Below are 57,671 nucleotides of genomic sequence, written 5' to 3' on the forward strand. Positions count from 1 at the left end.
TGGCCTTGACTTGGTTTCCGAACTACGAAAAACCTCTTGATAAGTAAACTGAATGTAAGCAAAACATAGCTAACCTAATTAGTTCGCTATGTTTTACTTCATAAAGCTAGGAAGGATTTACATCTTTATTTAATTCTGGGGTACTCATATCCAGGTACGCCACAAAAATTGTTGCCCAGTTGCCAACTAATTTATTAAACCATGAAAAGTTCATTGCGCGATCTGTTTCGATAAAGTTGCTAGATAAACCACCTGTACTACGTCGATCTTCTATTAAAAATATCGGGTTATCATCGACACCTTTTACCTCTATGACGATTGTCGATTGACCAATATTTCTAACTAATTGATGTTCTCTATTTATCTTTTCCGGACCTTCAATATACAAGTCTTTTAAATGTGCTTTCACACTTAACACCGCACTCCCATCATTGTCTACTACTTGCCAACCTGAACGACTCAATTTACTTGCAATTTGTTTCTTAAGCATTTGACTATACTCTTTCACAATCCGCTTACGATATTTAGAAGTCGTACTTCCTTTAAACTTGAACAGCCAGTCTGAGTCAAAACTTACTGTCACCTCTGCAATAGATACTTTCCGGGATGTAGGCAAAGCCGCTCGCTGCGCAATATAAAACGCATCGAAATGAGGTGTGGTAATAGGATCTAATGTCGGCGAAGGCTTTTGAAGAGAAGCATTTAGAGAAGTCGCTAACCACACCAAACACCCACAAATAATGTAAATAGATACTCGTTTATTCATCACAGCCTCCTGAGAAAAAGTTACTTCTAAGAATACATTGATAGCCTATATCTAACCTTGAACTATTAATGCTTATGGTTATGCATCAAAATCTTACTGTCGTCTATTGGGATCATAATATGTGCATAAGGCGTATCTGGCCACATAACATAAGGTCCTCCAACACTAGGATCGGTAGGTAATCCCTTTAACATGGCTTTAGGCACGATGATCATCATATGGGGCCCTGTTTCCACATAGTCTTTAGCATCTTTATGGTTGTTGTGATACGGATCAGAGTTACTCACACCAGCGCCATAATCCCCTTTTAACATATAAGAGATTCCAATACTGTCAGGCTCAAAAGGTGCTTTGGTAGTTAAAGCCTGTAACATTTTCATCCAAGTTGCATCATTACAAATTGGGTTTTTATCATTAGGCATAACATCTGGCAGACATATCCAGCCGTTTGTACCTTGTTTTAATATCGTTCCATCCCCCTGCATAACCGTCGCTTTCGCACTAATTGCGGGAGGAGCTGCTGACATAGCTCGATCAATCTTTGTTTGAGACGATTCTTCAGCATTGGTAACACTTGCCATCAAAATGAAACTAGTAGAGAACAGAAGAGTTTTGTGTTGTTTCATGAGTAAATATCCTTGTAGTTAAATGTCCTGTACTACAACTCACTTCATCAGGGCATGGAAAAAGACCAACTTGGGTTAATTATTACACCTATTTTGTTAGATAAAAGAACGACTTATTGCTTCCTTCCATTTGAACATAGTCCTGAATTGCCATTTAAACAATGGTTAATCCAAACAAAAAAGCCAATTGTTAAACAATTGGCTTTTTTAATAATGCGACTTTTTATGCTATTCAAAATGACTGTCACATATTGAGTTCTTTTAACTTACGTGTAAGTGTATTTCTTCCCCAGCCTAAACGTTTGGCTGCATCTTGTTTATGTCCATGGGTGTAATGCAACGCACGTTCTAACATAATACGTTCAAAATTCATGGTGGCTTCATCTAATATATTATTTTGTCCAGATTGCAGTTGAATATCAGCCCAACTTGCTAACATAGTTTTCCAATCACCTGATGCACTACCTTGCTCACTCGCTACAGGTTGCTCATGGATCTCTGGAGGCAAATCACTCACCAAAACTTCTTGCCCACTGGCCATAACGGTCAGCCAACGACACATGTTTTCAAGTTGTCTCACATTACCTGGCCAAGGTAACTGCTGAAGCACCTTACGTGTTTCTTTACCAAGAGATTTTGCTTCAACGGCTAATTCTTGCGCTGCAGTTTGTAAGAAATGCCCCGCTAATAATGGAATATCTTCACGTCTTTCGCTTAATTGAGGTATATGTATTCGGATGACATTTAAGCGATGAAATAAATCTTCCCTAAACTTCCCGTCAGCCACTCTTTGCTCTAAATTTTGGTGAGTAGCAGCAATAATCCTAACATCAACCGTTACAGGGTTATGGCCACCCACGCGATAAAACTGCCCGTCTGCTAACACCCGCAATAAACGAGTTTGCACATCTAATGGCATATCACCGATTTCGTCTAAAAATAACGTACCACCATCGGCCTGCTCAAAACGCCCTTGTCTCGCACCTTGCGCCCCTGTGAAAGCCCCTTTCTCATGACCAAATAACTCAGACTCTATCAAATCAGCTGGAATTGCAGCCATATTTAAGGCAATAAAAGTTTTACTAGACCTCGGACTATGACGGTGCAGCGCCTGTGCAACTAACTCTTTACCAGTTCCTGACTGACCATTAATCAGTACACTGATACTAGAACGAGATAAACGCCCAATAGCTCTAAATACTTCCTGCATAGCAGGGGCTTCACCGATGATTTCAGTCGCTTTAACCATTTCTGGAGCTTGATATTGTTTGGATTGTTCGCGAGCATGCGTTAACGCTCTTTGCACCAAATTAACCGCTTCATCAATATCAAAAGGTTTAGGTAAATATTCAAAAGCACCACTTTGATAGGCATTGACTGCACTATCTAAGTCGGAATGAGCGGTCATGATTATGACCGGAATATTCTCGAACCGCTTATGCACTTCATTTAATAAAGTCATGCCATCCATTTGTGGCATGCGAATATCTGACACAATCACTTCTGGCGGCTGGCCAGTTTGTAATTGTAATAACAAATCTTCAGGGTTCTCAAAACTAAAACAAGGAATGTTCGCGGCTTGTAATGCCTTTTGTAACACCCATCGAATCGAGCTATCGTCATCGACTATCCATACTGGTTCAACACTCATTTCTGGGGGTCCTTTCTTTCAATTGGTAAATATAGGGTAAACTCGGTTCTGCCTGTCCAACTTTCAACTTCTATTTTTCCTCTATGATGACCAACTAAGGTTTGAGAAATAGATAAACCTAAACCGCTGCCGTCTTTTTTAGTGGTTACCATAGGGTAAAACAAGGTGTCTTTAAGTTCGTTTGGTATGCCTGGGCCATTGTCTACAATGCTCACTTTGACACACAATGGATAACGAGCTCCATGTACTATCACTCGTCTTTCTATTCGTGTGACTATACGAATTTCCCCTTTAATGTCGGGATGTTGCATTAACGCTTGTACACTATTTCGGACAATATTTAGCGTTGCTTGCTGGATCATATCTTGATCTAAATAAACGTCAGGAATACTTGGGTCGTAATCTCGTACTATGGATATAGTATGGCTAGGATCAAGGTCCACTAACGTGCACACTTTCTCTAACACTTCGTGCACGTTATACCAATGAAATTTAGGTCTCACATTGGGCCCGAGCAAACGATCCACTAAATTTCGTAATCGGTCAGACTGCTCAATAATGACATTTGTAAACTCTTTTAAATCATTTGAAGGCAACTCTTTTGCTAACAATTGTGCTGCACCACGAATGCCACCTAATGGGTTCTTAATTTCGTGAGCTAAACCTCGAACGAGTTCTTTCGCAGCTTGCTGCTGAGCCCATTGATGATTTTCTTGGCTTATTTTCTTTTGTTGTTCTATTTGTCTAAATTCTAATAATAAATACTGGCTTTGGGCATCCACTATAGAAGTCACTGATAAGTCAGCTTGAGTATGGCGACCATCAACAAACGTAATGTTAACTTCGCTGTCAGAGTATGATTCACCTTGCTGAATAGATTGTTTAAGCCGTTCGACATCTAAACTTGACGGGGTAACGAACTGATAAATGGGACAACCGGCGAGTAAGCTAAAACCTCGTTCAAATAACGCTTGAGCGGCATGATTCGCGTAATCAATACACATTTTGTCATTTAACTGCAAGACAGCCGTAGACAAATTATCTAACAAATTTTCACTAGAAACAGGATCAGTCATAAACTCAACAATAATAACGCACCATTAAAGTGCAAAGTATTTATTAGCTGCTCAGAAAATGAAAGTAATTATATTAAATATGTTTAATTAACATTGTTCAAAGCAGTTGCTTTGTGCAGATAAAAGGTCTGCTCTTGAGACGATGCAAGGATCTTGCCTAAGTTGTCGATAAAATTGACTTGAATGATATGGGCTCCACGATTAACACTTTCTAATTCAAACAAACGATTTGTTTGTGTACTAACCACTTGATTATCCATCAGTAATTGAACCTTACCTGCTCCACTAGGTGAAACATTAACTCGAATAGACACATTACCAGAATTATCCCTAATACTTTCTTCATGTGCCGGGGACAAAATAGAAACTTGATATTGAATTTTTGGCTTTTGATTTTTAGACGTTTTTTGAGATACAGGCTTTGCACTTGCCGCGTCATTAAGGGCAGGTACAACAACATTGTTTACCGAAGATAAATTGACTGGAGTAGATCCCGCTGTAGGTGTGTCACTGTAAATAACACTACCGTCAGCTTGTATGGTTTTATATATGACGTTTGCTGACGCGCCAACACATAACAATAATAATCCCAGTATGTAAAATGCTCTCACTTGTTCTCCTTACGTTTCAAGATATCAGGTAAAAACGCTCTGATACTTAAAGTTAGGTGTTCAGTGTAGCTTTATTTTAGACAAAAAAAAGCCCGCTTTCGCGGGCTACACTATTCTGAAAAAATAAATAGTATTAATTTTTATATCTATTAAACACTGTAGTACATGTCAAACTCAACAGGGTGAGTTGTCATGTTCAATGTTTCAACTTCAGCTTGCTTAAGCTCGATATATGCGTCAATCATGTCATCAGTCATAACACCACCAGCCGTTAAGAAATCACGGTCAGCATCTAGTGCATTTAATGCTTCTTCTAAAGAAGTAGCAACTTGTGGAATCGCAGCTGCTTCTTCAGCAGGTAGGTCATACAAGTCTTTATCCATAGAATCGCCAGGGTGGATCTTGTTTTTGATCCCGTCAAGGCCAGCCATAAGCATAGCTGAGAAAGACAAGTAAGGGTTACCTGTTGGGTCAGGGAAACGTACTTCGATACGACGTGCTCTATCAGTTGTTACATAAGGAATACGGATAGAAGCTGAACGGTTACGAGCAGAGTAAGCTAACATTACTGGCGCTTCGAATCCTGGAACTAAACGCTTGTAAGAGTTAGTAGAAGCGTTAGTGAAAGCATTTAGTGCTTTAGCGTGCTTGATGATACCACCAATGTAGAACAAGGCTTCTTCAGACATACCAGCATATTTGTCACCAGCAAAGATGTTTTTACCATCTTTAGAAATTGATTGGTGAACGTGCATACCAGAACCATTATCACCAACAAGAGGCTTAGGCATGAAAGTAGCAGTTTGACCGTATGCGTGAGCAACGTTATGTACTACATACTTATAAATTTGAACTTCATCTGCTTTTTTAACAAGTGTATTAAACAAACAAGCGATTTCGTTTTGACCAGCTGTTGCAACTTCGTGGTGATGCGCTTCAACTGTTAAACCCATTTCTTCCATTACTAGACACATAGCAGCACGAATATCATGAGCAGAATCTACTGGAGGTACTGGGAAGTATCCGCCTTTAACACCTGGACGGTGAGCTAGGTTACCTTCTTCAAACTCAGCGCCTGAGTTCCACTTAGCTTCAGATGAATCGATCTTGTAGAAAGAACCAGCCATATCTGTGTGGAAACGTACGTCGTCAAACAAGAAGAACTCTGGCTCTGGACCAAATAAAGCTGTGTCACCGATACCAGTTGACTTAAGGTATTCTTCAGCACGGTTAGCAACTGAACGTGGGTCACGATCGTAGCCTTGGTTAGTTGTTGGTTCTAAAATGTCGCAACGGATGTTAATTTGCGTTTCTTCAGCAAATGGGTCAAGAAGTGCAGTTTCAGCATCAGGCATAAGGATCATGTCTGATTCGTTGATACCTTTCCAACCAGAAATTGAAGAACCATCGAACATTTTACCTTCTTCGAAAAAATCTTCGTCAACTTGATGAGTTGGGATAGAAACGTGTTGTTCCTTACCTTTAGTATCGGTGAAACGTAAATCAACGAATTTAGCTTCGCTTTCTTTGATAAGGTCTAAGGCCTTTTGTGCTGACATAAATGTCCTCCAGATTATATTTAATAAATATTAGGCGGGGCAAAAAGCCCAACTCAATAAAAAAGTTGCTTGTTGAAAGCGATTATCATGCCACATACATAAGTTATTGGAATGCCTTTCGTTTTAGTAATTTCGACTAAATTAGTCCAGTTTCAAATATAGACTTTGCACCACAATAACACACAAGAGATCAATTGTGGTGCATACGCATCAAAAAGCGACAAAACGTTATACAGATGTTAGTAACAAGTTACTGAATTCTACACTTTAAGTTTATTTCATAGCAATATGCATTTGAGATTCGCTTAATGCTAGATAAAACTGTACAATCCGCGCCCATAAAATTTCAGTTAATTTTGCGAATGTTCGGTATATAAATTACTAACAAAATTCGCCATCACAGAGTAAAGACAATGAGTGCATCAAACACCTCGATCGAAAACTTGAGGAACATCGCCATAATTGCCCACGTCGACCACGGCAAAACCACCTTAGTTGATAAGTTATTACAACAGTCTGGTACATTAGAAAGCCGCGGCGAAGCCGAAGAGCGAGTGATGGACTCAAACGATATTGAAAAAGAGCGTGGAATTACCATTCTTGCTAAAAACACAGCAATTAAATGGAATGACTACCGCATCAATATTGTAGACACACCTGGTCACGCCGATTTTGGTGGTGAAGTAGAACGTGTAATGTCTATGGCTGATTCAGTATTGTTACTAGTAGACGCCCAAGAAGGCCCAATGCCTCAAACGCGTTTCGTAACACAAAAAGCATTTGCTCAAGGTTTAAAACCTATTGTTGTCATCAACAAAATTGACAAGCCTGGTGCTCGTCCTGATTGGGTTATGGATCAAGTATTTGATTTGTTTGATAACCTTGGCGCGACAGATGACCAATTAGATTTTGAAGTAGTTTATGCGTCTGCGATAAATGGTTGGGCAACTAACGATTTAGACGAAGAAAGCGATTCAATGACTCCGTTGTTTGAAACTATCGTTAAACACGTTAAGCCACCTGCTGCAGATGTTAGTGGTACGTTGCAAATGCAAATATCACAACTTGATTACAACTCTTATGTAGGTGTAATTGGAATAGGCCGTATTACTCGTGGTTCTGTTAAGCCTAACCAGCAAGTCACAATTATTGGTGCTGACGGTAAAACTCGTAACGGCAAAGTAGGCCAAGTACAAGGGTATTTAGGACTAGAGCGTCACGAAGTGGACTCTGCCGATGCCGGCGATATAGTTGCAGTGACAGGTTTAGGCGAGCTTAAAATCTCTGACACTATTTGTGATCCAAACGCAGTAGAAGCTTTACCTCCGCTTTCAGTTGATGAACCTACTGTTACCATGACCTTCCAAGTGAACAACTCTCCGTTTGCTGGTAAAGAAGGTAAATACGTGACATCACGTAATATCCTAGAACGTTTGCAAAACGAATTAGTGCACAACGTGGCACTTAAAGTTGAAGAAATGCCTGATCCGGACAAATTCCGCGTATCTGGTCGTGGTGAACTTCACTTAGGTATATTAATTGAAAACATGCGTCGTGAAGGTTACGAGTTAGCTGTTTCTCGCCCAGAAGTTATCTTGAGAGAAGTAGACGGCGTAACACACGAACCAATTGAATCTGTGACCATCGATGTTGAAGAACAACATCAAGGTCCTATCATGGAACAACTGGGTACACGTAAAGGTGAATTAACCAATATGTCACCAGACGGCAAAGGCCGTATACGTATGGACTTCATGATCCCTAGTCGTGGTTTGATTGGTTTCCAAACAGACTTTATGACCATGACTTCAGGCTCTGGTTTGATGTATCATACTTTTGATCATTATGGTCCACATAAAGGTGGCGAAATTGGTCAGCGTAAAAATGGTGTATTGATTGCTAATGCAACGGGTAAAGCCCTAACCAACGCATTGTTTAACTTACAAAGTCGCGGCCGTTTATTCATTGGCCATGGTCTTGAAGTATACGAAGGCTTGATAATTGGTATTCACTCTCGTGAAAACGACTTAACGGTTAACGCCCTTAAAGGTAAGCAACTAACTAACGTACGTTCATCAGGTACCGATGAAGCACAAACATTGGTTCCGCCTATTGTTATGTCGTTAGAGCAAGCGTTAGAATTTATCGATAACGATGAATTAGTAGAAGTTACACCTGAAAGCATTCGTATTCGTAAGAAGTTATTAACTGAAAACTTACGTAAACAAGCGGGTCGTGCTCCTAAGTCTTAATTAACGATTTAAGATCCCAAAAAAAACCGACGTAAGTCGGTTTTTTTATACCTGAAATTCAACCCTAAGAAATCCAAATTATAGAGCCAATAAAAATGGAATATAAATTGGGGCAATTAAAGCGGTGATCACCGCACATAAGATTAATGCAGTAGAAGAATAAGCGGCAGCAACATGATAGGACTTAGCGATACTAGCCGTACCCAAAGCATGAGACGCGCTGCCAATGGCCATGCCTATTACTTGTTGTGCATGCTGCGGCGTATTGTTTACATTACTTTTGGCCGGCTTGTTAATTAAACCAATAAAACCTAACCAAAGCACACCAAATATACTGCCACTTAATCCACCTACTAATACCATAACAGCTGTTATCGCCCCTATTCCTCCTAGTTCGATGCTGGTCGACATCGCCACGGCAGTCGTGATATTCATACTCACCATAGAGGCAATCAACCAAGTTTCTAAACCAAGTGTTCTGGCCAATAATGCACTCACGGTTAATGCACAAATAGAAGCAGCCAAACAGATCAAAGTAATTTGCCTCCATTGAGATTTGAGTAGATGTATTTGTTTATATAAGGGATAACCTAGCAGCACCACAGCAGGCTCTAATAAATAATTAAGATATTCAGCCCCTTGCATATATTCTTGGTAACTAACGTCAAAAACCAAAAACAAACTAATCAGAATGATGACAGTCAATAAAAGAGGATTTAAAATCGCCAGCTTAAATTTGTGTTGAATGTAATAACCAAACAAAAACACCAACATGGATAGACTTGAGTACCATAAGATTTCAATCATGGCTGTTATTCACTAAAAATTTTCGACTTAGCCAGCCGGTTAAGGTGATCACGCAAAAAGTAGTAATTAGACCTACCGTTAAAATTTTCCCGCCACTTTCAAGAATTAAATCACCGTATTGCATCAAACCTACTGAGACAGGCACAAATACAAAAGAGATAAAACGCATGATTGTTGCCATAGGTTTTACGAATAATTTATCTGGCATCAAATCAGTAGTATTGCCCACGCTCAATAACAAAGAAAATAACAGCATGCCATATAAAGAAGGCGGCAGAACAGAAGTATATTGATGTACCACTCGACCTAAAGTTAAACATAAAGTAACAAGGAAGATCACCAATAGGTAATTTAAAATATTTTTCAAGGTTGTACTAATTCCAAATGGATTTGCTGACAATGACGAGCCGCTAATTAATCTAGGTGAGATAATTCCAACATGGCCATAAGTTTAGTCACAGTATTACCATTTCTAGCGGTAGTAGGTACGGCCAAACATTTCTCTACTTTACTCACTAATTTAGAACGCCCAATGCCTTCTGGGGCATGCAGATAAAAAACTGATTCAACTAATTCATACGACTCTGTTGGTTTTTTAATGCTTTCTAAGGTAACCAAATCAGCGTGTGTTGGTTGCTCTGCAAGGAAGAACCAATGCACCGATTTTAATTCAGCTTCAACAAAAGGATTGTTTTGAACGGCTGTACAGAATTGCTTTGCATTCAACAACATTACTTGCGGTGCGCATTGAAATGTATCTGCGATTTTTTGACGAATAAGCTCAACTAATGTTGAGGCTTCGCTTTGGGAGTGATGCAAAACCACATTGCCACTTTGAATATAGGTTTTAACTTGCTCACAACCCATTTTTTCAAGCATAGATGCCAGTTCTTTCATGGGAATAATATTATTGCCACCTACATTTATCCCTCGTAACAACACACACCATTTTATCATTAACGTATACTCATTAGTGTTGGCTCATAAAAGACAACACCGCTTTTAACATATTGGCATGTTCCGGGTTAGCACTTGGCCCACTGCAACTTAAACTAATATCGGTTGAGGAAGTATCATTACTCATTGCTTCAGCTTGTTGTTGATTTATAACTAAATCGGCATGACATACATCTAATTTTTCATCGATAAAGAACGCTTCACTGTCACCTAAATTTCTTGCTAACAAATCTTTTACCCCGCTAATCGGAATAGTCGCATCAGCCTCAGAGTGGGCAGAAAAAATAGGCATATTTGGCTTTTTGTCTTCCATAATATTTCGTACGGAGTTTATGACTTCCATTAACTCTCCCGCGGCAAAACGGGCTACCGAAGAATATTTATACGGATTGTCACCCTGCCCTGTATATTCGCCATCCATCACTTTCATCAACCACTGAATTCCCCAGACCTTAGTTAAGGTTTCTATATTGGGTTGCAACGCTAATGCACCTGAAAATAACATCAAACCTTTAGATTGATTGGGATTCAACAACATATATTCAGTAGCCAACACGCCTCCCGTTGAAAATCCCCCCATATACCTGTCTTGACCTAAGCCGACTGAAAAATTCATAATAATACTGACATGTTCTCGCCATCGATCGGACAAAGCGTAATCTTGCATATCCATATCAGCATTTTTTTTACCGTGCCCAGGCAATAAAGCAACAACCACATTGTGACCTTGTTGATGTAATGATTGAGCGATTGACTTTAAATAATAAGGAGAGTCACTTAGGCCATGAAATAACACTATAACTTTAGAAGTAGGTTTATTGTGATGCAAAATAAACGGAGCATTACCATCATTACGAAGCACATCAGAGCAGACTCTGAACACACCTAATTCTGGTTGATTACAGCCTTGAGTAGAACCTAGTTCGTTTTGATAAATTTGATCAAATTTATCAAACTCTGATTCAATTGATTGAGCAAAAACCGATGTATAAAAACCACACATTATCAATAGGCAATGCCAGAATAAGACTCGAGGTAACTTCATTTTGCACACTTATATTAAATATTGAAGTTCAATATTAATGCCTGAAGGTGTTTCACTTCAACTGTAATATGTATGCTAAATTCGAAGTGTAAAAAAAGCACCCAGAAGGTGCTTCTTATTCACATAATTGGTTAAGAGAAATATGACGCTAAGTCATCCGCTCCACCAATTAACTTACCGTCGATAAACACTTGTGGCCATGTTTCGTTACCCGATAGAGCCTTAAGAGCCGTGAACGACACTTCTTTACCCATAACTAACTCTTCATATTCAAAGCCTTTTTCAGTCAACAAGGCTTTAGCTTTAGCACAATGTGGACAACCAGGTTTAGTTAAAATACTTGTCGCAACAGAAGGTTTAGCTTCAGGTGCAACATAAGCTAGCATGGTATCAGCATCAGAGACTTCAAATGGGTCGCCTGGTAAATCCGGCTCAATAAACATTTTATCTACAACACCATCTTTAACCAACATAGAATAACGCCAGCTACGTTTTCCAAAGCCAATTTCAGACTTATCAACTAATAACCCCATACCATCGGTAAACTCTCCGTTTCCATCAGGGATAAGTGTCACATTGTCTGACTCTTGGTCTTCAGCCCAAGCGTTCATCACAAACGTATCGTTGACCGAAACACAAATAATATCGTCAACACCATTGGCTTTAAATGTTTTTGCCAATTCATTGTATCTGGGTAAATGAGTGGATGAACACGTAGGAGTAAAAGCACCCGGTAAAGAAAACACAACAACGGTTTTACCTTTAAATAACTCATCTGTAGTGCGACTTACCCACTCGTCATTAGCACGCGTAGCAAAGGTCACTTGTGGCACTGCTTGACCGGCTTTATCTGTAAAATTAGGATTAGACATATTTTCTCCAATTGGTTTGTTTAATGGTTTAACTTAATTCGATGGATTTAGAATAGCTTCAAGAGTGAATTAAATAAAATAATTAAAACAAATCAATGTAATCGTTTTTTACGATTAAAGCTTTAAGTTTAAATGGAGAGTAAATTAACCTGAGTACTGGATAAGAAGTATCGACCAAGTTGGATTTAACCCTACAATTCAATAACTTAGTTACATTAGGTCAAATTACCTCAGCTTAATTCTAACTCGGTGACGAAATTTTTCGTGTATAGCAAGGCGGATTGTCGTACGTATCAACGTGTTATAGCTAGACAATCTAACGCCGATAGGCACAAAAAGAGCGTTATCGAGAGGTTCGGCTTATCCGGTATTCAGGTTAAATTAACAGACTTGAAAGGGAATTATTCTTTAAAAAAGTCTTCTGATTGTTCGATTAACATAGCTTCAATATCTTCTATGTCGGGTAAAGCAATTGTTTCGGCATCTTTACTTGCACCACAGGGAATAGACTTTTCTTCATCAGCCCATTCTCCGAGATCAATCAACTGACACTTTTTACAACAAAAAGGGCGAAATAGGCTGGTTTCTTTCCACTCGACTAACTGTCGGCAAGTTGGGCAGTTTACATTCATTTAGGTTATTCTCATTTAGCAACTGGCCAATTTAAAGTCGACAGCAGAATCTACCCCAGAACTGCCTTCAGGAGTGGGGGTAAACAAAGTAAATCGAATGGCATAACGATATTTGTTTCCCGATAAAATAGGGTAATAACCTTGGTCAGTGGGACTTAACACTCTAATAAGTTCATTTTTGTCTTCTGCAATGCCTTGATAAAAACCTTTTTCAGCATGTACTTGGCTAAATCGACCACGCTCTCGTAAAAACGATAAAGTCATGTCCATTGCTTGTTGAATCGCAATGACTTCTTGCAACCAACTATTGATATTCTGCTGTTTTGCTTCTAAAGGTTGTTGCAACCAATAATGCAAGTTAGGCAAATCAAAACCGCACGTTCCTCCGGGTATCGCAAATCTTTGACGAATAGAAGATAAAAACCTGTCATCTTTAAGTTCAGAACCGATCTTTTTAGTGCCTTTTAAAGCTTCTCTTAAACGCAGTATTTTTTGTAATGCGTTTTGTAGTGCATCGTTATCGATGTTGGGATGTTGAGACCAAATGACTAAATTTTTTTCATGCAACTCTATGTCTTTAAGCACATCATTACGTAAATCAATGCGCTCCAATAAATCTAACAAGGTAAACAGAGAATCTAAAAAGTTGATGTATTGCCAATCTTCTGAGGCTAACTTTCCTTGCTCAAGCTGCTTAAATAACTGCTCAAGTCTAAGGTAAGTCCTTACCTTTTCATTGAGTGGAAATTCATAAATAGCGTGAGACATAGAAACATTTACTCAGAGTAATTAATTAGCCGTAGATATCAGCTTAGTTGAACATGTCCGTATATTGTAAAGAATTTTTAGCTAAATCAATAGGCTAAATTACTATCATTATTTGGCTAAGGTTAAATATTCTTGATGTAAACGATTTATTTGGGGAATTAACTGTTGGATGCCATGGTTATTATTTATAACATCATCAGCCACTTTGAGACGCTCCTCTCGTGTAGCTTGAGCCTGCATGATAGAACGAATTTGCTGCTCATTACTTTTATCTCGTAATACGCTTCGCTGTATTTGAGTGTGCTCATCTACATCTACAATCAGTACTCGATTCACTAAACTGGTTAAGTTGTTTTCTACCAGTAAAGGCACACTCAAAAGACAATATGCTGATGTTGCGCCTTTGGTTTGCTCTATCATTTGTTGACGAATTAAAGGATGTAGCAATGCATTTAACCAATTTTTTTGCTCTGGATGGGCAAAAATAAGTTGACGTAATGCTTTTCGATCAAGGCTGTTTTCAGTTGTCAAAATCGTTGAACCAAATTTTTCAATAATTAGTTCCAGTGCTTGTGTACCTGGTTCGACAACTTCTCTGGCGATCACATCTGCATCAATAACAGCAATATTTTTTTCGGCAAATAAATCAGTAACTGTGGTTTTTCCACTGCCAATTCCACCACTCACCCCCACGACAAATTGACTCATGTAATATGCCCCAGGCAAATAGTGAACACATATAAAGTAAACAACATATCCACAGTATCTGTAATCATCAGGCTAACTGCCATCACGGCAACAACCACTGCCAATACAAATCAACGATCGAATCTCCATATAATAAAGTTAACCAACCTGCCGCAGCCAAATAAGGCCCAAATGGTATGGGAGTCGTTTTATCCTTGCCCTGAACAGACAACAATGTCACACCCACAATAGCCCCCACAAAAGAAGACAACAACACGACCACGGGTAAATGCTGCCAACCTACCCACGCACCAATAGCTGCCAATAATTTAAAGTCCCCATACCCCATGCCTTCTTTGCCAGTTAACAATTTAAAAGCCCAATACAAACTCCATAAACACAAATAGCCAACGGCCGCTCCAATAATGGCGTCTTGGGTTGAGACAAAAGGAGCTTCAATGCTAATAAGCAAGCCAATCCACAACAAAGCTAAAGTCAATTGATCTGGCAACAACATAGTATCTAGGTCAATAAAGGTCATGGCGATTAATAACCAAGTAGCAAGTACAGCTGCAAATCCAGCTAAACCGTAACCAAAGTGCCATGCTACCAAAGCCGATAACAAACCTGTCGCTAATTCAACCAGTGGATATCGTATGGAAATAGGGTTCTTACACTGACTACATTTTCCTTGTAATAATAACCAGCTAATCACAGGGATATTTTCCCAAGACCGAATTTTATGTTGGCATTTTGGGCAGGTAGAATCAGGTTTAACTAAATTAAAGACGGGCTTTTTTGTTGTTTCTAAGCTTTGTTCCTGTGAGTTTTTACTTGCTGGATTTTGAAAAGAAGCGTATTCATCAATTTCTGCCTTCCAAGCATTTTCCATCATTACAGGTAAGCGGTAGATAACCACATTCAGAAAACTACCCACTAATAAACTTAAAATAAAGATAAAGGAAATAAAAAAAGTAGGCGAATCGGCCATTAATTGAAAAATTTCAGACATAGTGCAACTTTTGAAAACAGTACCAAGAAGTGTAGCTTGCCAGAAAAATTCCTAGCAAGCCAAGAGAAAAAAACTATCGATGACCCAACTCGAATTAAATAACGTTACCCATTTCAAATATGGGTAGATACATTGCGACAATTAAACCACCGATCACTACACCTAACACAGCCATGATCATAGGTTCTAACAAACTGGTTAACCCATCCACCATGTCATCCACCTCAGCTTCATAAATAGTAGCTATTTTGCCCAACATTTCATCAACAGCGCCGGCTTCTTCACCAATGGCTATCATCTGCACAACCATTTCAGGGAAAGTCCCCGTAGAACGCATCGCCACATTCATTTGTACACCGCCAGATACTTCTTTTTTAACAAAAAGAATAGCATCTCGGAAAATCGCATTGCCAGCTGCGCCAGCTGCTGAATCTAATGCGCCAATGAGTGGCACCCCTGCAGCAAACGTAGTCGATAAGGTTCGAGTAAATCTTGCTACCGAAGCCTTCTTAAGAATTTCACCAATAACTGGTATTTTTAATATTTTTGCGTCAACAGAGTCCCTTAATTTAGCTGATTTTTTATGAGCTCGACTGAATAATGTGCCACCCACAAAAAGACCGGCTCCCACAAACAACCCATAATCTTGCATAAATCGAGAGATAGCTAATACAAATTGGGTGAAAGCAGGTAATTCAGCACCAAAACTAGAAAATATTTCTTCAAATTGTGGCACCACAAATATCAACAATATGGTGGTGACAATAAATGCCACAACGATTACCGCGATAGGATAAAACATTGCTTTTTTAATTTTTGACTTAAGTGCTTCTGCCTTTTCTTTATATAAAGCAATCCGATCATAAATTGTTTCTAAGGCACCGGACTGCTCTCCAGTCTCAACTAAGTCACAATATAAATCGTCAAAATAATTAGGATGTTTACGTAATGTGTTAGACAAAGGGTTACCGGCTTTTACTTCATTGCCAATTTCACCTAACAACTTACGCATATTAACGTTTGAATGGCCACCAGCAATCATGTCAATGGTTTGGATCAGGGTCACACCTGCACTTAGCATTGTAGCGATTTGTCTAGACAAAACAGCTATGTCAGCAGGTTTTATTTTCTCTCCACCTTTTCCAAACAGTGGTTTAGCTAATTTTTTAACTTTTTTTGCTGAAATACCCTGCCTACGAAGCTGATTTTTTGCTTCTATTACCGACATAGCCGATATTTCGCCTTTAACGACTTGGCCGTTTTTATTAGAGCCTTGATAAGTAAATGTTGTAGGTGTGGTCGTGGCCATAATTTGTCCCACTAAATATATTCTGAATCAAAAAGGCCCGGATATACCGGGCCTTTAATTTATTAACAATTCACCCTATTAACATAAGGTAGTTGGTGTACAAACACCAGCCCAAGTAATTACCTTGGTAGTAGCGTCTTGAGTAGGAGTTAACACAATTTTGTTTCCAGCCATACTAGAGCCATCACTCATATAAACAGCTTCAATTTCGCCATTAAGAGTGGTTAAACCATGGGCTGTAGCAGAAACTGTAATATCAGCTGGTACACTGTGACTACCAGCGTCACAATCAGCTAAGGCTTGGCCCATTTGCACACAGATTTCAACTGCAGTTTTCGCCGCTGATGTTGAGTTAGTCACTTCAGTAAAACGCGCTTTTTCTGTGTAAGATTGGTATGCAGGTAATGCAATCATTGCCAAAATACCGATGATAGCAACAACAATCATTAATTCGATTAGAGTGAAGCCAGCTTGATTTTTCATTTGTTTCATTTGAGTCATGTTCATGTTTTTCTCCAACACATTTGTGTAAATATATTAAGTTTTAAAAGTTGTTGCCGTTTGCCGATGAAGGCGTTGTTTTTGAATTCCTAATCAGTATAGAACGAGTTAAGCATCTGACAAGTATGTAAGAGCATACCTAAGTCTCAGGCAAAAAACGTCTGTACTAAGTTACAAGTTTTACATGACAATTTAAAGCGAGAAGTTTTTCAACCTTACTTTAATAATAGCAAAGATAAATCAATAGCTTGTACATTTTTTGTTAAAGCCCCAGATGAAATAAAGTCAACACCTAAAGCGGCTAATTCTTTTAATCTTTGTTTAGTAATATTACCGGACACTTCTAGTTGACACCGCCCATTATTCAGTTCTACAGCTTGTTTCAAGTCATTTAAACTAAAATTATCTAACATGACTATAGTTGCTTTTGCATCGATAGCTTGCTGAAGTTCAGTAATAGATTCAACTTCCACTTCAATTGGCAGCTCAGGATTATGCTGACGAGCTTTAGCTACTGCAGCTTGAATAGAGCCACAAGCCATGATGTGATTCTCTTTAATCAGGTAGGCATCATACAAACCTACTCTATGGTTTTGACCACCACCACATGTCACTGCATACTTTTGGGCGAGCCGCATGCCCGGTATTGTTTTACGAGTGTCCAACAATTTAGTTTGTGTGCCAGCTAGCTCTTCAACACAATCTGCTACTTGAGTGGCCGTTGCAGACAGTGTTTGCAAAAAGTTTAACGCTGTACGTTCGCCCGTTAATATATGTCTAGCATTTCCGCTTAGTGTAACGATCGTTTGATTAGCATTAAGTTGCTGTCCATCTTTTGCAAACCATTCCAACTGAATATCTGGGTTTAATTGTGCAAAGGTTTCTGTTACCCAAGCTGCCCCCGCTAAAATGCAATCTTCACGAGTAATGATTTTCGCACTAATAGAATGTTCTTTAGGAATTAAGTTGGCAGTAATATCTCCTTGATCAGGATCAAGTCCAGCTAAGTCTTCTGCCAAAGCAGTTTTCACCGCTTGTTTAATGTGGTTTTCTAACATGTTCACTCTTTAATATATTAATAATGTATGTTGCCCAATGTTGGGCTCTATTTAATTCTGCGGCTCAGAAGTTACGTAATATTAACCATTCTCCCTTCTGGGTGAATTCTAATTGTTTCAGTGCACTCATGCCTAATAATATTTGATCATCTTGCATTGCAGGGTTTAAATGTGCTGCTACATCGGTTAATTGAATGTCTCCTAGAGATAATCTTTGAATTCGCGTTTGCAAAACTTGTAAACGACCATTCGCTGTTTGCACCCAAGACGCTCTACCTTTGTGTAAATTTAATTGTTCAGCGAGGTGCATGGGTATAGAAACTTGCGTAGCTCCCGTATCCAACATAAAGACAACAGGTTGGCCATTAATCCCGCCTCCAGTTACATAATGTCCCGCCCTATTTTGCTTCAATTTAACCTCGGCAATGCCTGAAGAAACACTGCTAATTGGATCCGAATTAGGATTTAGTTGTTTTGCTAATTGATCATCAAATAAAAATGTAAGCAGAGCTAAGCCAATGATCCAAGCCATGATTAACATACCTTTACCTAATTTATTTTGTTGCATACTGTTTGTTATCCACTTATTTAGGTATTGATGGTTTTTTAATATAATCTCTGGGGATATCGCCGGTTAACGATTGAAAAAAAGCTTGTATGGCCAACGCATCATTTAGTGGCATTTCTCTACCTAATTCATATCGCGCCATTTTTTTAGCCGCATCCCACATACGTTTAGAAGAGCCGTCATGAAAGTACGGAGCCGTTTTTTCAATATTACGTAATGTCGAGACTCGGAAAAACATCTTGTGGCTCGTTCGCTGAGTATCATGGTATAAGCCCATATCTTTTTGATTAGGCCACGTTTCTTTGACGCCCGTTTTTTGAATCATCCTACCGCCAAAATTAGTACCAGTATGGCAAGAATGGCAATATTGACGATCAAACAAAAGCCCCCCTGTGATCTGTTCAGGCGTTAACGCATTATCATCACCCGCCATAAAAGCATCTATAGGCGCCGGGGTGACTAAACCATTTATAAAGCTCACTAACGCTTCAATAAGTTGTTGTTTAGAAAGATGCGTTACATTGAAAGCTTTATTTGATAACGCTTGATATGCCTGCAGTTGATTAATTTTATTCAACACTAATGTTATGTCTTGATTAGCCATTTCATCAGGGTGTGTCAAGGCGTGTTCTATATAGGCACTTAGAGTTTTAAATTGCCCAGTCCAACCATACAATGTCAGCCCTGCTTTATTATAGATGCTAGGGACATCCCGATTTGTTAAACCGTTTATCTTCAACTGTAAAAAGGTTTGTCCATTTGAGCCATAATTATCCAAATCATGACAGCCATTACAGGAGTACTCGCCTCCTTTAGAAAGCCGCGGGTCATAAAATAACGTTTTACCAAGCAATATTTTATCAAGTTGTTGTTTTTTTACGTCGCCTTCGGCTTGTAATGGCTTAAAAAAATGTCCGTACACATTTCTTAGTTTGTCTTTATCAGGAATGTTTCCAAAAACAAAAGAGCAATTAATCAACAAAAAGAAAGTAACGATAAATTTTTGCACAAATAAATCTCAACGGTAGTGATATCTTTGATATTGAACCAGAATGGAGGTTATTATCAATACTCAAACTAATAACACACTGATTCCGTGATAAAAAACGCAATTTTAACACAAGCTGAATATTACCCAACGACTCATTGGGATGAGAGACCCGATCCCCAAGATATTTCATTGCTTGTTATTCATAATATTTCCTTACCCCCAAATGAATTTGGAGGAGATTACATTCAATATTTTTTTACCGGCAAACTGGATCCATCCATTCACCCCTATTTTCAAGAGATATACAAAATGCGCGTATCTGCTCATTGTTTAATTAAACGTGATGGCAACATAATACAGTTTGTTCCTTTTGATAAGAGAGCCTGGCACGCGGGTTTATCTAGCTTTCAAGGTACCATTAGATGTAACGACTTTTCTATTGGAATAGAGATGGAAGGAGCTGATCATATTAGTTACACACAAGCACAATACGATAGCTTACATCGAGCCACTAATTTAATAAAAGACACTTATCCCAAAATCTCATTAGGCCGTATAGTAGGCCATAATGACATTGCTCCCGGTCGCAAAACCGATCCTGGATTTTCCTTTGACTGGGCTAAATATAGACAAGGCTTAAACAAGTGATATGATTTAAAGACAATGGGCTTACTGGTTCATCTTAGCCCTGTACGATACAAGTTTAATAAACACGTTTATCTAAGTTAAAAACTAAAAGAGAAATCACATGACACTCATTAGCCTATTACTCGTTTTATTAGTAGAACGAGTAACCACTAAATCACAATATTGGCAGGCAGAGTTTTACTCAAATAAATACACACAAAGTATTGAATCTGGTAATTGGTTAAACTCGTCATCTAAATCTTGGATGTTAATTTTAATCATTCTACTTCCTGTACTTATTACATATTTAATGGTTCAAGAGTTTAGTGGTGGCTTATTTGAATTAGTATTGAGTACGGCAATTTTGATGGTATGTGTGGGTTGTCCAAACGTTAGAGCTACGTATAAGTGTTTTTTAAAAGCTGCCAGTGAAGGAGATCTAAAAAGCTGCTCTATGTACGAGCAACAATTAAATGACAAACAAGACGGCAGTTCTTTTGGTCAAAACCTTGTATGGCAAAATTATCGCCACTACACCGCCGTAATTTTATGGTTTGCCGCTTTTGGCGCGGCAGGAGCCGTACTTTATGTTTTGATCAGAGATATAGAATCAAAACTGAATAAAGTTGACGAACAAGAAACTAAAAATCCAGCCGCATCTCAAGCGACATTCCTATTAAATATTGTGGATTGGTTACCTGTTCGAATTACCGCATTTGGCTTTTTATTAATTGGCCATTTTTCGAAAGCTTTCCCCACTTGGTTAGGTTACCTACCTGATCCTACTATCAACACTAAAACCTTGTTGTTAGATGTGTCAAAAAAGGCGGAAGAAATAGCACCAGACGAATCAGATTGCACAGAAGAACCTTGCACTTTAGTAAGGTTAGCTAAGCGAAATGTTATGTTTCTACTCGTAACCATCGCTATTTTAACACTTTCCGGTTGGATTAACTAAGTGGTCTTACCACAAAGAAAAAGCTAATTACCCTTTAATTAATAGAGACTTACCTACCTACCTAGTACTAAAGCGCCGTTACCTTTCAAATTTTTATTTACCCCAGCAAGAATGTCTACTAAGCTATCGGGCTAAATGGTCTTACCAATTTACCAAGCTTATATTAAAGGTTTGGTGTGACGGAAATATTAAATGCGCCGAGTGCAATCACGAAAAATATCTGATGACATTATGGAACAGTTAGAGTCCATGATGCTTGATGGTCGATTAGCAGCCGGGCAAAAGCTACCTCCGGAGCGTGCATTAACGGAACAATTTGAAGTGTCTCGCCCTTCCGTCAGAGAGGCTATTCAAAAGTTAGAAGCGAAAGGTTTAGTCATTCGTAAACAAGGGGGTGGCACATTTGTTTGTGATAACCGATTAGGCGGATTATCCGACCCTTTATTTGACTTGATGTCAAAAAACCCTAATTGCCAATTTGACCTATTGGAATTTCGTTTAGGAGTTGAAGGCATGGCGGCTTATTACGCCGCGATGCGTGGAACACCCAATGACTTAAAACAAGTGCAATCAAAATTTGATGCCATTAGTTCAGCTCAAATTGAAAATAACTTTAGAGTAGAAGCAGAAGCAGTATTTGAGTTTTTAATCTCAATTTGTGTTGCCTCTCGAAATACCGTGATTTTACATGTGGTTAGAAGCATGGGCAGTTTAATCACAGATAACCTTGAACAAAATATATCCATACTGGCGAAAAGCCCGGATATGTTTGAAAAAATGCGAGATTATCGTAAGAAACTATTATCAGCAATTTTAGGTGGAAAGCCACAAAAAGCGTGGAGCGAAAGCCATACGCACCTAACATTTGTTGAAAATGAATTAATGTTGCAAACACAAGAACGTAGTTCTATTCAACGTTCAGTAGGTCGAATGCAACGGTATACCTAAACGTTTATTTACGTATAGGTATATGTGAAAAACACTATGACTAGCGGTAAATTTAGTCATTTAATTATTTTTTTACACTACAACAATGGAGACTAAGTAAACATTATGTCTGAGCTCCCTAACATCGATTTAGATTCAGCCGAAACGCAAGAATGGTTAGAATCTTTGGAAGCAGTTTTGGAAAACGAAGGTCCAGAGCGTGCGCATTTCCTTTTAGAGAAGTTAATAGATCAAGCTCGTCGTAGCGGTACTCACCTACCCTTTGACGCGAAAACAGCTTATGTGAATACTATTCCCCCCTCGCAAGAGCCTAAAATGCCAGGTGATCAAACGATAGAAGCACGCATCCGAGCTGCTATTCGTTGGAACGCTTTAATGATTGTATTACGTGCCTCTAAGAAAGATTTAGAGCTAGGTGGTCATATCGGTAGTTTTGCTTCATCGGCCATGTTGTACGATGTAGGTTTCAACCACTTCTTTAAAGCACCTAATGCTCAGCAAGGCGGTGACTTTATTTTCTCTCAGGGCCACATATCTCCAGGTATCTATGCCCGCTCTTTTGTTGAAGGTAATTTAACAGAAGACCAGTTGAATAATTTCCGTCAAGAATGTGATGGTAACGGATTGTCATCATACCCTCACCCTCACTTGATGAAAGATTACTGGCAGTTCCCGACAGTTTCTATGGGACTAGGTCCATTACAGGCTATTTATACTGCCCGTTTCTTAAAATACTTAACAGACCGCGGTATTAAAGATTGTTCAGGCCAGCGCGTTTATTGTTACTTAGGTGATGGTGAAACGGATGAGCCAGAATCATTAGGTGCAATTGGTTTAGCGTCTCGTGAAGGTTTAGATAACTTATGTTTCGTAATCAACTGTAACTTACAACGTCTTGATGGCCCGGTACGTGGTAACGGTAAAATCATCCAAGAACTTGAAGGCACATTCCGCGGCGCGGGCTGGGAAGTATGTAAAGTTATTTGGGGTAGTTACTGGGATGCACTTATTGCTCGTGATACCTCAGGTAAGTTATTACAACTAATGAGCGAAACAGTAGACGGTGAATACCAAAACTGTAAAGCAAAAGGTGGCAAGTACACCCGTGAGAATTTCTTTAACAAATATCCTGAAACAGCGGCACTAGTAGCTAACATGTCTGATGAAGACATCTACCGCTTAAACCGTGGTGGTCATGATCCAGTTAAAGTATTTGCAGCATACCAAAAAGCCATGGACACTAAAGGTCGTCCAACGGTTATTCTAGCGAAAACTGTTAAAGGATTTGGTTTAGGTGCGTCTGGTGAAGCATTAAACATCGCTCACAACGTGAAAAAAATGGACGTAGATTCGATCAAACAGTTCCGCGACCGTTTTAATATTCCTGTTGCTGACGAAACCATTGCTGATTTACCTTACTTCAAATTCGACGAAGATAGTGTTGAATATAAGTACATGAAAGAGCGCCGTGAATCATTAGGTGGTTCATTACCGCAAAGACGTGAACAAGCTGAAGAGAAGCTTGAAATGCCTGAACTTTCAGTATTTGATGCAATATTAAAAGGTTCTGGTGAACGTGAAGTGTCTTCCACAATGACATTTGTACGTGTACTAAACAGCTTACTAAAAGATAAAAAAATTGGTAAACGTATCGTGCCTATCATTCCAGATGAAGCACGTACTTTCGGTATGGAAGGTTTATTCCGTCAAGTAGGTATTTACGCAAACGAAGGGCAAAAATATGTGCCTCAAGATGCTGACCAAGTTGCTTACTACCGTGAAGATAAAAAAGGCCAGGTATTACAAGAAGGTATTAATGAGCTAGGTGCAATGGCATCTTGGGTTGCTTCAGGTACGTCTTATTCAACTTGTAATGCTACGACTATTCCTTTCTATATTTACTACTCTATGTTTGGTTTCCAACGTGTAGGTGATTTAGCATGGGCTGCTGGCGATAGCCAAGCACGTGGTTTCTTACTAGGTGCCACAGCCGGACGTACAACATTGAATGGTGAAGGTTTACAACACCAAGATGGTCATTCACATGTGCAAGCTAACTTAATTCCAAATTGTGTCACTTATGACCCAACTTATGGATACGAAGTAGCAGTAATCGTGCAAGACGGTTTACGTCGTATGTATGGTGAAAACGAAAATGTTTTCTACTACCTAACATTAATGAACGAAAACTATCAACATCCAGCTATGCCGGAAGGTGACGACGTTGCTGCAGATATTATTAAAGGTATCTACAAACTAGAACGCGTTGAAGCCAAAAAAGCTAAGTCTAATGTTCAATTAATGGGCTCAGGTACTATCTTAAATGAAGTACGTAAAGCTGCGCAGATTTTGAGCGAAGATTACAATGTATCATCTGATGTTTATTCAGTTACTTCATTCAATGAATTGGCTCGTGAAGGTCAAGAAGTGATCCGTTGGAACATGTTAAACCCTGAAGCTAAGTCTAAGAAAGCACACATTAGTAATGTTATTACTAAAGACGCAGGACCCGCGATTGCGGCAACTGATTACGTGAAAGGTTATTCAGACCAAGTGCGCGCTTTCATTGAAACCGATTATCGCTGTTTAGGTACAGATGGTTTTGGACGCAGTGACAGCCGAGCAAACTTACGTACTCACTTTGAAGTGAATGCATCATATGTTGTGGTTGCCTCTTTATACGAGCTAGCAAATCGTGGCGAAATCGAGAAGAGTGTTGTAACCGAAGCGATTAAACGCTTTAACATCAATACAGATAAACTTAATCCACTTTACGCGTAATAGTGGCTAGATAAGGAATCTTATACATGTCTGATATTCAAAAAGTTCTCGTTCCTGACGTAGGTGGCGAAGAAGTTGAAGTCATTGAAATTTGTGTTGCCGTAGGTGACACACTCGAAGCTGACGAAGGAATTGTCACCGTAGAAACGGATAAAGCATCAATGGATATACCTGCCCCTTTTGCAGGCGAGCTAGCTAGTCTTTCTGTTGCTGTAGGCGACAAAATAAAAGAAGGCGATGCTATTGGTGAAATCAAGGCAGCTGGAGCATCAACCCCAGCAGCCGAAGAAGCACCTATTGCTCCAGTAGCAGAAGCACCGGCTCCAGCTGTTGAAGCTGCTCCTGTTGCAGCACCTGCTGCTAGTGGCGCGAGTGAAATAGTAGAAGTTGCTGTGCCTGATATTGGTGAAGACGGCGAAGTCGATGTCATAGACGTATTAGTTGCTGTAGGTGATGTGATTGAACAAGAAGACGGTTTGATCACACTAGAAACCGACAAAGCCACTATGGATGTGCCGTCAACTCACGCTGGTACTGTAACCGAAGTTTACATCTCTAATGGTGACAAGGTTAAACAAGGCACTTTAGTTATAAAGCTAGAAACAGCTGGCGGCTCGGCCCCTGCTGTCGAATCAGCACCAAGTGAAGCTGCGCCTAGCGCCGCAGCTCCAACTGAGAGTCCAAGTTCAGCGCCTGCCGCAAGCGAAGTGATTGACGTAGCCGTGCCTGATATTGGCGAAGATGGCGAAGTAGATGTCATTGATGTTTTAGTATCGATTGGTGATGTAATTGATCAAGAAGATGGTCTAATCACTTTAGAAACTGATAAAGCGACCATGGATGTGCCTTCTACTCATGCCGGTACTGTTAAAGAAGTCTTTATTGCAACGGGCGACAAAGTTAAACAAGGAACTGTGGTAATTAAACTTGAAACCAAAGGTTCAAGTTCTGCTCCTGCAGCGCCAGCACCTGCTCCAGCAGCACCTGTTGCAGAAAAACCTGCACCAGCTCCAGCCGCTCCTAAAGCAGCACCCGTTCCACCAAGTGATTTTAAAGCATCAGGTCCAATTTATACCTCTCCGGCAATTCGTCGTTTAGGTACTGAATTTGGTGTTGATTTATCTTTGGTTAAAGGTACTGGCCGTAAAGGACGTATTCTAAAAGAAGACGTACAAGCATATGTGAAAGCTGCATTAGCTGCGCCTAAAGCGGCAGCTGGTGGGAATGCAATCGTTGGTGACAACGTGTTACAAATACAGCCAGTTAAACCAGTTGATCATAGTAAGTTTGGTGAAATTGAAGAAAAACCATTGGGTCGTATTCAAAAGATCTCAGGTCCGTTCTTACACCGTAACTGGGCAACTATCCCACACGTTACACAGTTCGACGAAGCCGACATCACAGAATGTGAAGCCTTCCGTAAAGAACAAAATGCTTATCATGCTAAAAAACAAACTGGCTTAAAAATAACGCCACTTGTATTTGTAATGAAAGCAGCGGCTCGCGCGTTAGAGAAGTTCCCTAATATGAACTCGTCACTATCTGAAGATGGCGCAAGTTTAATCCTTAAAAAGTACATCAATATCGGGATTGCGGTTGCCACTCCAGGCGGCTTAGTTGTTCCAGTGATTAAAGATGTGAACAAAAAAGGCATTGAAGAACTTTCTGAAGAGCTAATCGTTATCTCTAAAAAAGCCCGTGACGGAAAGTTAAAAGCTGCTGACATGCAAGGCGGAACATTTACTATTTCTAGCTTAGGTGGAATTGGCGGTACAGCCTTTACCCCAATCGTTAATGCGCCAGAAGTAGGTATTTTAGGTGTCTCTAAATCAGATATGAAACCTAAGTGGAACGGAAAAGAATTCGAACCACGCTTGATGGTGCCGTTAAGTTTATCTTACGACCATAGAGTAATTGATGGTGCTGAAGGTGCAGCTTTCTCAACTGAGCTAGCTAACAACCTCACTGATTTACGTAGATTAGTACTTTAATCAGGTACAACCAATAAATTTGGGAATACTTAAGTATTCCCCTTTTTATTCAAATAATTAAAGAATATATTTACTGTCCGTGATCAATAAGATGGGCAGTTACCAATAGGAAATTTGAGGTTCATATGAGCGATATCAAAACACAAGTAGTGGTATTAGGTGCAGGCCCTGGTGGTTATTCAGCAGCGTTCCGTGCAGCAGATTTAGGTTTAGACGTAGTATTAGTAGAAAGCCGCGAAACACTAGGTGGTGTATGCTTAAACGTAGGTTGTATTCCATCTAAAGCATTATTACACGTAGCTAAAGTGATTGATGATGCAGAAGCTATGGCATCACATGGTGTAACTTTTGGTAAGCCAGAAATCGACCTAGACAAAATTCGTGGTTGGAAAGAAAGTGTTATTGGCCAACTAACCGGTGGTTTAGGCGGCATGTCTAAAGCGCGTAAAGTAACAACTGTATATGGCTTTGGTAAGTTTACTTCTGACAAAACCATTGTTGTTGCTGGTAATGACGGAAAAGAAACGACTATCACCTTTGATAACGCCATCATTGCGGCTGGTTCTTCAGTGATTGATTTGCCTTTTATTCCAAATGATGACCCTCGCGTTATTGATTCAACAGGTGCTTTAGAGCTTAAAGATGTACCTGAAGAAATGTTAGTTTTGGGTGGTGGAATCATCGGCCTAGAAATGGGTACCGTATACAATGCATTAGGCTCTAACGTTTCAGTTGTAGAATTTGCTGACCAGTTAGTTCCTGCAGCAGATAAAGACATCGTTAAAATTTACACGAACTACAACAAAGAAAAATTCAACATTATGTTGTCTACTAAAGTGGTTGCTGTAGACGCGAAAGATGACGGCTTATACGTCACTTTTGAAGGCAAAAACGCCCCCGCAGAACAAGTTCGTTACGACAAGATCTTAGTAGCCGTTGGTCGTAAGCCAAATGGTGCATTAATCGACGCTGACAAAGCTGGCGTAAATGTAGACGAACGTGGCTTCATCAACGTGACAAACGAATTACGTACTAACGTAAACCACATCTTTGCCATTGGTGATGTTGTAGGCCAGCCTATGCTTGCTCACAAAGCTGTACACGAAGCACATTGCGCGGCTGAAGTGATTTCTGGTAAGAAACATGTATTCGACCCACGTTGTATTCCTTCAATCGCATATACCGATCCAGAAATGGCTTGGGTAGGTGTAACCGAGCGTGAAGCAAAAGAGCAAGGTTTAAAAATTGAAGTAGCTAACTTCCCTTGGGCTGCATCAGGACGCGCAATTGCATCTGCACGTACCGAAGGTAAAACCAAAATGATTTTCGACAAAGAAACAGGTCGAGTTTTAGGTGGCGCCATAGTGGGTATTAATGCCGGTGAAATGTTAGGTGAAGTATGCCTTGCAGTAGAAATGGGCGCTGACGCTGAAGATGTTGGATTAACGATTCACGCTCACCCAACCCTTAACGAATCAATCGGCCTAGCAGCTGAGATTTTCGAAGGTTCAATTACCGATTTACCTAACGCAAAAGCCGTTAAGAAAAAGAAATAAATTTACAGTTTATTGATATCTAAAGGACCGAAAGGTCCTTTTTTATGTGCATCATAAAAACACTTACATGAAGCGTTCAATGCTTCAATAACCAACTCCTTTCTTACAAAATGAAACAAAGTGTATTTTGCAGTTAACCTGACCAAACGGTACACTTTCGCCCTTGCGACAAAAAAAGCTCCAAAAAAAGAGGGCTATGTCGAAGCTCTAAAAATAAATAAAAGGTGAATCAGACAACAAGGCAATTACGCGATTGTTGTCGTTGAATTGCACCCATTGAAGGCAGGAAAATGAATAAAAGAAGTTTAATTGCGTTAGGCGTAAGCCTAGCCATGGGCCTGAGTGCCTGTACCCCAAGTAACAAATCAGAAATAGAAATCAAACAACAAACACCGGTTGAGTTGTCATCAGGCATTGATTTAACCGCAATAGACAAAGAAGTTCGCCCTCAAGACGACTTATTTCTTCATGTAAATGGTGCTTGGTTAAATGCGACGGAAATTCCTGCGGATAAGTCAGGATACGGTGTGTTTAACTTACTTTACGATGACACCCAAGAAAACCTTAAAACATTAATTCAAGAAGCCGCAAGCACCAAAGCAGATTTAGGTAGTAACACCCAAAAATTAGGTGATATGTATAATAGCTACATGAATATTGAATTAGCCAATAGTAAAGGGTTAAGTCCTCTGCAAGCTCAATTAGACAGCATAGCAAACATCAATACTATGCAAGAAGTCTCGCAAAAACTTGGTGAACTTTATGTATTAGGAGTAAGTGGCCCATTTAATTTTTACGTTTCTCCCGATGCAAAAGATCCAGAAGTGGTCACCATGTATTTATATCAAAGTGGACTGACATTACCTGATAGAGATTACTATTCAAAAGAAGAAGAAAAGTTCGTCAATTTTCGCGCAGCAACCGAAAAGTATATGGCAGATATTTTGGCTATGACAGAACATAGTGCACCTCAAAAAGCCGCCACTGACTTGATGAGTTTAGAAAGACATATAGCTCAACTGCATATTTCACGTGTTGAAAGCAGAGATGCAGAAAAAAATTACAATAAAAAAGCTGTTGAGGAATTAGATTCACTTTTAGGAAAGTTTGATTGGCGAGCTTATGCAAAGGCAAGCCATGTGGGCCAAGCTAAAGACTTGATTGTTAGAAACTTACCCTACTTTGAAAAGATGTCTGAGTTGTTCGAAAATCATGACCTACAGACTTGGAAAGATTATTTAAGCTTTAATTTAGTCGATACTTACGCAACCAAATTAAACCAAGAATTAGTTGATTTACATTTTGACTTTCACTCAACCACTTTAAAAGGCATTCCAGAACAAAGAGACCGCTGGAAAAAAGCGGTGTCTTCTACTAGTTCAATATTAGGAGAAGTATTAGGTCAACAGTATGTGGAACGTCATTTCACCCCTGAAGCAAAATCCAAGATGGATGCGTTAGTTGCTAACCTAACCAAAGCCTATGGCCAAAGTATTAAAGAATTAGACTGGATGACAGAAGATACCAAACAGGCCGCGCTAGAAAAGCTGTCTCTGTTTACCCCCAAAATTGGTTACCCAGAAAAATGGCGAGATTATTCAGATCTCACCATTACACCAGATGATTTAGTGGGTAACTATTTTAGTTACCATCAATTTGATCATATGCAGGATGTGGAAAAAATAGGTAAATCCGTTGATAAAACAGAATGGGGCATGACACCACAAACAATCAATGCGTATTTCAGTCCAGTTAGAAATGAAATTGTGTTCCCTGCTGGCATTTTGCAATACCCTTTCTTTAATATGGAAGCAGACGATGCCGCTAACTATGGGGCAATAGGTGCTGTCATTGGTCATGAAATCGGACATGGGTTTGATGACCAAGGTGCTAAATATGATGGCCATGGTAACTTACGCAGTTGGTGGACAGACAAAGATAGAGCTTCATTTGAGGTATTAGGTAAAAAACTTGTTGCCCAATTTAACGAATTTGAACCGATTGAGGGGCAAAAAGTAAACGGCGAGCTCACTTTAGGTGAAAACATTGGGGATTTAGCCGGTGTCACTATCGGTTATAAAGCCTATAAAATGTCTTTAGATGGAAAAGAAGCTCCTATTATAGATGGCTTAACAGGCGCACAACGTTTCTTTATGGGTTACGCTCAAGTATGGCGCAGTAAAGTTAGAGAAGACACCTTACGCGCTAGATTATTGAGTGACCCTCATTCTCCTGGAGAAAACCGTGTTAATGGCATAGTTCCGAACGTTGATGCCTTTTATGAAGCCTTTGACGTTAAAGAAGGAGATGCTATGTACTTAAAACCAGAAGACCGAGTTAAAATTTGGTAACACCTACAAATTAAGTATTTCTTATTGAAGGCCGCTAATTGCGGCCTTTTTTGTATTATAATGAAAGTATTAACGTTCACCTTCGCTCTTTGGGATAGATATTGAAGCAGATAGAGTTTTTTGAAATAAAAAGCCCTTGTATTGGCGTATGTGAGGCAGGACCAAAAGGTTATTGCATAGGCTGCTATCGCTCCAGAGAAGAAAGAATGCATTGGTTGAAGTTAGAACAAGACGTTCAAAGTAAAATAATAAAAGCCTGTGGTTTAAGAAAAAAACGCGCCAACCAACCAAAACGTCCCAAATCAAAGGAAAATTCAGTCACCCCTCAAATTGATATATTCAAATGATTGAAGAAATGTATTGATTTGATGTATTTACTCGCTCAGATGTTTATACTCAATTCAAGTTCGTGGATAACAATTAGCCTATGTCTTCAATTAACCCTATGGAAATCGCTAGAGCAGCTAGCCAATCATTTGCATTACCCGACGTATGTACGCGTATTCGAGGGATGCTTGATGACAACACTTCAAATTTAGACGATATTGGTAATCTTATCGCCCTAGACCCTGCCTTAGCGTCAAAATTATTAAAATTAGCAAATAGCCCGCTTTTTAGGTTCGAATCTCAAATCGATTCTCTAGGCAAAGCCATCAATATTATTGGTGGAGAAGCCCTATATAATCTAGTGATGGTTGAAACGGCCAGCTCTGCATTTGAACACTTCAGTAGCAATGTAATAAATTTGAAGCGCTTTTGGTTGCAAAGTATTTATTCCGCATTAGTAGCTAAACATATCGCTAAAATTGTCAGAATTAGAGGAAGCGAACGCTTTTTTCTATTAGGCTTATTACATAACTTAGGTGAGTTACTGGTTGCATTACAATCACCTAATCTTGCAATTGAATGCAGCAAATACAGTAAAGAAGTGTCTCCATGGAAACTTCAACAACAAGTTTTAGGCTTCCACTACGCTACTTGTAGTGCAAACTTGTTAGAGTATTGGAAATTGCCAGCTCAGTTATACCTACCTGTACAAAGCGCACATGATGAAAATAAAGCCTTACAAAACAAAGAAGCCGCTGTGGTGTATTTTGCAGTTCGTGCTGGTTTAGCCTTGTCCAATGATGAATTATATTCTGTCAGCGAACTCGTATCTCCGAAAGTCGTTCAAAGCCTAAATTTAAGTGAAGAAGACATTCAAGATGCAATTAAGTATGCATTTATGGAAGCCGAAGGGGTATTAGGTGTGATGGGCCCAAAGTTTAAATAAAAATCTACATCTTTATAAAAACCAGTTACAATTGACGGAATTTTTGCCAACTACCCCATTTTTACCTCATGAAAAAAGTTCTATTCATCATAAGTTTGTGTCTACCGCTTGGTGTTAATGCGAAACCCAACTTTATGCGTTCTTTGTATATGGCCGACAAACCGAATTACAAAGCTGATGAAGAACTTTCAATGGTCGGTGAGTTTGGTTTTATCTTTGCGAATGGCAATACTAATGCATCGACTTTAAAAGCCCGTTTTAATGCCAGCCAAGAATTAAAAGATTGGGAATACCAAATAACAGGTGACACCTTTTACAAACAAAGCAAAAAAACTGTCAATGGCGAATCAGTTAAAGCCACCTCAGCACAAAAGTTATTTATTTCAACCCAAGCCGACTACAAATTATTAGACCCTAACAATCGAATTTTTGTGTATGCAGAATATGAGAAGAAACGTTTTAGTGGATTTCGTTATCAAGCCGCATTAGCCACAGGTTGGTCTTCTCGACTTTGGCGTAACAATCAAAGCGAATTAAAATATAGCGTAGGCCCAGGTTACGCGTTGGCAGAAGTGGAAGAAAATAGCAAGAAACAAGAATATAGAGGCCTGATTGTGCGGGCTGCAATGGAATATAAACGTAAATTTTCTAAACACGCCACCTTCAGACAATTTTTAAGTACCGAGGCCGATCCTGATTTTACTAAAACTCGATCTGAAACAACTTTATCGACAAAGTTGAATGGTGCCTTGGGCATGAAACTAAGTTTTATCATGAATCACGATACGGGGGTCGCCCAAGGACGTGAGGAATTGGATACACAAACTGCAGTCACTTTGGTGTATCAATTTTTTTAGAAAACTAGGTGTTCACTAATCATCACTCCAGAATAACGATTTCGATTCGCCGAGATTAACTCATACATTTACTTATGTTGTTTTAAATAAAATTCAATATTCATTATTAATTTAATGAGAAAAAATTCAATATTTTAGGTAAACTGCGCGCAATTTATTTTAGAACTAAAGGTTAATTAATTTAGCCAATGTACGAGAGAATTAACATGCAAAAATCTTTAATTTTATTAAGTTTATTAGCTGCTACTCAAGCAGTTGCCGCCGATAAAGAAAAACCATTTTCAATGGACGGTGAATTTGGTTTTATTTCGACTTCAGGTAATACAGACACCACCTCAATTAAAGGTAAGTTGTCTGCTCATCAAGAACTTGAAATGTGGAGCAACGACTACAAAGTAGAAGCTCTTTATAAAAAAGACGAAGTCAATGAAGAGTCAACAACTACAGCTCAAAAATACTTTTTGTCCGGTCAAGGTAACTATAAGTTAACCAACCCAGACCATCGTATATTTGGTTTCGTATCTTACGAAGATGACAGGTTTAGCAGTTTTGATTACCAATCTACCATTGCGGCAGGTTGGTCTCAGAAAGTTTGGCAAGACGATAACAGTAAATTTAATTACAGTATTGGTCCGGGTTATTCATTCGCTAAACGTCAAACCGGTGAAAGTGAAAACGGTGCAATAATTAGGGCTTCGTTAGGATATCAACTAAAAATATCTGATAATGCTCAATTCAAACAATTAGTCAGTACTGAAGTAGGTAGTGACAATACAAAATCAAAATCATCTTCATCTATCTCAGCTAAGATAAGTGAAGGCTTTTCACTTAAAGTGTCTCTGGTATTAGATCACAACTCTGACGTTCCAGATGGAAAAGAAAACTTAGATACACAAACTGCTGTAACCTTAGTGTATACATTTTTCTAAACTCGAAAAATTCATGTTCATCGCTAACAGGTCACCTGTTAGCGATTCTTTTAGTTTTCCCAAGAATATTGAACTACCAACATGCTTTGTTGCTGATTTATTTTAGCTCTTTGGTCAAGTGATACTCTATTTTCAGCAGTATTACGATTTATATGATGTTCAATACCCAATTGCCAATTGTTATTAAGCGTATATCGCCAAGCAAATGTTAACGCTTTTCCGTGACTGCTATTAAGATCCCATGGTATTAGGTCATCTTCTTTCACTTCAAAATTATCATATCGCACGGTCATTCGATGTTGCTTTGTATTATGACTTAACAGCAAATACCAAGCATCATAATCAACATAAACGGAACGTTCACCCATAGTTGTTGACCCTGTAAGCCATTGACTAATCAGTCGCGTATTTTTCGAAAACCTGTGTTGTAGGGCAAATGAATGAAACTTAGTACGCCATGCATATAAGCGCGGTTCATTTAAGGCCAGAGGGTCGGCTTGATTATCGTAAAAATAATAACGAAACCGCGTTTTTTGATAATAATCTATATGTGTTCCGAGGTAATAACCGACATGGCCGTCAAATTCATGAAAAGGTTCTACGTAATCAGGATGAAATATCCTGTCTTGATCAACGACACTCGGATATCGGGCAAAAGGCACACTGTCGTTATTCAAACTTTGTCTGTCGTGTAAAGCAAAACCGCGCCAACTGAGTAACGTACCCAGTGGGTCATTCCCCTTAAATGCTGCACCTCTAAATTCCCAAGAGAATGCACTTCTTCTTGACCTGCCAGGGCTATACAAGGTCAATTCAACTGCAGGCGTTCTGAGCTCTTCTCCAAGCCAACTATTTATTGCCGATTGAGTGTAGGTATAAGGTGATAACCATCCCAAATCTACATTTTCTAAGGACATTTTAGGATAAAAGAATCCAGCTCTTGCACGCCACCTTAAAACACTATTTGATAAAGGTTTGTAGTTAATTTGAGCTTGAGTGAGCCCCAAATTTTGTTCACCTTTTTGATAAACGTTACCCACGATCTGGTAACTTATACCACTAGCATATGAGTCAGAAACTTGAAAAACACCTTGCTGTAAATTAATACCATTATTTGAGTAAGCTAGGATACCTGTGCCATGCTCAAACCAAGAAGTATGATCGTCGGCAAACACATAGTTAACTTGTACTACACCTTTTACTTCAACCCCATTGGCTTGAAAAAACATATTAGATAGCAATAAAATGACACTAACAAACGCCTGTTTCATTGGTTATTAATCTACTTATTTATCTTGATTAAAATGATGATACCACTCATTAAAAAACTGGGCAGGCATGGCTTTCGTTAACCCTCCAGTACCTTGATACAAGTATACTCTTAGGTAATGCCTAACTATTCTTAAAGTGGCGCTTATTCTTTTGCCTATTATTCATAATCAGAAAATTCATCTAACTGTTCATATTGATACAAATTAGGTAATAATTTCTTATTAAGTTTCACGACTAATTGGCCTTTTTTGTTTTTTATCGTCACGTTTTTGCTTAACTTTTCTATATCGTCTTGAATTAATGGACTCCATACCTTTATCACATAATCTCCAACAGGGAGATCCAGTGACACCTTTCCTTCCATATCAGTTTTAGAAAAATAAGGTGTATCGACAATATACACATATCCCAACATCCAGTCGTGAACATTACAACCGAGTTCAACAACTCCTGTTTTTGAAAACAACAAAGGGTCGGCCTGTAAATCTTTATATAACTGTAATTCAAAGGTTTTGGCTGGAGAAAAAGAATATACGTGATGTTTAATCGAATCCGAATTAGGAAACTGAACTAATGTGTTTTTTTGCACCGCTAAAATATGCGGAACAAATTGAGTGTCTATCTGATCCATTATGGCCGTTTTTTTAGCAACCACTGGCGCATTGAGCATTTGAGGCTCTAAATACACCACCACATTTGCCACGCCCTTTCCATAAGAGTCTAGTACTTGAATCGATTGAGGGGCTGACTGTGCCAAAAATGAAAAGGCGAATAAAGGAATACTAAGTAAGTGTTTTAACATTTTAGGTTGTTTATCTCTAGCGGCAAAGGTTGTTATAAATATTCAGTTCTCACTAAAAGAACTAGACAGACAATAACCTAAAAATCGTTCAACCAAGAGCTTTAATATTTTATTCGCTTAATTTTTCTAACACAGTATTCGCAGCTGCCACTTGTTCAGCGCTGCCTTTTTGAATTATTTCGTCCAACAATTCACGGGCTGAGTCTTCTTCACCAATTTCAATATAGGCGTGTGCTAAATCTAATTTAGCGCCGATACCGTCGTCAGCGTCGACGTCTATCATTTGCAAATCATCTTCTTCAGCAACAAAAGGCTCTAAAGGTATGTCTAAATCTAGATCTTGCTCTTCATCAGGCTCTGATGAATTACTTTCATCTAATAAGGCTGCCACATCTAAAAAGTCTTCTTCGTCTACATCGTCTTTGGTGATGTCTTCTTGAGATGATTCATCTAATAAGGCACCAATATCAATATCAGAATCTAGCTCACCTTCAATGTTTTCTTCGTCTAGTTCTTCAACCGTCTCTATGCTATCGAGTAGTTCGTCGAAACTAGCGCCTTCCAGTTCTTCTAAAGCCGCCGAGTCATCATTATTGGTATCGTCGTCTAACCAATCACCAAGGCCTGGTAAATCTGCTAACTCTTCATTTTCACTAGCAGCAGAATCTTCAGACATAGACTCTTCGGTAAATTCCCCTAAAGCTTGTTCTAAGGACAAATCATCAAGATCTGACGATGTGCTCAGATCTTCGTCAACTTTAACCGCTGGTGTATCTTTTTCGTCTGAAGTTAAGAAGTCATCGGCCATTGAACCAAACTCAAGATCATCTAATGAACTAATGGACGTTGATTCGTTGGAGGTCAAATCCTCTAACACTTCATCTAATTCTTCATTTTCAAAGTCTTCAAGGGCTTTTTCTAGTTGATCCTCATCTAAAGCACTGTCACTTGCACTCAAATCTTCAAGTTCGGAAAACACCTCGGACTCAAACTCTAAACCATCATCAACTTCTAGCTCTGCTTCTGGTTCAGGCTCTTCACTTGGCTGAAGCTCTACTTCCGATTCAGCTTCAATCTCTGGTTCAAACTCTTCACTTGGCTGAGGCTCTACCTCTGTTTCAGCTTCAACTTCTGGTTCAGGCTCTTCAACTGGCTGAGGCTCGACTTCCGGTTCAGCTTCAATCTCTGGTTCAGGCTCTTCACTTGGCTGAGACTCTACCTCTGCTTCAGCTTCAAGCTCTGGTTCAGGCTCTTCAACTGGCTGAGGCTCTACTTCTGCTTCAGCTTCAATTTCTGGTTCAGGCTCTTCACTTGGCTGAGGCTCTACTTCCGGTTCAGATTCAGGCTCTGATTCAACTTCAATCTCTGGTTCAGGCTCTTCACTTGGCTTAGGCTCTACCTCTGCTTCAACTTCAATCTCTGGTTCAGGCTCTTCACTTGGCTGAGGCTCTACTTCCGGTTCAGCTTCAAACTCTGATTCAGGCTCTTCACTTGGCTCAGGCTCTACCTCTACTTCAGCTTCAATCTCTGGTTCAGGCTCTTCACTTGGCTGAGGCTCTACTTCCGATTCAGCTTCAACCTCTGGTTCAGGCTCTTCATTTGTCTGAGGCTCTATCTCTGCTTCAGCTTCAATTTCTGCTTCAGGCTCTTCAACTGGATGAGACTCTACCTCTGCTTCAGCTTCTAGCTCTGATTCAGGCTCTTCATTTGGCTGAGGCTCTACCTCTGCTTCAGCTTCAAGCTCTGGTTCAGGCTCTTCACTTGGCTGAGGCTCTACCTCTGCTTCAGCTTCAAGAGCTGGTTCAGGCTCTTCAACTGGCTGAGGCTCTACCTCTGCTTCAGCTTCAAGCTCTGGTTCAGACTCTTCAACTGGCTGAAGCTCTATTTGTGCTTCTTCGTTAGGTTCAGCAAGTTCATCTAATACTTCTGTTAAAAGGTCTTCGTCTACTTCTTCAGCAATCGAATCTAACTCTTGAATACCATGCTGAACATTTTCAGGGGTTGATTCTTCCTCATCTTCTTCGTCCGGCAACATTGCGCGCATTTGCTCAACTTGCTCTAACTCGTCAATCAACGTACCGGTAACATTATCTAATTCTTCGTTTTGTGAGGCTATTTCTTCGTCTAATTTTTGTAGCGCTTCCTCATTTATTTCTTCTGACTCATCTACCAATGGGCTAACTGGTACACTTTCTTCCTGTGGTTCATCTAATAAGTCATCAATACTAATTTCAGGTTGTTCATTTTGATCTAACACTGCTTGTATTTCAGTGTCTTCAGTTAGTTCATCAGCAACCTTGTCTAACGATTCTTCTGTTAAATCATCGTTATCTGACTCGGACGTTTCTGCAACATCTTCAATCAGCATGTCCTCTACATCATCACTAGCTTGAACTTCAGCTAACAAATCTTCGGGATCATCTAATGGACCATCATCTTCAACAGCCGCTAATAAATCTTCTTCTTCATCTTCACCAAATAAGTTATCGAGATCATCCTGTTCAATAACTTCAGCGCCTTCTTCAAACTCTTCTTCGAGTAAATCTTCGCCTAGGTCGTCAAAAATTTCACTCTCTTCATTCTTATCCTCATCATCATCTAAACCTTCACCTAGCTCATCCGACAGGACATCATCCAATAAATCATCATCACCGAACAAATTGTCGTCATCTAACTCATCTTCTAACTCATTAGACAACTCAGCACTTAATGCGTCAGATAAATCATCCATTTCCACTGCATGTTTATCTAGCGGGATATCAGCAATAAGGTCTTCTTCTACAACTTTAGCGGGTGCAGATTTGCGTTTAACGAGCCAAAACGCCAAACCACCTAAAATCATAATGACCGGTAACATGGATAATAAAATTAGGTTTATTGGGTCATTTAACCAGCTAGATTCTTGTTCGACGATCTCTGCGTCTTTAGCGGCTTTATCTAAACGTGCTTGGGCTAATAGTTCTTCAACACTTTTATCAATTTGGCTAACTTTTTCATTACTCTGTACACCTTGATCTCGCATTGCATTGAGGTCGGTATCAACTTTATCTAAACGTTCAAATAACTTTTTGTTTTCGTCTAAAATTGATTGCACACTGCTTATAGATTCGGCAAATTGTTTCCTAATGGCCATAAACTGGCGAGTTTGTGCCTCGTTAATAGCACCTAATCTTTGTTCGATTTGATCTTTTGTTTGCTCAAGATCGGTTCTACTTGCCGCTACCTTTCCGCGGCTTGAGGTTCCTTTGATATTTTTAGCAGAAGAGTTAGAACTGGCAGATGCGGGTTGCCAATTCTGCGCATCGTTTTCAGCCCGTTCAAATGCGTCTTGTTTTTTTATTCTCGCAATGTAACGTTCGGATGGTAATTTAAGAACAGAGCCATCTTTTAAAAGATTTAAATTGTTATTCTCAAACGCATCGGGATTCAATTCCTGGATGGCTACCATAACCTGATAGACAGAAAGAGATTTGTTTTGTCTATAACGTTGAGATATCTGCCATAGGGTATCTGAAGACTCAATTGGTCCGTAGGTGATACCTGAAAACTGCTCGGTTGAGTTTTTAGGTCCTTTTAATTCGACCTGTTCAAAATCAGCGGCATAAACGGCAGTTGAAACAAAAGTCAGTAATATGACTAGTTGTGCCGTTATTTTTCGCAAATTCATAGAGTTCCTTTTTGACCCAAAGGTTTAAATTGTTGCTTTTGGTTAACTATTGGATAACCAACAGAACACTTGGCGGCTTGCTCGACCATAGTTAACTCAAACAAAACTTTTTGTCGTTATAAATTAAACAGTTAATTGTTCTTAAAAATAGTCAATTTAATGACATATTTAATTTATTTACTAGCAATTTAGCAATTCGTATTCCAAGTTTACTGAAACTGGTACTTTTCACCAACTATAAACTAGATACACTGTTTGATCTATAATACATAACACTTTGATTGGAGCTCTAAAATACCGTCAACGTGCAGCTAAAATAATATCAATACTTGTATGTTTAATCGGCAGTAAGAGAAAAATCATTAGAGCCACAATGGGATTGTGGCTCGAGGTGCTTAAATAACTATTTTTTACATGTAGTCGCGAACTAACACTTCAGCAATTTGCACGCTATTTAGCGCTGCGCCTTTACGTACATTGTCAGAAACTACCCACATATTAATGCCATTTGGATGAGAAATATCATTTCTCACGCGGCCAACAAAAACACCGTCTTTACCACTAGCATCGCCAACTTGAGTTGGGAATTCTTCCCTGTCAGCTCTTAATTCAATACCTGGTGCATCTGCCAATAAAGCCTTAACTTCTTCTGCATCAATAGGTGAACGAGTTTCAATATGAATGGCTTCACCATGACCAAAAAATACCGGTACACGTACCGCTGTTGGGTTAACCAAAATAGTTTCGTCACCCATAATTTTTTTAGTTTCCCACACCATTTTCATTTCTTCTTTGGTGTAGTCGTTATCAGTAAACACATCAATTTGCGGGATAACGTTAAAAGCGATTTGACGACTGAAAGATTCAACCTTCACTTCTTTACCGCTTAACAAATCAGCTGTTTGTTTGGCTAATTCGTCCATGGCTTCTTTGCCCGCTCCAGACACACCTTGGTACGTAGAGACATTAATTCGATCAATACCAACAGCATCTTGAATCGGTTTTAACGCGACCATCATTTGGATAGTTGAACAGTTTGGATTAGCGATAATATTACGATTACGAAAATCAGCTAAAGCGTGAGGGTTCACTTCTGGCACCACTAAAGGAATATCAGGTTCGTAACGGTAATGAGAGGTGTTATCGATGACAACACATCCAGCTTCAGCGGCAATAGGAGCAAATTTTTCAGAAACACTGCCACCAGCAGAAAAGAAACCAATTTGAACCTGACTCCAATCAAACTCATCAGCATTTAAAACTGTAACTTCTTCTCCCTTGAAGGTCACCTTACCACCTGCAGATCGTGCGCTCGCTAATGGATAAAGTTTGTTGACCGGAAATCCTCTTTGTTCAAGAATTTCGATCATATGTTGTCCTACTAATCCAGTAGCGCCCAACACTGCGACATCAAAGGCCCGAGACATGTTTACATTACTCCTAAAATTTAAATTAAATAATTATATTGGTAGTTTTTTGCGCTTATTATTTTAACACAAAAATCCAAGGTCGTAGATTGCCTTCGAATGAGCAAAATTTCCAGTATTAACCTGTATTGCAGAAAACTCTCTTCTTATAGGATAGTGTTTTCGGATATATCTAAACTGCTCACCACTATCAACCAATTGTTTAAATTGACGGTCATCTTCGGCAATATTGTAGACATCTAACACCAAATCAGCCAATAAAGGCCAAAAGTCGTGATTATTTTCAAGCTTGACGTGACTTTTATCTGCGGTAGGTAAATAATCTGACAGCTTTTTGTTAGTAGGCGCTTGTATCAATTTGCACAAAGCGCTGTACAACATCTCAGTTCCTCGCGCTTTCCCTTCAATGGTATGACCGGCAATATGCGCAGTGGCTAACCTGGTGTAAGGAATAAGATCCAATTGAATATTCGGCTCATTATCCCAAACATCTAACACTAAATGAAATGTGTGACCTTGTTGAAAAAGTTCTAGAACAGCCTGATTGTCTAAAACTTCACCTCGACATGCATTGATCAAAATTTGTTGTTCGTTTAGTTGCGACAACCTCTCCCTATCAAACATATTTTCAGTAGGATAAAGCCCGTCTTTAATCCAAGGTACATGCAAACTAATCACATCACATTGCATGATTTCTTGCATGTCTACAAAGTCACGAGAATCGCCTGCAGCTTGTAAAGGTGGATCACATAGTTTGTACTTAATGCCTAATGCAGTTAAGTGTTTCGCTAGCGCAGTACCAACATGCCCTGCCCCGACTATACCAACCGTTTTTCCTTCAATCTTCCAATCAAACTTTGATTGCATGACAAACAAAGTACTTAATACATACTCAGCTACGGCGACAGCGTTACAACCACCAGCCGAAACAAAAGGAATACCTTTAGTTTGCAAGAAATCTTTATCTACGTGGTCAGTGCCAGCCGTTGCTGTACCAACAAATTTAAGTTTATTGGCCTTGGCTAATAATGTAGGTGTGACTTTAGTCGTTGAACGAGTTAATAAAACATCGGCATCAGCAATCATTTCAGGGGTAATAGTTTTGTGTGAAAACTTCACACTCTCACCCAAGTCAGAAAAGAACTCAGCCGCATATGGCATACTGTCTTCGTAATATATTTTCATTAAATAATAGCTAATCGAATCATCAGAATAGCCACATTATTACACGTACATTTGTGGTTCAATAATCCAAATGGCTCTTAGTTATTATATCCAGGATTAGTTCTATCCAATTTACGTAAGATACCCGGCCACGCCAATGTACCACCAGCGGAGCGTGTAACTTGTTTTGCTTGAGCTTGGATACCTGCCAAAATTTGTTCTGGAATAACAACTAAGTTTTGTCCGGTAGATTGTGCTTTAAGCTGAATTTGACAAGCACACTCCAATAAATACATATAAATAAACGCATCTGCAATCGTCTCTGCACAGGTTAACAGACCGTGATTACGCAAGATCATAAAGTTAGTTGTGCCGAGATCAGCCACTAATCTAGACTTTTCATCCTCGTTAAGCGCCACTCCTTCATAGTTATGATAAGACAAAGAAGACAACGCAAACAAAGATTGCTGACTCAAAGGCAACAAGCCATTTTCAGTAGCAGACACAGCAATGCCAGCAGGCGTATGAAGGTGCATAACACATTTAGCATCTTCTCTAAATTCATGCACAGCACTATGTATGATAAATCCAGCAGGATTAATATCATATTCAGATTCCATGACTTTATTGCCCTGTAAGTCCACCTTAACCAAACTAGAAGCTGTCACTTCTTCAAACATCATGCCGTAGGGATTAATTAAAAAATGGTGATCTGGACCGGGAATACGCGCTGATATGTGGGTAAAGACCAAATCATCCCAACCATACATAGCCACAGCACGATAACACGCAGCTAAGTCTACGCGGGTTTTCCATTCTTGCTCGCTTACTAAATCTTTTACCGAAGAAGTCATATTTACACTCTATTAATTTGAAGTTTCGGCTTTAGGTTATCGAGACAACTTAGTTTAAACTGTCGCCTATGTGACAATTGAATGAATTTCAATCTAATCGAGGTTGCCATGGCCAATACAGAAACGTTCACTTTTGAGTATATGCACAACATACTTTCTTCAAGTCAGTGGTTTTGCAGCTTACCAGATAGGTTAGCAACAACCTTGATTGAACAAAGTAAAATCAAAACCTTAAACGACCAACAATGTCTGCACCAAAAGCATGACCTAGCTGATGGGTTTCATTGTGTTCTCAGTGGTCGTATCCGCATTAGTAACTACAGTTTAGAAGGTAAAGAGTTGGTACTCACTTGGATGCAACCCGGCAATTGGTTTGGTGAAATATCTTTATTTGACGGTTTACCTCGTACCCACGACGCCCATGCTGAAGGTGTAACCACTTTACTCAAATTATCCAAGAGCAGCTTTGATGAAATACTCAAAAAAAACAGCCAATGGTACCCATACTTTATGAACTTATTGTGCCAACGTTTACGTACAACTTTTATGTTAATCGACGAAACGGGATGTTTGTCTTTAAAAGGGCAGCTTTGTAAAAGGTTGTTATTAATGCAACAAGGGTTGGAGCTACAAAACAACCCACAACAAAACTATGAATTAGTCGTATCACAAGACACGTTAGCTCAATTAATTAACAGCACTAGGCAAACAGTAAATCGGATTTTACAAGAACTACAGGCTAATCAAGTAATCAAACTTAAGTATGGAAAACTAGTCATTTTAAATACAAAACAACTCGAAAAATTAAGCCAAATGTAAAGTTATAAAAGTCTCTTCATAATTTAATCGAACTAACAATTCTTAATTTTTTGGCATAAACAGAGCAACCCTGAAGATACAAAATTTGAACATGCTGTTATCCAAAAACAAAAAATAACTCTAATAATGAATTTGGCAATATGAATTTTTTACAGAATCCATACAATGGTCAAATCATAACAATTAACAAGTGATTAACATATGACTGCCAGTACCAAAAAACTCTCTGTCACCGAAAAAATTGGCTATAGCTTAGGTGATTTAGCCGCAAACTTGGTTTTTCAAACCTTAGTCACATTTATTGCATTTTTTTACACTGATGTTTATAAAATTCCCGTTGAATCAGCCACTAAAGTTATTTTTATCTGTGGACTTGTCGCTGCATTTTTCAACCCGGTTATGGGTATGATTGCCGATAGAACTCAAACCCGCTGGGGTAAGTTCAGACCATGGATATTATGGACAGCAGTACCTTTTGGGGTGCTCGCATTAATGGCATTCAGTACGCCAGATTTTGGCCCAGACGGTAAGATCTATTACGCCTTTATTACCTATTTGTTATTGTTATTAGTTTATTCTGCCAACAACCTCCCTTATTCAGCCTTAAGTGGTGTAATCACTGGCAATATGCAAGAACGTAACAGCATGTCTGCTTATCGATTTGTAGCGGTAATGGTTGCCCAGTTTATTATTCAAGTATTACTGCTGCCGTTGGTGCTGATAGCTGGCGATGGAGACAAAGCGTTGGGCTTTGAGAAGGTTATGACTTTCTTATCAATAGCTGGCGTTATCATGTTTTTAATTACCTTTTGGACCACCAAAGAAAGAGTGGTACCCAAACCAGAACAAAAGTCGACTATTGCCGAGGATCTTAAAGATTTATTCAGTAATAAACCTTGGATCATGATGTTGATTATCACCATACTAGTTTTTGTCACCTTAGCCTTAAAAGGCGGCATGTATATTTTCTATTTTGAAAATTACCTAGATGCTGCACAAATAGCCCTATTTTTAGAAAACGTTGGTTTTAATAGCTTTATAAATGGTTTAAATAATGTATTAACCAGTATTGGTTTAACCGAGTTTAAGTGGCCTGAAGATCCAGCCACGTCTGGTTTTGCTTTGTTTAATGCCGGTGGCATTATTTTTATGATTATTGGCATTGGTTTTTCTAAATCCTTTGCAGATAAATACGGAAAACGTGAAGTATTTGGTGCTTCGCTATTTATGTCGACCCTATTTATTTCGGTCTTCTATTTCTATCCACCTGACGCCATTGGCACTGTCTTTACCTCGCAAATATTACATGGCTTTTTCTACGGTATTTCTACCCCATTATTGTGGGCCATGATTGCCGATGTAGCTGATTATTCTGAATGGAAAACTCACCGCAGAGCAACCGCCATTATATTTTCGGCCATGATAGTCGGGCTAAAGGTTGGACTTACTCTAGGCTCATCAATACTTGCTAGCATTCTTGATTATTATAATTACAGCGCAGATTTGGTGCAGCAAATGCCAGATACCATCAACGGTATTAAGTTATCGGTTAGCATATTTGCCTCAATCCCATTTTATTTGGCAGTAGCCTGTCTATTTGCCTACAGCATTAACAAAGCAATGGAACAACAAATAGAACGAGACTTGACCGCTAGACGCCAAGCAGATTAATCCCTTACATTCAAATTAGTCAGTAAAACCTAAGCACAACCACACTATTGGTTGTGCTTATTAAAACAATGAGTACAAAACATGTCTGAAGAGTTATTACCTAAAGAAGAACTACAAGCCTTAAAAGCCAAGGCTATTTCTCAACCACTAGTTGAAAACATATATACAGCTGATCCTTCAGCCCATGTATTTGACGGGAAAATATATATTTATCCATCTCACGACATTGAAGGTGGCATTCCATTCAATGACAACGGCGATCACTTTGATATGCAAGATTATCATGTGCTTTCAATGGAATCCTTAGACAGTCCTGCGGTAGACAATGGTGAAGCATTACATGTTAAGGATGTACCCTGGGCAGAACGACAAATGTGGGCACCAGATGCAGCTAAAAAAGGGGGTAAATATTATTTGTATTTCCCAGCGAAAAAAGCCGATGGAATATTTCAAATTGGAGTTGGCGTCAGTGATTCTCCAGTAGGCCCATTTAAAGCCCAACCTGAAGCGATTAAGGGTAGTTACACTATAGATCCTGCGGTTTTTGAAGATGATGACGGCGAGTTCTATATGTATTTTGGTGGCATTTGGGGCGGTCAGTTGCAAAATTATCGCAACAATGAATATCAAGCAGACAGAGATGAGCCGGAAGATAATGAACCAGCTTTAGGCCCTATCATTGCAAAAATGAGCAATGACATGTTGGAGTTTTCAGAAGTCCCTCAAGAAATCCAAATCTTAGATGAAAATGGTCAGCCTTTATTAGCTGGAGATCATGATAGACGATTTTTTGAAGCTGCTTGGATGCATAAATACAACGGAAAATATTACTTTTCTTATTCTACAGGTAACACCCATTTTTTATGTTACGCGACAGGTGATAACCCATACGGTCCTTTCACTTATGGCGGCAAGATAATGGAACCAGTATTAGGTTGGACAACCCACCACTCTATCGCCGAATTTGAAGGTAAATGGTATTTGTTCTATCACGACTCTTCCTTATCAGGTGGCGTAACCCATTTGCGTTCTGTCAAAATGGCAGAGATACAATATCGAGAAGACGGTTCGATTATTACCTTAAAACCTTATCGCGAATAAGCACAGTAATTAACCTACCTCCCTCATAACTAAGGCCTCAGATGAGGCCTTTGATGTTTTTAAAACAAGATAATTAATGGACCTTATCGATTGTCCAATCGTCAGTTCTAAAAGGAACAGCTGGCAAATTGTCCGAATTAACTAGATTCACATTTGGGTAATTAGCCCAAGCATAACGCACCGCTTTAGGCTTAGGTACCTGAGAACTAGACACAATCACTTGATTGCCTTTAATGGATGCTTCAGCCACATAAAACTTCCGGTCTTTTCCGGCGATAATAAATCCACTTGGCGCGTTAGAGTCTATTGTGTTTAGGCCTTTCGCTGTGTCGAAGTTAATAGTCACTTTGTCAGCATTTATTTTATGACTTAGGTAATTTGGGCCACTGACCACTATATCTCTGCCATAAACTTTATTGGCAGCTTGTAACCATAAACGATGACCAACATCTTGTTTATTTCTGGGGTGAATATCGTTTACTTCACCCACATCGATAGCCACTGCCATTCCGGTATTCTCTAACGCTAAAGTTTGTCTTTGGGCGTCCCGTAAATAAGCCCAGCCACTTTTTGGTTGTAAGTCACTTGGTTGTAGAAAAGCAGCCAGTTGTACAAACAAAAATGGCATGGTGGGGTTGTTTGCCCTAGCACGCCAGTTAGTGATCATACTCGTGAATAACGCTTGGTATAAAGCGTGTTCATGGGCATTACTTTCACCTTGATACCAGATCACACCTTTACTACCGAATGGCAATAATGGGTGTAACATGGCGTTGTATAAAAAACTGGCTGTATGGTAATAATTATTCACCTTAGGCATAGTTTGCTCAATGGTATTGTTATACAACCACTGGCCTTCTAGGTTGATTTTTTCATCTGGGGTTGTAACCCAAAGTTCACCACTTCGACCAAACTTAACTTTATTATTCCAACTGTTAACCAAACGCACCGCAACTAGATTTTCACCTTGTTTGAATACAGTCTTATCTAAAGTGAAACGAGTATTTGAATCTTGCCCCGTTTTTTTCCCCACCAGTTTGTCATTAACAAAAATAAAACCTTCCTGTTCGATATATCCCAAGTTAATAGTGACATCATCACTTGGCTGCTTGGTCAAATGGAAGTTTTTACGTAACCAGACAAAATCTGTAATAGGCTTAGTGGTAGGAATAGAAACTTTTTTCCAATTGGATACGTCAGTAGACGCCTTATAAGCTCCGGTATTTAATACAGCTTGCTGATCACCAATAAGGCTATACTTAAGTTTTTGTCGTTTTGCATTTTCAGCAAACACAGTAGGCCAGTTTTTAGTTTTTGCTATGTCGGCAACCCTTTGCTTGTATCCTGGCACCAATTTGGCTGCGTCGGCATCCATCCATGCCTCTGCTGGTGTGCCTCCCCAATTTGATTCAAGAATACCTACAGCGACATCTTCTTCTAGGTGTAACCGCTTGGCAAAAAACCATGCAACGGCAGAAAACTCTGCGGCGTTTTCAGCATTAGCTAATTTCCACTCACTAGCAGGTAAAGCTTTTTCTTTTTTGTGAGACACGGTATTAGGTACATCAAAAAAACGAATAGCAGGATAATTAGCATCTAATAACTCTTGCTCAAAGTTATTCACTTGCCAGCCCAATTTCCATTCCATATTTGACTGCCCACCCGCAATCCAAACATCGCCAAAATAGACATCGTTTAACTGAACTGAATCATCAGCAAGAATAGACACCTTGAAAGGCCCACCTTTGGCAGTGGCAGGAAAGTGCACCTCCCAGTTCCCAGCCGAATCAGCTTGAGTGGATACCTTCTGACCTTGGATTGAAACGGTCACGGTTTGTTTAGGATCTGTCGTGCCCCAAAATAGAACAGGCTTATCTCTTTGTAACACCATGTGGTCACTAAACAAAGAAGGCAAAACAAGGTCGGCCTTGGCAATGGGAGCCAAAGCCAAACAAACGACTAGAACCAATAAATTATAGAGTTTTTTCCGTTTATTCATTCTCTGTGCATCATCCCTGCATTTCTTCTAATTCTTTACCTTTAGTTTCGTAAACAAACTTGGCAACAAAGAACACTGAAATAATCGCACAGACAGAATACAAGCCATAAGCTCCTGCAAGACCCACACCTGCAAGTAATATTGGGAAGGTCATAGTGATAATAAAGTTAGTCACCCATTGCGCCACACCGGCAACAGCTAAGCCTGAACCACGGATTTGATTAGGGAACATTTCACCTAACATTACCCACATTATTGGGCCCCATGATAAGTTGAAGAAAAATACGTAAGCATTGGCTGCAATCAAAGCTAAGGTGCCGAACTCGCCCATATCTAAATCACCAGACGCATCAACACCGGCGTTTAAAAAAGCAAATACCATAGTGCTTAAGGTAACGGCCATACCAATGGAGCCAATCATCAAAAATGGCTTACGGCCTACCTTGTCAATTAAATACATAGTGATCACACAAGCTGCGATGCTTACCGCACCACTTATCACATTAATCAAAAGTGCATCGGCTTCTGAGAAACCAACGGCTTGCCACAATACTGCACCATAATAAAAGACGACATTGATACCCACCAGTTGTTGCAAAGTTGCTAGCCCAATACCAATCCACATTATTGTGCGTATTTTTCCTGTCGCTTTGTCGACTAAATCAGATAATTTAGGCTCATGACGATCTCCAGCTAAGGAAGATTGAATTTCTGTTAACTTCTGTTGACCAGATGCGCCATACAAGCGCTTTAAAACTTGCTCTGCCTGTTGGTCTTTTTTGTTTAGCACTAGATATCGAGGGCTTTCAGGGATCAACATTAATAACGCGAAAAATAATATAGCTGGAATTAATTCTATCCAGAACATCCAACGCCAGGCTTCGTAATCCATCCAAAATTTGGCAGTAGAAGCACCAGCAATATCAGCTAAAAAGTAATTACTAACAAAAGCACAGAACAAACCTGTAATGATGGCTACTTGTTGAATAGAAGATAAACGACCACGTAGTCGAGCCGGAGCAATTTCACTAATATAGGCTGGTGTCATTACAGACGCAGCACCTACTGCTAAACCACCTAAAATACGATAAACAATAAATTCAATTGAAGAACCAGCTATACCAGAGCCCCAAGCACTGACAATAAATAAAACAGAGGCCACAATCAGTAAAGATTTTCGCCCATATTTGTCCGCTAAACGCCCAGCAGTGAAAGCACCTACAGCGCAACCTAGCAACATACTTGCTACGTTAAAACCGGTTCCCATGCTATCGGAATTAAACGCTGCACTTAAACCATCAACTGTTCCGTTGATTACGCCGCTGTCAAAGCCAAATAAAAAACCACCTATGGTAGCAACACAGCTCACCAAAACGATAAATAACATATTGTCAGTATTTTGAGTCAAAACAGGCACCTAAATTAAAATTATTGTTGTAGAACAATGTTGAAGCAAACACCATGACTTGTAAACGTATCAACGCATTTAGGTAAACAGAAAGTTAAATTAGTGAATGACTGAAAAATCAAAAGGACAAAATTAGCCCTTGAGCTTTTAGCAGTTTCACCTATAGAATAATCAACAAGTTAGTCTTCGAGTCCAAGTTTTTGTTTCTAAATAGAACAATAAAAAACAAATCAGTTTTACTGTGCTTAGTCTTTGCTCTGTTTTTTAACAGTGTAGGCACCTTGTTTGCTGCTTCGTCTTTATTATCTCAAGCAAAAACTTTTAGTAACCAAGATGTAGAACTGATTTGTACTGGCTCCACCTTTAAATGGATGTCAGTATCCATTTTTGAACAAACAGGCGAAATCCAGTTTGTTGAGCCACCGGAAAACGCACCAGAAGGTTTTGAACATATAAAATGTTCTTATTCTTACCTTAACGACAACTCTTCAAACCAAGCTTTATTCACGCCGCAAACCACGCTAGAGTTTGCGACATTAACCAACCCGGTCATTGATTATATCAATGCTCAATACACAGCCAAAAAACATCAACTTGCCACCTCACGTGCACCTCCTACAAAAATGCAATTCGCGGCTTAGTCGCTAAAACCAAAACACATTTTGCATTTCAATTAATTTTTGTAGAGAAAAATACATGTTTAAGCACACCTGTTTGACACTTGGTCTTATTGCGACCGGTTTAGTCAGTTTTTCATCTTTAGCAGACACATCTCATTCATCGACTCGAGCAATAACCCACGCACCTATTGGAGTAATGGGAGATCATACCCATTCTAAGGGCGAATATATGATGTCTTATCGAATGATGAATATGGAAATGTCTGGTAACTTGCAAGGAAGTAAGAGCATTTCAAATGCTCAAATCGCAACTTCTGTAGCAAACCCATTCGCCAATCCTCCTATGTCTCCACCTACTGTTAGAGTGGTTCCCCAAGACATGAGTACCCAAATGCACATGTTGGGTTTTATGTATGCGCCAACGAATAACATGACTTTAATGGCTATGATTAATTACGTAGACAAAGACATGAGCCTAACCACATATCAAGGGGGCATGGGAACCAACACGCTAGGTAACTTTGACACGGCTAGTTCTGGCTTAGCAGACAGTAAACTCGCAATGCTTTATCGCTTGTTTGACTCAGGTAAACATAAGTTACACGCCAATATTGGTTGGATTATTCCAACTGGCTCTGAAGAGGAAACTGCCGAAGTATTAACCCCAATGAATATGCGTATGACAATGCGTTTACCCTATGGCATGCAATTAAGTAGTGGCAGTCATCAAGGTGAACTAGGACTCACCTATAATGGTTTTTATGACCAATACAGTTGGGGAGCTCAAGGCTTGTATACCAGCCCACTAAATGACAATGACCAAGAGTATAAAGTAGGTGACAAGTTACAAATGACAGCCTGGGCGGCTTATGCAGTATCAGATGTGTTAAGCACGTCAGCTCGCCTAAAATACAGCCACTCAGGTAAAATCAGAGGAATGGATAGCATAATTATGGCGCCTGTTACCACAGCGAATCCAGCGAATTATGGCGGCGAAATGTTAGATCTAGCATTAGGCTTTAACACTGTAGTTGCAGGTAAGCATAGGTTAGCGTTTGAGTATCAAATTCCATTAAGCCAAGACGTTAATGGTGTACAAATGGAAATGGACAATATGTGGACTGTGGGTTATCAACTAGCGTTTTAACCTAAAGCTCCGCTTTTCAAAATTACATTAAATAGATTGCCACCATTCGACAGTGTTTGGTGGTGTATCTATGATTCGATTATACATGGCCCCAAAAAACCACGTAAAAATCAACAGCCGCTAACACCAAACAAATATAATTCATATCACTTGATTATTGGTTAAGCACCCCAATCCTTGTATTCTTAATCAACAAACATTTCACATAAATTTTACCTAGAGAAATTTCATGCAACCAAGTTTAAAGCCCGCTAACCCTAACTTTTCTTCTGGCCCTTGTGCTAAACGCCCAGGATACGACGTAAGCAAACTCGACCTGTCTGTTTTAGGTCGGTCTCACCGCGCAACAGTCGGTAAAAAAGCCCTAAAAAGTGCCTGTCTAGACACAGCAAGAGTATTGGGTTTACCAGAAGGTTATCGTGTTGCAGTCGTACCAGCTTCAGATACAGGTGCGATGGAAATGGCCATGTGGTCAATGTTGGGCGAACGCCCAGTTGATGTTTTGTATTGGGAGTCTTTTGGACAAGGTTGGGCAACCGACATCACCAAACAATTAAAATTAGAAAACACTCGCGTATTAAGTGCTGACTATGGACAAATTCCAGACTTGTCCGAGGTAAATTGTGACAACGACGTGGTATTCACTTGGAATGGCACAACTTCAGGCGCAAAAGTACCAAATGCAGATTGGATCAGTGACGATCGCCAAGGTTTAACTTTTTGTGATGCTACTTCAGCTGTATTTGCCCAAGACATTAATTGGGAAAAACTAGACGTTATTACCTACAGTTGGCAAAAAGTGCTGGGCGGTGAAGGTGGTCACGGTATGTTAATTTTAAGCCCACGGGCAGTTGAAAGACTTGAAAGTTACACTCCTCCTCGCCCACTTCCTAAAATTTTCCGCATGACAAAAGGCGGTAAATTAATTGAAGGATTATTCACCGGTGCCACTATCAATACACCATCTATGTTATGTGTGGTTGATTATTTAGATGCCCTTAGTTGGGTTGAGTCTGTTGGTGGTGTTGAAGGAACTGTTGCTCGATGTGATGCTAACCTAGCGACTGTGTCAGAATTTGTAGCAAAACATGATTGGATTGACTTCTTAGCCCAAGACGAAAACATCCGTTCTAATTCCAGTGTATGTTTAAGCCTAGATTTAAGCCCTGAACAAGTAAAAGAAGTGGTTAAATTATTAGACTCTGAAGGCGTGGCCTATGACATAGGTGCATACCGCGATGCGCCCGCAGGATTGCGTATTTGGTGTGGTGCTACTATCGAAAACAGTAACTTACAAACTTTATTGCCATGGTTAGAATGGGCTTACTCTGAAGTCAAATCTGCTAGTTAAATCAGCCTAGTAAGCTCCCCAAAATAAGAATAAGAACAAATAAGGATTAACATGAATAAAATTAAAACCTTTAACCAAATATCTATTAAAGGCTTAGAACGTTTTAGCCGTGAGAAATACGAAGTAGGCTCAGACATTGGTCACCCTGATGCCATTTTACTACGCAGTCATAAATTACATAATGAAGTGCTACCGGACTCTGTATTAGCCATTGCCCGCGCCGGTGCTGGCGTAAACAATGTACCGGTAGAAGATTACAGCAAAAAAGGCATAGTGGTATTTAACACGCCCGGCGCCAATGCAAATGCCGTAAAAGAATTAGTGTTAGCAGGTATGCTGTTAAGTTCACGTGGTATCAAAAATGGGATTGATCATGTAAAAACTTTGCATGATATAAGTGATGCAGGTGAGCTTCATAAAACTCTTGAAGCCCAAAAGAAACAATTTGCTGGTCAAGAGTTAAAAGGCAAAACCTTAGGTATTATTGGTTTGGGCGCTATTGGTTCTCTAGTGGCTGATATGGCCCTTGCTTTAGGCATGAATGTCGTAGGTTACGATCCAGCACTATCAATTGAAGCTGCGTGGCGCTTATCAAGTGACGTACAACGTGCAGAAAACATGCATGCTTTATTAGCCCGTTGTGATTACGTCAGCCTTCATGTACCGGCGATTAAACCCACCTTAAACATGATCAATGAAGATGCCCTTGCCCAAGCTAAACCAGGTTTAGTGTTAGTTAACTTTGCTCGTGAATCCATTGTAGACCCACAAGCCATTGCTAAAGCATTAGACAAAGGGCAACTACGTACTTACGTGTGTGATTTCCCTGAACCGGTATTTTACGGTCGCGACGATGTCATCGCCATGCCGCACATAGGTGCGTCTACTGCTGAAGCAGAAGAAAACTGTGCGATTATGGCCGCAGACCAAATCATGGACTTCCTTGAGAATGGCAACATTAAAAATTCGGTGAATTTTCCAGCTGCTGCCATGCCAAGAGTAGAAGGGCAACGTATTGTTTTCACTAACGAAAACGTACCAAAAGTATTAGGCAGTGTGTTATCTGTGCTCGCCGATCATAACGTGAATGTTGTAGATATGATGAACAAAAGTCGCGGAGATTTAGCCTATAACATCCTAGATGTTGAAAAGATGACTAATGGTGACGTAATAGAAGCGATTAGAAATATCGAACATGTCACAACGGTTAGATTGATTGGCTAATTACCAAAAAGAATCACTAAAAATTAAAAAGCCCAAATAATGAAAATTATTTGGGCTTTTTTAATCATCCAACCAGTCCAATTTAAAATTGAAGTAATCTAGGAGCCAAGGCAAAGTAGTAAGATATTGCTAATAAGCTTTGAATACGAAGTAACCTTGATGTTAGAAAAATCAACGTTAAATATTGTACAAAAACATTTGATGTAATAAGGATATTTAAGATGCGAGATATTGACTCAATAATACTTTCAATTGCTATCACTATCATTTTGTCGTCAATTGCTACTTGCTTCTTTTTACTTTTTTCACCGGCAAAATATATTGGGGAAAATAAAACTTCGATAAAATACTTTCAATGTTTATTTATTTTTTTAACTATAGATTATGTAATTGTTATTTTTTCTAGTTTATTTCCTTGGACTTTAAAAGCACTCATATCGTCGATTAATTTTTTCTTTATCTCTAATTTGCTCTATTACGCTTTTAAGACTAGATTCGAACGTAAAATTACATTTTATAAGACCCCATCATTCTGGTTAGCAGGCATAATATTTTCCCTGCTCAACTCCCATTACCATCTCATATTTCCCGATTTGGCAACGTATTTTCACAAACCCATTTATATTTCAAATATGCTCAACGTTGCTGCTGTTATTGTTAGTTTAATAGCTGCATTTAAGTTACTTATTAAAAACAGAACAACTAGTAAAGTTTCCACCTCTACTATCACTGGTATTGGAACTATTTTATTCCTTGCAACTTACCTGCTCTTTACTCCGTATATTTTTAGCTCATACAAGCTTTACGTTTCTTATGCAGCAATCGGTACCATGTTAATTATTGTCATTTTTATTGGAACCATATTAACCATGTTCATGAATGACCTTGTAGTCTTACATAGAACACAATCCGTCACTGATGCTATGACTGGCGTCTTTAATCGACGATATTTCAGCGAACAAAGTCAGATATTATTAAGTGCGGCCAAACGTAAAAATGAAGCGCTGACCATCTTAATTTGTGACATCGATAAATTTAAAAATGTAAATGACACCTATGGCCATGACGTAGGTGACTTAGCGATTATTGAATTTAGTAAAACCCTAAAAGCAACGCTTAGAGCTGAAGATTTATTTGCCCGATTTGGAGGGGAAGAATTTGTTGCTTTATTACCAGGCATAGAGTTAGAAAAAGCATTACTCGCGGCTGAGAGGTTAAGAAAAAATACCGAGTTAATATCAATTCCAACATCCCAAGGAGACATTACATTCACTGCTAGTTTCGGCGTATCCGACTGTACTACTAGTGGAATTAGCGAAGGGTTAAAAAATGCTGACAATGCTTTATATCAAGCCAAAACTAATGGGCGAAATCAGGTCGCTGTGGCTCAATAAAACTTTGATATACTAACAAATTATGTATTTTTTCTTGAGGTTATAACTCCATATCCGTAAGCTTTTTGGCCAAGATTAATCAGTAAAGAGCCTCGGCATGCAAGCTGTATTTTTAGATCAACAAACCTTTCACTCGTACTTACCATTAAAAGACATAGAACAAGAAGTCGATTCACTCACCTGTTTTGCCACGACCTCTTCGACCGAAGTCCTAGCTCGTTGCCAAAATGCTCAAGTCATCATCACCAATAAGGTGGTATTGACAGCAGAGATATTAAAACAATTACCCAAGCTAAAACTCATTTGTATTGCAGCTACAGGGACTAACAATGTTGATTTAAATGCCGCAAAAAATTTGGGTATAGCAGTGTGTAATGTGAGTGGATATTCGACCCCTTCGGTTAGCCAGTATGTGTTTGCTCAGATGTTAGAGTATTTTAGCCAAACCAGTCATCACAACCACAATACGAACCAAGAAGCTTGGCAAAATTCAGATACCTTTTGTTATCACGGTAATGGTTTTGACGAACTAAATGGTAAAACCCTAGGTATAGTGGGTTATGGAAATTTAGGTCAAGCAGTAGCCCAAATTGCTCAAGCATTTGGTATGCAAGTGATTATTGCTGAACGACCTAATGCCACAAAAATAAGAGACGGCAGACAATCTTTTGAACAAGTATTAGCTAATTCTGACGTACTGAGTTTACATTGCCCACAAACCCCCGACACAGAAAACTTAATTAACAGCCAAACCTTAAGCAAGATGAAACCATCTGCCATGTTAATCAACACAGCCCGTGGTCCTGTGGTAAACAGTAAGGATTTACTCAGTGCTTTACAAAACAAAGTCATAGCTTATGCGGCATTAGATGTTTTAGAACAAGAACCACCACCAGCGGACCATGTGTTATTAAAAGCTATCTCCGAAAAACAGCATAAAAATCCAGTTAACAACTTAAAAATCACAGCCCACATTGCTTGGGGTAGTAACCAAGCACAGGCAAGGTTACTGGCTCTTATCGCTAAAAACATTGCTTCTTTTAAAGATGGCAAGGTATTAAATAGAATCGAAAGCCAAGAATAGAAAGCTAGAACTAGAAAATTAAATCCGGGATTTTAAGAATTTGTCCATATAAGGTTTTATTAAAGTATCTAGCGCCACGACTTGCTCTTTTGACGCTTTATTTGGGTTAATTGGGTCTAACTCACCACCCACAACCGCCAATTCAATTAACACTTGTCTGGCAATGTCTTGACGATCCAAACCTCTGGACAAAATGGAGAGCTGCTTGGTTTTATCTGTGTAGAAAACAGCTTGTTCAACTTTGGTTTTGCTAAAAATTTTGGCGCTCAACACAACGCCTGTAATAGGTTTCGTCCATTCTTTGGGTACCAATTTAAACAACAGTGTGAGTTCTTTTTTGGTTAAGGCGTGAAACACTTCGTTGCTAAATTTACCAATTACAAATTTCATTATTAATGCTCTTATACCTATTATTACACTGTAAATATCAGCGCTTCTTGAATTTAGTTATGCGTTATTATACACCCACATAAAAATTCACCCGTAAAAAACGAATTTTTTTATCCACAAATACAAATTTAGGATATATTGACCTTCTAAGCTTTAGAAATGGTACTGGAAAATACATGCATGGAACAATAGGCGAGTCTAATTCAACTAAGTTAATCAATAACTTAGTAAAGCTAATTTATAGCCAAACACCAGTAA

At 39.3% G+C, this 57,671-nt stretch carries 51 protein-coding genes (1 of these 51 running past the window's edge); 22 read left to right on the forward strand and 29 right to left on the reverse strand.

Annotation, left to right across the window (positions count from 1 at the left end; translation table 11 throughout):
• Window positions 1–106: 106 nt before the first annotated feature.
• From ACSHXM_RS04655 to glnA, 6 genes are all read right to left on the reverse strand, one after another.
• The gene (locus ACSHXM_RS04655; protein ID WP_435687568.1) at window positions 107–766 is read right to left on the reverse strand and encodes a hypothetical protein; all 660 of its coding nucleotides are present in this window, start codon (window positions 764–766) and stop codon (window positions 107–109) included.
• A 65-nt stretch (window positions 767–831) separates the two neighbouring features.
• A complete protein-coding gene (locus ACSHXM_RS04660; protein WP_435687569.1) occupies window positions 832–1,392 on the reverse strand; it encodes a hypothetical protein in 561 nt (186 codons plus the stop codon).
• Between the two features lie 244 nt (window positions 1,393–1,636).
• Window positions 1,637–3,043: a nitrogen regulation protein NR(I) gene (gene glnG, locus ACSHXM_RS04665; RefSeq protein ID WP_435687570.1), complete on the reverse strand. Its 1,407-nt coding sequence runs from the start codon at window positions 3,041–3,043 to the stop codon at window positions 1,637–1,639.
• Window positions 3,040–4,119 (reverse strand): nitrogen regulation protein NR(II), encoded by a 1,080-nt coding sequence (gene glnL, locus ACSHXM_RS04670; RefSeq protein ID WP_435687571.1) that lies wholly within the window; start codon window positions 4,117–4,119, stop codon window positions 3,040–3,042. The genes glnG and glnL overlap by 4 nt, the downstream gene beginning before the upstream one ends.
• An 83-nt stretch (window positions 4,120–4,202) precedes the next feature.
• Window positions 4,203–4,730, reverse strand: a complete 528-nt coding sequence (locus ACSHXM_RS04675; protein ID WP_435687572.1) for a DUF4124 domain-containing protein — start codon at window positions 4,728–4,730, stop codon at window positions 4,203–4,205.
• A gap of 149 nt (window positions 4,731–4,879) precedes the next feature.
• A complete protein-coding gene (gene glnA, locus ACSHXM_RS04680; RefSeq protein WP_435687573.1) occupies window positions 4,880–6,289 on the reverse strand; it encodes a glutamate--ammonia ligase in 1,410 nt (469 codons plus the stop codon).
• A gap of 413 nt (window positions 6,290–6,702) precedes the next feature.
• Between glnA and typA the strand changes: the two genes are divergently transcribed.
• Entirely contained in the window at window positions 6,703–8,541 is a 1,839-nt protein-coding gene (gene typA / locus ACSHXM_RS04685) for a translational GTPase TypA (RefSeq protein WP_435687574.1), read from the forward strand.
• Between the two features lie 78 nt (window positions 8,542–8,619).
• Here the strand turns inward: typA and ACSHXM_RS04690 are convergent, their stop codons facing one another.
• The 14 genes from ACSHXM_RS04690 to ACSHXM_RS04755 form a co-directional block, all read right to left on the reverse strand.
• Entirely contained in the window at window positions 8,620–9,348 is a 729-nt protein-coding gene (locus ACSHXM_RS04690) for an LrgB family protein (RefSeq protein ID WP_435687575.1), read from the reverse strand.
• Window positions 9,341–9,715 carry a CidA/LrgA family protein gene (locus tag ACSHXM_RS04695; protein ID WP_435687576.1) on the reverse strand — a complete coding sequence of 125 codons (375 nt, stop codon included), beginning with the start codon at window positions 9,713–9,715 and terminating at the stop codon, window positions 9,341–9,343. Before ACSHXM_RS04695 ends, ACSHXM_RS04690 begins: the two co-directional genes overlap by 8 nt.
• 47 nt (window positions 9,716–9,762) lie before the next feature.
• Entirely contained in the window at window positions 9,763–10,305 is a 543-nt protein-coding gene (locus ACSHXM_RS04700; protein ID WP_435687577.1) for a DUF1697 domain-containing protein, read from the reverse strand.
• Window positions 10,306–10,318: 13 nt separating this feature from the next.
• Window positions 10,319–11,350, reverse strand: a complete 1,032-nt coding sequence (locus ACSHXM_RS04705; RefSeq protein WP_435687578.1) for an alpha/beta hydrolase — start codon at window positions 11,348–11,350, stop codon at window positions 10,319–10,321.
• A gap of 131 nt (window positions 11,351–11,481) precedes the next feature.
• On the reverse strand, window positions 11,482–12,222 hold the full coding sequence (locus ACSHXM_RS04710; protein ID WP_435687579.1) for a glutathione peroxidase: 741 nt from the start codon (window positions 12,220–12,222) through the stop codon (window positions 11,482–11,484).
• A 401-nt stretch (window positions 12,223–12,623) separates the two neighbouring features.
• Window positions 12,624–12,854 carry a DNA gyrase inhibitor YacG gene (yacG, locus tag ACSHXM_RS04715; RefSeq protein WP_435687580.1) on the reverse strand — a complete coding sequence of 77 codons (231 nt, stop codon included), beginning with the start codon at window positions 12,852–12,854 and terminating at the stop codon, window positions 12,624–12,626.
• 15 nt (window positions 12,855–12,869) lie between these two features.
• Complete coding sequence (zapD, locus tag ACSHXM_RS04720) at window positions 12,870–13,622, reverse strand: cell division protein ZapD (protein WP_435687581.1); 753 nt, start codon at window positions 13,620–13,622, stop codon at window positions 12,870–12,872.
• Between the two features lie 108 nt (window positions 13,623–13,730).
• A complete protein-coding gene (coaE, locus tag ACSHXM_RS04725; protein ID WP_435687582.1) occupies window positions 13,731–14,330 on the reverse strand; it encodes a dephospho-CoA kinase in 600 nt (199 codons plus the stop codon).
• Window positions 14,331–14,412: 82 nt separating this feature from the next.
• Window positions 14,413–15,321: a prepilin peptidase gene (locus ACSHXM_RS04730; RefSeq protein WP_435687583.1), complete on the reverse strand. Its 909-nt coding sequence runs from the start codon at window positions 15,319–15,321 to the stop codon at window positions 14,413–14,415.
• A 94-nt stretch (window positions 15,322–15,415) separates the two neighbouring features.
• Window positions 15,416–16,630 (reverse strand): type II secretion system F family protein, encoded by a 1,215-nt coding sequence (locus tag ACSHXM_RS04735; RefSeq protein ID WP_435687584.1) that lies wholly within the window; start codon window positions 16,628–16,630, stop codon window positions 15,416–15,418.
• Window positions 16,631–16,708: 78 nt separating this feature from the next.
• On the reverse strand, window positions 16,709–17,137 hold the full coding sequence (locus ACSHXM_RS04740) for a pilin (RefSeq protein WP_435687585.1): 429 nt from the start codon (window positions 17,135–17,137) through the stop codon (window positions 16,709–16,711).
• A gap of 209 nt (window positions 17,138–17,346) precedes the next feature.
• Window positions 17,347–18,189 (reverse strand): carboxylating nicotinate-nucleotide diphosphorylase, encoded by an 843-nt coding sequence (gene nadC, locus ACSHXM_RS04745; RefSeq protein WP_435687586.1) that lies wholly within the window; start codon window positions 18,187–18,189, stop codon window positions 17,347–17,349.
• 64 nt (window positions 18,190–18,253) lie between these two features.
• Entirely contained in the window at window positions 18,254–18,757 is a 504-nt protein-coding gene (locus ACSHXM_RS04750; protein WP_435687587.1) for a retropepsin-like aspartic protease family protein, read from the reverse strand.
• Between the two features lie 16 nt (window positions 18,758–18,773).
• Window positions 18,774–19,766: a cytochrome-c peroxidase gene (locus ACSHXM_RS04755; protein WP_435687588.1), complete on the reverse strand. Its 993-nt coding sequence runs from the start codon at window positions 19,764–19,766 to the stop codon at window positions 18,774–18,776.
• 87 nt (window positions 19,767–19,853) lie between these two features.
• On the opposite strand from ACSHXM_RS04755, the gene ampD reads away from it, so the two are divergent.
• From ampD to ACSHXM_RS04810, 11 genes are all read left to right on the forward strand, one after another.
• Window positions 19,854–20,396 carry a 1,6-anhydro-N-acetylmuramyl-L-alanine amidase AmpD gene (gene ampD / locus ACSHXM_RS04760; RefSeq protein ID WP_435687589.1) on the forward strand — a complete coding sequence of 181 codons (543 nt, stop codon included), beginning with the start codon at window positions 19,854–19,856 and terminating at the stop codon, window positions 20,394–20,396.
• A gap of 100 nt (window positions 20,397–20,496) precedes the next feature.
• Window positions 20,497–21,333, forward strand: coding sequence for a beta-lactamase regulator AmpE (gene ampE / locus ACSHXM_RS04765; protein WP_435687590.1), 837 nt, complete (start codon window positions 20,497–20,499; stop codon window positions 21,331–21,333).
• Window positions 21,334–21,525: 192 nt separating this feature from the next.
• Window positions 21,526–22,281, forward strand: a complete 756-nt coding sequence (locus ACSHXM_RS04770; RefSeq protein WP_435687591.1) for a GntR family transcriptional regulator — start codon at window positions 21,526–21,528, stop codon at window positions 22,279–22,281.
• Between the two features lie 105 nt (window positions 22,282–22,386).
• Window positions 22,387–25,062 carry a pyruvate dehydrogenase (acetyl-transferring), homodimeric type gene (gene aceE, locus ACSHXM_RS04775; RefSeq protein ID WP_435687592.1) on the forward strand — a complete coding sequence of 892 codons (2,676 nt, stop codon included), beginning with the start codon at window positions 22,387–22,389 and terminating at the stop codon, window positions 25,060–25,062.
• A gap of 26 nt (window positions 25,063–25,088) precedes the next feature.
• The gene (gene aceF / locus ACSHXM_RS04780) at window positions 25,089–27,053 is read left to right on the forward strand and encodes a pyruvate dehydrogenase complex dihydrolipoyllysine-residue acetyltransferase (RefSeq protein WP_435687593.1); all 1,965 of its coding nucleotides are present in this window, start codon (window positions 25,089–25,091) and stop codon (window positions 27,051–27,053) included.
• A gap of 125 nt (window positions 27,054–27,178) precedes the next feature.
• Entirely contained in the window at window positions 27,179–28,609 is a 1,431-nt protein-coding gene (gene lpdA, locus ACSHXM_RS04785; protein ID WP_435687594.1) for a dihydrolipoyl dehydrogenase, read from the forward strand.
• Window positions 28,610–28,899: 290 nt separating this feature from the next.
• Complete coding sequence (locus tag ACSHXM_RS04790) at window positions 28,900–30,960, forward strand: M13 family metallopeptidase (RefSeq protein ID WP_435687595.1); 2,061 nt, start codon at window positions 28,900–28,902, stop codon at window positions 30,958–30,960.
• 101 nt (window positions 30,961–31,061) lie between these two features.
• A complete protein-coding gene (locus ACSHXM_RS04795) occupies window positions 31,062–31,307 on the forward strand; it encodes a DUF1289 domain-containing protein (RefSeq protein WP_435687596.1) in 246 nt (81 codons plus the stop codon).
• An 80-nt stretch (window positions 31,308–31,387) separates the two neighbouring features.
• The gene (locus ACSHXM_RS04800; RefSeq protein WP_435687597.1) at window positions 31,388–32,233 is read left to right on the forward strand and encodes an HDOD domain-containing protein; all 846 of its coding nucleotides are present in this window, start codon (window positions 31,388–31,390) and stop codon (window positions 32,231–32,233) included.
• Between the two features lie 134 nt (window positions 32,234–32,367).
• Window positions 32,368–33,090 (forward strand): DUF481 domain-containing protein, encoded by a 723-nt coding sequence (locus tag ACSHXM_RS04805; RefSeq protein ID WP_435687598.1) that lies wholly within the window; start codon window positions 32,368–32,370, stop codon window positions 33,088–33,090.
• A gap of 206 nt (window positions 33,091–33,296) precedes the next feature.
• Complete coding sequence (locus ACSHXM_RS04810) at window positions 33,297–34,019, forward strand: DUF481 domain-containing protein (protein ID WP_435687599.1); 723 nt, start codon at window positions 33,297–33,299, stop codon at window positions 34,017–34,019.
• A gap of 50 nt (window positions 34,020–34,069) precedes the next feature.
• Here ACSHXM_RS04810 and ACSHXM_RS04815 read toward each other — a convergent pair whose 3' ends face one another.
• The 6 genes from ACSHXM_RS04815 to ACSHXM_RS04840 form a co-directional block, all read right to left on the reverse strand.
• Complete coding sequence (locus ACSHXM_RS04815) at window positions 34,070–35,290, reverse strand: hypothetical protein (protein ID WP_435687600.1); 1,221 nt, start codon at window positions 35,288–35,290, stop codon at window positions 34,070–34,072.
• Window positions 35,291–35,448: 158 nt separating this feature from the next.
• Window positions 35,449–36,093 carry a methylamine utilization protein gene (locus ACSHXM_RS04820; RefSeq protein WP_435687601.1) on the reverse strand — a complete coding sequence of 215 codons (645 nt, stop codon included), beginning with the start codon at window positions 36,091–36,093 and terminating at the stop codon, window positions 35,449–35,451.
• A gap of 109 nt (window positions 36,094–36,202) precedes the next feature.
• The gene (locus tag ACSHXM_RS04825) at window positions 36,203–39,760 is read right to left on the reverse strand and encodes a FimV/HubP family polar landmark protein (protein WP_435687602.1); all 3,558 of its coding nucleotides are present in this window, start codon (window positions 39,758–39,760) and stop codon (window positions 36,203–36,205) included.
• A 410-nt stretch (window positions 39,761–40,170) separates the two neighbouring features.
• On the reverse strand, window positions 40,171–41,187 hold the full coding sequence (locus ACSHXM_RS04830; RefSeq protein ID WP_435687603.1) for an aspartate-semialdehyde dehydrogenase: 1,017 nt from the start codon (window positions 41,185–41,187) through the stop codon (window positions 40,171–40,173).
• Window positions 41,188–41,250: 63 nt separating this feature from the next.
• Entirely contained in the window at window positions 41,251–42,372 is a 1,122-nt protein-coding gene (locus ACSHXM_RS04835; protein ID WP_435687604.1) for a 4-phosphoerythronate dehydrogenase, read from the reverse strand.
• Between the two features lie 77 nt (window positions 42,373–42,449).
• Complete coding sequence (locus tag ACSHXM_RS04840; RefSeq protein WP_435687605.1) at window positions 42,450–43,205, reverse strand: class II aldolase/adducin family protein; 756 nt, start codon at window positions 43,203–43,205, stop codon at window positions 42,450–42,452.
• An 81-nt stretch (window positions 43,206–43,286) separates the two neighbouring features.
• Between ACSHXM_RS04840 and ACSHXM_RS04845 the strand changes: the two genes are divergently transcribed.
• The 3 genes from ACSHXM_RS04845 to ACSHXM_RS04855 all read left to right on the forward strand — a co-directional run bounded on the left by ACSHXM_RS04845 (window position 43,287) and on the right by ACSHXM_RS04855 (window position 46,796).
• Window positions 43,287–44,024 (forward strand): Crp/Fnr family transcriptional regulator, encoded by a 738-nt coding sequence (locus ACSHXM_RS04845; protein WP_435687606.1) that lies wholly within the window; start codon window positions 43,287–43,289, stop codon window positions 44,022–44,024.
• Window positions 44,025–44,225: 201 nt separating this feature from the next.
• Window positions 44,226–45,695: an MFS transporter gene (locus tag ACSHXM_RS04850; RefSeq protein ID WP_435687607.1), complete on the forward strand. Its 1,470-nt coding sequence runs from the start codon at window positions 44,226–44,228 to the stop codon at window positions 45,693–45,695.
• 81 nt (window positions 45,696–45,776) lie between these two features.
• Window positions 45,777–46,796: a glycoside hydrolase family 43 protein gene (locus ACSHXM_RS04855; RefSeq protein ID WP_435687608.1), complete on the forward strand. Its 1,020-nt coding sequence runs from the start codon at window positions 45,777–45,779 to the stop codon at window positions 46,794–46,796.
• A 73-nt stretch (window positions 46,797–46,869) separates the two neighbouring features.
• On the opposite strand, the gene ACSHXM_RS04860 is transcribed toward ACSHXM_RS04855, so the two are convergent.
• Together ACSHXM_RS04860 and ACSHXM_RS04865 are read right to left on the reverse strand one after the other, a co-directional pair.
• Window positions 46,870–48,795 carry a sialate O-acetylesterase gene (locus ACSHXM_RS04860; RefSeq protein WP_435687609.1) on the reverse strand — a complete coding sequence of 642 codons (1,926 nt, stop codon included), beginning with the start codon at window positions 48,793–48,795 and terminating at the stop codon, window positions 46,870–46,872.
• Window positions 48,796–48,805: 10 nt separating this feature from the next.
• A complete protein-coding gene (locus ACSHXM_RS04865; RefSeq protein ID WP_435687610.1) occupies window positions 48,806–50,203 on the reverse strand; it encodes a sugar porter family MFS transporter in 1,398 nt (465 codons plus the stop codon).
• Between the two features lie 281 nt (window positions 50,204–50,484).
• On the opposite strand from ACSHXM_RS04865, the gene ACSHXM_RS04870 reads away from it, so the two are divergent.
• The 6 genes from ACSHXM_RS04870 to ACSHXM_RS04895 all read left to right on the forward strand — a co-directional run bounded on the left by ACSHXM_RS04870 (window position 50,485) and on the right by ACSHXM_RS04895 (window position 57,023).
• Entirely contained in the window at window positions 50,485–50,844 is a 360-nt protein-coding gene (locus tag ACSHXM_RS04870) for a hypothetical protein (protein WP_435687611.1), read from the forward strand.
• A gap of 55 nt (window positions 50,845–50,899) precedes the next feature.
• Window positions 50,900–51,970: a transporter gene (locus ACSHXM_RS04875; protein ID WP_435687612.1), complete on the forward strand. Its 1,071-nt coding sequence runs from the start codon at window positions 50,900–50,902 to the stop codon at window positions 51,968–51,970.
• Window positions 51,971–52,199: 229 nt separating this feature from the next.
• Entirely contained in the window at window positions 52,200–53,321 is a 1,122-nt protein-coding gene (locus ACSHXM_RS04880; protein ID WP_435687613.1) for a phosphoserine transaminase, read from the forward strand.
• Window positions 53,322–53,372: 51 nt separating this feature from the next.
• The gene (locus ACSHXM_RS04885; RefSeq protein ID WP_435687614.1) at window positions 53,373–54,545 is read left to right on the forward strand and encodes a phosphoglycerate dehydrogenase; all 1,173 of its coding nucleotides are present in this window, start codon (window positions 53,373–53,375) and stop codon (window positions 54,543–54,545) included.
• An 830-nt stretch (window positions 54,546–55,375) separates the two neighbouring features.
• The gene (locus ACSHXM_RS04890; RefSeq protein WP_435687615.1) at window positions 55,376–55,939 is read left to right on the forward strand and encodes a GGDEF domain-containing protein; all 564 of its coding nucleotides are present in this window, start codon (window positions 55,376–55,378) and stop codon (window positions 55,937–55,939) included.
• 97 nt (window positions 55,940–56,036) lie between these two features.
• Complete coding sequence (locus tag ACSHXM_RS04895; RefSeq protein ID WP_435687616.1) at window positions 56,037–57,023, forward strand: D-2-hydroxyacid dehydrogenase; 987 nt, start codon at window positions 56,037–56,039, stop codon at window positions 57,021–57,023.
• Window positions 57,024–57,041: 18 nt separating this feature from the next.
• On the opposite strand, the gene ACSHXM_RS04900 is transcribed toward ACSHXM_RS04895, so the two are convergent.
• The gene (locus ACSHXM_RS04900) at window positions 57,042–57,413 is read right to left on the reverse strand and encodes a hypothetical protein (protein WP_435687617.1); all 372 of its coding nucleotides are present in this window, start codon (window positions 57,411–57,413) and stop codon (window positions 57,042–57,044) included.
• Window positions 57,414–57,589: 176 nt separating this feature from the next.
• Between ACSHXM_RS04900 and ACSHXM_RS04905 the strand changes: the two genes are divergently transcribed.
• On the forward strand, window positions 57,590–57,671 hold part of the coding region annotated (locus tag ACSHXM_RS04905) for a hypothetical protein (RefSeq protein WP_435687618.1) (this coding region is incomplete at its 3' end). 1,267 nt of the annotated region lie beyond the right edge of the window; 82 of 1,349 annotated nt are visible.

Origin of the sequence: Paraglaciecola sp., assembly GCF_051252315.1 — a bacterium.
Lineage (GTDB): Bacteria > Pseudomonadota > Gammaproteobacteria > Enterobacterales > Alteromonadaceae > Paraglaciecola.

Excerpts from the sequence above, each read along its gene's own strand:
- ACSHXM_RS04655 (WP_435687568.1), bottom strand. The coding sequence starts at position 766 with ATGAATAAACGAGTATCTATTTACATTATTTGTGGGTGTTTGGTGTGG.
- ACSHXM_RS04660 (WP_435687569.1), bottom strand. The coding sequence starts at position 1,392 with ATGAAACAACACAAAACTCTTCTGTTCTCTACTAGTTTCATTTTGATG.
- glnG (WP_435687570.1), bottom strand. The coding sequence starts at position 3,043 with ATGAGTGTTGAACCAGTATGGATAGTCGATGACGATAGCTCGATTCGA.
- glnL (WP_435687571.1), bottom strand. The coding sequence starts at position 4,119 with ATGACTGATCCTGTTTCTAGTGAAAATTTGTTAGATAATTTGTCTACG.
- glnA (WP_435687573.1), bottom strand. The coding sequence starts at position 6,289 with ATGTCAGCACAAAAGGCCTTAGACCTTATCAAAGAAAGCGAAGCTAAA.
- typA (WP_435687574.1), top strand. The coding sequence starts at position 6,703 with ATGAGTGCATCAAACACCTCGATCGAAAACTTGAGGAACATCGCCATA.
- ACSHXM_RS04690 (WP_435687575.1), bottom strand. The coding sequence starts at position 9,348 with ATGATTGAAATCTTATGGTACTCAAGTCTATCCATGTTGGTGTTTTTG.
- ACSHXM_RS04700 (WP_435687577.1), bottom strand. The coding sequence starts at position 10,305 with ATGATAAAATGGTGTGTGTTGTTACGAGGGATAAATGTAGGTGGCAAT.
- ACSHXM_RS04705 (WP_435687578.1), bottom strand. The coding sequence starts at position 11,350 with ATGAAGTTACCTCGAGTCTTATTCTGGCATTGCCTATTGATAATGTGT.
- ACSHXM_RS04710 (WP_435687579.1), bottom strand. The coding sequence starts at position 12,222 with ATGTCTAATCCTAATTTTACAGATAAAGCCGGTCAAGCAGTGCCACAA.
- yacG (WP_435687580.1), bottom strand. The coding sequence starts at position 12,854 with ATGAATGTAAACTGCCCAACTTGCCGACAGTTAGTCGAGTGGAAAGAA.
- zapD (WP_435687581.1), bottom strand. The coding sequence starts at position 13,622 with ATGTCTCACGCTATTTATGAATTTCCACTCAATGAAAAGGTAAGGACT.
- coaE (WP_435687582.1), bottom strand. The coding sequence starts at position 14,330 with ATGAGTCAATTTGTCGTGGGGGTGAGTGGTGGAATTGGCAGTGGAAAA.
- ACSHXM_RS04730 (WP_435687583.1), bottom strand. The coding sequence starts at position 15,321 with ATGTCTGAAATTTTTCAATTAATGGCCGATTCGCCTACTTTTTTTATT.
- ACSHXM_RS04735 (WP_435687584.1), bottom strand. The coding sequence starts at position 16,630 with ATGGCCACGACCACACCTACAACATTTACTTATCAAGGCTCTAATAAA.
- ACSHXM_RS04740 (WP_435687585.1), bottom strand. The coding sequence starts at position 17,137 with ATGAACATGACTCAAATGAAACAAATGAAAAATCAAGCTGGCTTCACT.
- nadC (WP_435687586.1), bottom strand. The coding sequence starts at position 18,189 with ATGTTAGAAAACCACATTAAACAAGCGGTGAAAACTGCTTTGGCAGAA.
- ACSHXM_RS04750 (WP_435687587.1), bottom strand. The coding sequence starts at position 18,757 with ATGCAACAAAATAAATTAGGTAAAGGTATGTTAATCATGGCTTGGATC.
- ampE (WP_435687590.1), top strand. The coding sequence starts at position 20,497 with ATGACACTCATTAGCCTATTACTCGTTTTATTAGTAGAACGAGTAACC.
- ACSHXM_RS04770 (WP_435687591.1), top strand. The coding sequence starts at position 21,526 with ATGCGCCGAGTGCAATCACGAAAAATATCTGATGACATTATGGAACAG.
- aceE (WP_435687592.1), top strand. The coding sequence starts at position 22,387 with ATGTCTGAGCTCCCTAACATCGATTTAGATTCAGCCGAAACGCAAGAA.
- aceF (WP_435687593.1), top strand. The coding sequence starts at position 25,089 with ATGTCTGATATTCAAAAAGTTCTCGTTCCTGACGTAGGTGGCGAAGAA.
- lpdA (WP_435687594.1), top strand. The coding sequence starts at position 27,179 with ATGAGCGATATCAAAACACAAGTAGTGGTATTAGGTGCAGGCCCTGGT.
- ACSHXM_RS04790 (WP_435687595.1), top strand. The coding sequence starts at position 28,900 with ATGAATAAAAGAAGTTTAATTGCGTTAGGCGTAAGCCTAGCCATGGGC.
- ACSHXM_RS04800 (WP_435687597.1), top strand. The coding sequence starts at position 31,388 with ATGTCTTCAATTAACCCTATGGAAATCGCTAGAGCAGCTAGCCAATCA.
- ACSHXM_RS04805 (WP_435687598.1), top strand. The coding sequence starts at position 32,368 with ATGCGTTCTTTGTATATGGCCGACAAACCGAATTACAAAGCTGATGAA.
- ACSHXM_RS04810 (WP_435687599.1), top strand. The coding sequence starts at position 33,297 with ATGCAAAAATCTTTAATTTTATTAAGTTTATTAGCTGCTACTCAAGCA.
- ACSHXM_RS04815 (WP_435687600.1), bottom strand. The coding sequence starts at position 35,290 with ATGAAACAGGCGTTTGTTAGTGTCATTTTATTGCTATCTAATATGTTT.
- ACSHXM_RS04820 (WP_435687601.1), bottom strand. The coding sequence starts at position 36,093 with ATGTTAAAACACTTACTTAGTATTCCTTTATTCGCCTTTTCATTTTTG.
- ACSHXM_RS04825 (WP_435687602.1), bottom strand. The coding sequence starts at position 39,760 with ATGAATTTGCGAAAAATAACGGCACAACTAGTCATATTACTGACTTTT.
- ACSHXM_RS04830 (WP_435687603.1), bottom strand. The coding sequence starts at position 41,187 with ATGTCTCGGGCCTTTGATGTCGCAGTGTTGGGCGCTACTGGATTAGTA.
- ACSHXM_RS04835 (WP_435687604.1), bottom strand. The coding sequence starts at position 42,372 with ATGAAAATATATTACGAAGACAGTATGCCATATGCGGCTGAGTTCTTT.
- ACSHXM_RS04840 (WP_435687605.1), bottom strand. The coding sequence starts at position 43,205 with ATGACTTCTTCGGTAAAAGATTTAGTAAGCGAGCAAGAATGGAAAACC.
- ACSHXM_RS04845 (WP_435687606.1), top strand. The coding sequence starts at position 43,287 with ATGAATTTCAATCTAATCGAGGTTGCCATGGCCAATACAGAAACGTTC.
- ACSHXM_RS04850 (WP_435687607.1), top strand. The coding sequence starts at position 44,226 with ATGACTGCCAGTACCAAAAAACTCTCTGTCACCGAAAAAATTGGCTAT.
- ACSHXM_RS04855 (WP_435687608.1), top strand. The coding sequence starts at position 45,777 with ATGTCTGAAGAGTTATTACCTAAAGAAGAACTACAAGCCTTAAAAGCC.
- ACSHXM_RS04860 (WP_435687609.1), bottom strand. The coding sequence starts at position 48,795 with ATGAATAAACGGAAAAAACTCTATAATTTATTGGTTCTAGTCGTTTGT.
- ACSHXM_RS04875 (WP_435687612.1), top strand. The coding sequence starts at position 50,900 with ATGTTTAAGCACACCTGTTTGACACTTGGTCTTATTGCGACCGGTTTA.
- ACSHXM_RS04880 (WP_435687613.1), top strand. The coding sequence starts at position 52,200 with ATGCAACCAAGTTTAAAGCCCGCTAACCCTAACTTTTCTTCTGGCCCT.
- ACSHXM_RS04885 (WP_435687614.1), top strand. The coding sequence starts at position 53,373 with ATGAATAAAATTAAAACCTTTAACCAAATATCTATTAAAGGCTTAGAA.
- ACSHXM_RS04890 (WP_435687615.1), top strand. The coding sequence starts at position 55,376 with ATGTTAATTATTGTCATTTTTATTGGAACCATATTAACCATGTTCATG.
- ACSHXM_RS04895 (WP_435687616.1), top strand. The coding sequence starts at position 56,037 with ATGCAAGCTGTATTTTTAGATCAACAAACCTTTCACTCGTACTTACCA.
- ACSHXM_RS04900 (WP_435687617.1), bottom strand. The coding sequence starts at position 57,413 with ATGAAATTTGTAATTGGTAAATTTAGCAACGAAGTGTTTCACGCCTTA.